The sequence below is a fragment of the Variovorax stachyos genome, assembly GCF_051400855.1.
Classification (GTDB): domain Bacteria; phylum Pseudomonadota; class Gammaproteobacteria; order Burkholderiales; family Burkholderiaceae_C; genus Variovorax.
In genome coordinates this window covers 1-45,984 of the sequence record NZ_JBLFFN010000031.1, presented here as the reverse complement: position 1 = coordinate 45,984, position 45,984 = coordinate 1, and the positions used below count along the sequence as shown (strand labels likewise).

The 45,984-nt window shown below is 67.2% G+C and carries 45 protein-coding genes and 1 pseudogene; 31 read left to right on the top strand and 15 right to left on the bottom strand.

Translation table 11 applies throughout. The features are described from left to right. The first annotated feature begins 165 nt into the window (after positions 1–165). The 12 genes from ACMGEZ_RS29000 (at position 166) to ACMGEZ_RS28945 (ending at position 9,935) form a co-directional block, all read left to right on the top strand. Positions 166–303 carry a hypothetical protein gene (locus tag ACMGEZ_RS29000; RefSeq protein WP_436825737.1) on the top strand — a complete coding sequence of 46 codons (138 nt, stop codon included), beginning with the start codon at positions 166–168 and terminating at the stop codon, positions 301–303. Beyond that, positions 300–503 (top strand): hypothetical protein, encoded by a 204-nt coding sequence (locus ACMGEZ_RS28995; protein WP_436825736.1) that lies wholly within the window; start codon positions 300–302, stop codon positions 501–503. Before ACMGEZ_RS29000 ends, ACMGEZ_RS28995 begins: the two co-directional genes overlap by 4 nt. Continuing rightward, a complete protein-coding gene (locus ACMGEZ_RS28990; RefSeq protein WP_436825735.1) occupies positions 500–2,332 on the top strand; it encodes an acyl-CoA dehydrogenase in 1,833 nt (610 codons plus the stop codon). Before ACMGEZ_RS28995 ends, ACMGEZ_RS28990 begins: the two co-directional genes overlap by 4 nt. Next, positions 2,332–2,535, top strand: coding sequence for a hypothetical protein (locus tag ACMGEZ_RS28985; RefSeq protein ID WP_436825734.1), 204 nt, complete (start codon positions 2,332–2,334; stop codon positions 2,533–2,535). The genes ACMGEZ_RS28990 and ACMGEZ_RS28985 overlap by 1 nt, the downstream gene beginning before the upstream one ends. Positions 2,536–2,587: 52 nt before the next feature. Further along, the gene (locus tag ACMGEZ_RS28980) at positions 2,588–3,385 is read left to right on the top strand and encodes an SDR family oxidoreductase (protein WP_436825733.1); all 798 of its coding nucleotides are present in this window, start codon (positions 2,588–2,590) and stop codon (positions 3,383–3,385) included. A gap of 179 nt (positions 3,386–3,564) precedes the next feature. After that, a complete protein-coding gene (locus ACMGEZ_RS28975; RefSeq protein WP_436825732.1) occupies positions 3,565–4,026 on the top strand; it encodes a PaaI family thioesterase in 462 nt (153 codons plus the stop codon). A 12-nt stretch (positions 4,027–4,038) separates the two neighbouring features. Beyond that, the gene (locus ACMGEZ_RS28970) at positions 4,039–5,055 is read left to right on the top strand and encodes an NADP-dependent oxidoreductase (protein ID WP_436825731.1); all 1,017 of its coding nucleotides are present in this window, start codon (positions 4,039–4,041) and stop codon (positions 5,053–5,055) included. A 26-nt stretch (positions 5,056–5,081) separates the two neighbouring features. Beyond that, the gene (locus ACMGEZ_RS28965; RefSeq protein ID WP_436825730.1) at positions 5,082–6,722 is read left to right on the top strand and encodes an isovaleryl-CoA dehydrogenase; all 1,641 of its coding nucleotides are present in this window, start codon (positions 5,082–5,084) and stop codon (positions 6,720–6,722) included. Between the two features lie 22 nt (positions 6,723–6,744). After that, positions 6,745–7,683 (top strand): glutathione S-transferase family protein, encoded by a 939-nt coding sequence (locus ACMGEZ_RS28960; protein ID WP_436825729.1) that lies wholly within the window; start codon positions 6,745–6,747, stop codon positions 7,681–7,683. 162 nt (positions 7,684–7,845) lie between these two features. Next, positions 7,846–8,751, top strand: coding sequence for an SDR family oxidoreductase (locus ACMGEZ_RS28955; RefSeq protein WP_436825728.1), 906 nt, complete (start codon positions 7,846–7,848; stop codon positions 8,749–8,751). Positions 8,752–8,882: 131 nt separating this feature from the next. Beyond that, positions 8,883–9,332 (top strand): hypothetical protein, encoded by a 450-nt coding sequence (locus tag ACMGEZ_RS28950; RefSeq protein ID WP_436825727.1) that lies wholly within the window; start codon positions 8,883–8,885, stop codon positions 9,330–9,332. A 243-nt stretch (positions 9,333–9,575) separates the two neighbouring features. Then, positions 9,576–9,935, top strand: a complete 360-nt coding sequence (locus ACMGEZ_RS28945) for a DUF1428 domain-containing protein (protein ID WP_436825726.1) — start codon at positions 9,576–9,578, stop codon at positions 9,933–9,935. 13 nt (positions 9,936–9,948) lie between these two features. Here the strand turns inward: ACMGEZ_RS28945 and ACMGEZ_RS28940 are convergent, their stop codons facing one another. Beyond that, positions 9,949–10,878: a LysR substrate-binding domain-containing protein gene (locus tag ACMGEZ_RS28940; RefSeq protein ID WP_436825725.1), complete on the bottom strand. Its 930-nt coding sequence runs from the start codon at positions 10,876–10,878 to the stop codon at positions 9,949–9,951. A gap of 124 nt (positions 10,879–11,002) precedes the next feature. On the opposite strand from ACMGEZ_RS28940, the gene ACMGEZ_RS28935 reads away from it, so the two are divergent. Next, positions 11,003–11,731, top strand: coding sequence for an FMN-dependent NADH-azoreductase (locus ACMGEZ_RS28935; protein ID WP_436825724.1), 729 nt, complete (start codon positions 11,003–11,005; stop codon positions 11,729–11,731). Here ACMGEZ_RS28935 and ACMGEZ_RS28930 read toward each other — a convergent pair. The 6 genes from ACMGEZ_RS28930 to ACMGEZ_RS28905 all read right to left on the bottom strand — a co-directional run bounded on the left by ACMGEZ_RS28930 (position 11,688) and on the right by ACMGEZ_RS28905 (position 17,660). Further along, the gene (locus tag ACMGEZ_RS28930; protein WP_436825723.1) at positions 11,688–12,464 is read right to left on the bottom strand and encodes a glycosyltransferase; all 777 of its coding nucleotides are present in this window, start codon (positions 12,462–12,464) and stop codon (positions 11,688–11,690) included. The genes ACMGEZ_RS28935 and ACMGEZ_RS28930 overlap by 44 nt on opposite strands. Positions 12,465–12,468: 4 nt before the next feature. After that, positions 12,469–13,821 (bottom strand): ATP-binding protein, encoded by a 1,353-nt coding sequence (locus ACMGEZ_RS28925; RefSeq protein ID WP_436825722.1) that lies wholly within the window; start codon positions 13,819–13,821, stop codon positions 12,469–12,471. Then, positions 13,818–14,489: a winged helix-turn-helix domain-containing protein gene (locus ACMGEZ_RS28920; protein ID WP_436825721.1), complete on the bottom strand. Its 672-nt coding sequence runs from the start codon at positions 14,487–14,489 to the stop codon at positions 13,818–13,820. The genes ACMGEZ_RS28925 and ACMGEZ_RS28920 overlap by 4 nt, the downstream gene beginning before the upstream one ends. Before the next feature lie 33 nt (positions 14,490–14,522). Next, positions 14,523–15,281 (bottom strand): cytochrome b/b6 domain-containing protein, encoded by a 759-nt coding sequence (locus tag ACMGEZ_RS28915; RefSeq protein WP_436825720.1) that lies wholly within the window; start codon positions 15,279–15,281, stop codon positions 14,523–14,525. A 117-nt stretch (positions 15,282–15,398) separates the two neighbouring features. Then, a complete protein-coding gene (locus tag ACMGEZ_RS28910) occupies positions 15,399–16,430 on the bottom strand; it encodes an aldo/keto reductase (protein WP_436825719.1) in 1,032 nt (343 codons plus the stop codon). Positions 16,431–16,469: 39 nt separating this feature from the next. Beyond that, positions 16,470–17,660: an MFS transporter gene (locus ACMGEZ_RS28905; RefSeq protein ID WP_436825718.1), complete on the bottom strand. Its 1,191-nt coding sequence runs from the start codon at positions 17,658–17,660 to the stop codon at positions 16,470–16,472. Between the two features lie 143 nt (positions 17,661–17,803). On the opposite strand from ACMGEZ_RS28905, the gene ACMGEZ_RS28900 reads away from it, so the two are divergent. From ACMGEZ_RS28900 to ACMGEZ_RS28855, 10 genes are all read left to right on the top strand, one after another. Beyond that, on the top strand, positions 17,804–18,052 hold the full coding sequence (locus tag ACMGEZ_RS28900) for a type II toxin-antitoxin system Phd/YefM family antitoxin (RefSeq protein WP_436825717.1): 249 nt from the start codon (positions 17,804–17,806) through the stop codon (positions 18,050–18,052). Positions 18,053–18,149: 97 nt separating this feature from the next. Next, complete coding sequence (locus ACMGEZ_RS28895) at positions 18,150–18,563, top strand: type II toxin-antitoxin system VapC family toxin (protein ID WP_436825716.1); 414 nt, start codon at positions 18,150–18,152, stop codon at positions 18,561–18,563. Position 18,564: 1 nt separating this feature from the next. Continuing rightward, a complete protein-coding gene (locus ACMGEZ_RS28890) occupies positions 18,565–19,509 on the top strand; it encodes a LysR family transcriptional regulator (RefSeq protein WP_436825715.1) in 945 nt (314 codons plus the stop codon). Next, on the top strand, positions 19,506–20,129 hold the full coding sequence (locus ACMGEZ_RS28885; RefSeq protein ID WP_436825714.1) for a paraquat-inducible protein A: 624 nt from the start codon (positions 19,506–19,508) through the stop codon (positions 20,127–20,129). Before ACMGEZ_RS28890 ends, ACMGEZ_RS28885 begins: the two co-directional genes overlap by 4 nt. 58 nt (positions 20,130–20,187) lie before the next feature. Continuing rightward, the gene (locus ACMGEZ_RS28880) at positions 20,188–20,874 is read left to right on the top strand and encodes a paraquat-inducible protein A (protein WP_436825713.1); all 687 of its coding nucleotides are present in this window, start codon (positions 20,188–20,190) and stop codon (positions 20,872–20,874) included. Beyond that, on the top strand, positions 20,871–22,499 hold the full coding sequence (locus ACMGEZ_RS28875; RefSeq protein ID WP_436825712.1) for a PqiB family protein: 1,629 nt from the start codon (positions 20,871–20,873) through the stop codon (positions 22,497–22,499). The genes ACMGEZ_RS28880 and ACMGEZ_RS28875 overlap by 4 nt, the downstream gene beginning before the upstream one ends. Beyond that, on the top strand, positions 22,496–23,119 hold the full coding sequence (locus ACMGEZ_RS28870; RefSeq protein ID WP_436825711.1) for a PqiC family protein: 624 nt from the start codon (positions 22,496–22,498) through the stop codon (positions 23,117–23,119). The genes ACMGEZ_RS28875 and ACMGEZ_RS28870 overlap by 4 nt, the downstream gene beginning before the upstream one ends. Before the next feature lie 10 nt (positions 23,120–23,129). Next, positions 23,130–23,672, top strand: coding sequence for a methylated-DNA--[protein]-cysteine S-methyltransferase (locus ACMGEZ_RS28865; protein WP_436825710.1), 543 nt, complete (start codon positions 23,130–23,132; stop codon positions 23,670–23,672). Positions 23,673–23,807: 135 nt separating this feature from the next. Beyond that, positions 23,808–24,986, top strand: coding sequence for a DegT/DnrJ/EryC1/StrS family aminotransferase (locus tag ACMGEZ_RS28860; protein ID WP_436825709.1), 1,179 nt, complete (start codon positions 23,808–23,810; stop codon positions 24,984–24,986). 8 nt (positions 24,987–24,994) lie between these two features. Beyond that, on the top strand, positions 24,995–25,942 hold the full coding sequence (locus ACMGEZ_RS28855; RefSeq protein WP_436825708.1) for a glycosyltransferase: 948 nt from the start codon (positions 24,995–24,997) through the stop codon (positions 25,940–25,942). 16 nt (positions 25,943–25,958) lie between these two features. On the opposite strand, the gene ACMGEZ_RS28850 is transcribed toward ACMGEZ_RS28855, so the two are convergent. Continuing rightward, positions 25,959–26,996: an endonuclease/exonuclease/phosphatase family protein gene (locus ACMGEZ_RS28850; protein WP_436825707.1), complete on the bottom strand. Its 1,038-nt coding sequence runs from the start codon at positions 26,994–26,996 to the stop codon at positions 25,959–25,961. A gap of 203 nt (positions 26,997–27,199) precedes the next feature. Between ACMGEZ_RS28850 and ACMGEZ_RS28845 the strand changes: the two genes are divergently transcribed. Both ACMGEZ_RS28845 and ACMGEZ_RS28840 read left to right on the top strand, forming a co-directional pair. Beyond that, positions 27,200–28,405, top strand: coding sequence for a multidrug effflux MFS transporter (locus ACMGEZ_RS28845; protein WP_436825706.1), 1,206 nt, complete (start codon positions 27,200–27,202; stop codon positions 28,403–28,405). Then, positions 28,392–29,834 carry an MFS transporter gene (locus tag ACMGEZ_RS28840; RefSeq protein ID WP_436825705.1) on the top strand — a complete coding sequence of 481 codons (1,443 nt, stop codon included), beginning with the start codon at positions 28,392–28,394 and terminating at the stop codon, positions 29,832–29,834. The genes ACMGEZ_RS28845 and ACMGEZ_RS28840 overlap by 14 nt, the downstream gene beginning before the upstream one ends. Here the strand turns inward: ACMGEZ_RS28840 and ACMGEZ_RS28835 are convergent. The 6 genes and pseudogenes from ACMGEZ_RS28835 to ACMGEZ_RS28810 form a co-directional block, all read right to left on the bottom strand. Next, complete coding sequence (locus tag ACMGEZ_RS28835; protein WP_436825704.1) at positions 29,803–30,492, bottom strand: MATE family efflux transporter; 690 nt, start codon at positions 30,490–30,492, stop codon at positions 29,803–29,805. The genes ACMGEZ_RS28840 and ACMGEZ_RS28835 overlap by 32 nt on opposite strands. After that, positions 30,435–31,033: pseudogene (locus ACMGEZ_RS28830) on the bottom strand (MATE family efflux transporter). Before ACMGEZ_RS28830 ends, ACMGEZ_RS28835 begins: the two are co-directional and overlap by 58 nt. 107 nt (positions 31,034–31,140) lie before the next feature. Then, complete coding sequence (locus ACMGEZ_RS28825; RefSeq protein ID WP_436825703.1) at positions 31,141–31,821, bottom strand: class I SAM-dependent methyltransferase; 681 nt, start codon at positions 31,819–31,821, stop codon at positions 31,141–31,143. 80 nt (positions 31,822–31,901) lie between these two features. Next, a complete protein-coding gene (locus tag ACMGEZ_RS28820; RefSeq protein WP_436825738.1) occupies positions 31,902–32,210 on the bottom strand; it encodes a HalD/BesD family halogenase in 309 nt (102 codons plus the stop codon). Positions 32,211–32,251: 41 nt separating this feature from the next. Beyond that, entirely contained in the window at positions 32,252–32,701 is a 450-nt protein-coding gene (locus ACMGEZ_RS28815) for a HalD/BesD family halogenase (protein WP_436825702.1), read from the bottom strand. 22 nt (positions 32,702–32,723) lie between these two features. After that, entirely contained in the window at positions 32,724–33,974 is a 1,251-nt protein-coding gene (locus tag ACMGEZ_RS28810; protein WP_436825701.1) for an ATP-grasp domain-containing protein, read from the bottom strand. Positions 33,975–34,167: 193 nt separating this feature from the next. Between ACMGEZ_RS28810 and ACMGEZ_RS28805 the strand changes: the two genes are divergently transcribed. Next, positions 34,168–35,772 carry an MFS transporter gene (locus ACMGEZ_RS28805; RefSeq protein ID WP_436825700.1) on the top strand — a complete coding sequence of 535 codons (1,605 nt, stop codon included), beginning with the start codon at positions 34,168–34,170 and terminating at the stop codon, positions 35,770–35,772. Positions 35,773–35,877: 105 nt separating this feature from the next. Here ACMGEZ_RS28805 and ACMGEZ_RS28800 read toward each other — a convergent pair whose 3' ends face one another. Then, positions 35,878–37,719: a pectate lyase gene (locus ACMGEZ_RS28800; protein ID WP_436825699.1), complete on the bottom strand. Its 1,842-nt coding sequence runs from the start codon at positions 37,717–37,719 to the stop codon at positions 35,878–35,880. Between the two features lie 340 nt (positions 37,720–38,059). Here ACMGEZ_RS28800 and ACMGEZ_RS28795 point away from each other — a divergent pair, with 340 nt between their 5' ends. The 5 genes from ACMGEZ_RS28795 to ACMGEZ_RS28775 all read left to right on the top strand — a co-directional run bounded on the left by ACMGEZ_RS28795 (position 38,060) and on the right by ACMGEZ_RS28775 (position 45,805). Further along, on the top strand, positions 38,060–40,588 hold the full coding sequence (locus ACMGEZ_RS28795; RefSeq protein WP_436825698.1) for a hypothetical protein: 2,529 nt from the start codon (positions 38,060–38,062) through the stop codon (positions 40,586–40,588). A 6-nt stretch (positions 40,589–40,594) separates the two neighbouring features. Further along, on the top strand, positions 40,595–42,457 hold the full coding sequence (locus ACMGEZ_RS28790) for a GMC family oxidoreductase (protein ID WP_436825697.1): 1,863 nt from the start codon (positions 40,595–40,597) through the stop codon (positions 42,455–42,457). Between the two features lie 59 nt (positions 42,458–42,516). Further along, on the top strand, positions 42,517–42,948 hold the full coding sequence (locus ACMGEZ_RS28785) for a hypothetical protein (protein ID WP_436825696.1): 432 nt from the start codon (positions 42,517–42,519) through the stop codon (positions 42,946–42,948). A 23-nt stretch (positions 42,949–42,971) separates the two neighbouring features. Beyond that, on the top strand, positions 42,972–44,270 hold the full coding sequence (locus ACMGEZ_RS28780; protein WP_436825695.1) for a hypothetical protein: 1,299 nt from the start codon (positions 42,972–42,974) through the stop codon (positions 44,268–44,270). Positions 44,271–44,338: 68 nt separating this feature from the next. After that, positions 44,339–45,805, top strand: a complete 1,467-nt coding sequence (locus tag ACMGEZ_RS28775) for a Dyp-type peroxidase (protein WP_436825694.1) — start codon at positions 44,339–44,341, stop codon at positions 45,803–45,805. Positions 45,806–45,984: the final 179 nt, after the last annotated feature.

The window sequence follows — 45,984 nt, the reverse complement described above, 5'->3', positions numbered from 1 at the left end:
CGCGAAGAAGGTGGTGGTGACGATGTGCATCGGCGGCGGGATGGGGGCGGCGGGGGTGTTCGAGGTGCTTTGAGCACGGATCTGTCACTTCGTGATCACGACCTAGTTGGGGCACGCTCATCTACCATCGCGCCATGAGCATGTTCGACCTTCTTCAGTCGCTTGATGCTGCGCAGCATCGGCAAGCTCGAAGTTCCCATTGCCTCCATCGAGCACTTGATTGCAATGAAGACCGGAACGGGCCGGACCAAGGATGTGATCGACATCGAAGAACTCAAAAAGCTTGGCGGGCCCACATCATGAGTGCTGAATCGAATCTGCGGCTGCTGCGTGAGATTGAAGCCAATCGCGCATTCATTCTGGCCGCCTACCGGCAGAACCCCGACTTGCTCGCGCGCGCCGAGCCGCGCATTCGTCAACTCCTGAGACCACTGCCTCTAGTTCCTGAGGATGCGCAGGACTGGTCGCTCGAATCGCGTCCTCCCGGCGCGTCCAAGCCATGAGCCTTCGTCCCACCCTCGATTTCCTTCTCTACGACTGGCTAGACGCCGAGTCGCTCAACCAGCGCGAGCGCTTCGCCGACCACTCGCGCGAGACCTTCGACGCCGTGCTCGACACCTGCGAGCGCATCGCCCGGGAGAAGTACGCGCCGTACAACCGCATCGTCGACACGCAGGAGCCGCACTTCGATGGCGAGAAGGTGATCCTGCCGCAGGCCACGCACGAGGCCCACAAGGCCTTCGTCGAGTCGGGCATGCTCAGCGCCGCGCAGGACTACGACATCGGCGGCATGCAGCTGCCCTACACCCTGCAGGCGGCGGCCAACGGCTTCTTCGCCATGGCCTCGGTCAGCATCGGCTCGAACATGCTGACCAGCGGCAACGCCAACCTGCTGATGGTGCACGGCACGCCGATGCAGCAGGCGGTGTTCGCGAAGAACGAGTTTTCAGGCCGCTGGTCGGGCACGATGTGCCTGTCGGAGCCGCAGGCGGGCTCGAGCCTCAGCGACGTTGCGACGCGCGCCGTGCCGGACGGACCGGACTTCCAGGACGATCCGCTGGGCCCGCGCTACCGGCTCACCGGCAACAAGATGTGGATCTCGGCGGGCGATCATGAGCTGACCGAGAACATCGTTCATATCGTGCTGGCGAAGATCCCGGACGAGAACGGCAAGCTGATTCCGGGCACGCGCGGGATCTCGCTGTTCATCGTGCCGAAGAAGATGGTCGACACGGAAGGGCGGCTCACCGGCCAGCGCAACGATGTCGCGCTGGCAGGCCTCAACCACAAGCTGGGCTGGCGCGGCACCACCAACACGCTGCTGAATTTCGGCGAAGGCAAGTTTCCGGTCGACGGCAAGCCCGGCGCGATCGGCTACCTGGTCGGCCAGCCCGGCAAGGGCCTGCACTGCATGTTCCACATGATGAACGAGGCCCGCATCGGCGTCGGCACCGCGGCCACCATGCTGGGCATGGCCGGCTATTACGCGTCGCTGGAGTACGCGAAGAACCGGCCGCAAGGCCGACCCGCGGGGCCGGCGGGCAAGGATGCGGCGAAGCCGCAGGTCCGCATCATCGAACACGCAGACGTGCGACGCATGCTGCTCGCGCAGAAGTCCTACTGCGAAGGCGCGCTCGCGCTCGAGCTCTACTGCGCGCGCCTGGTCGACGAGCAGAAGACCGGCGACACCCAGGCCGCCGACGATGCGCGCCTGCTGCTGGAAGTGCTGACGCCGATCGCCAAGAGCTGGCCCAGCGAATGGTGCCTGGAGGCCAACTCGCTTGCGATCCAGGTGCATGGGGGCTACGGCTACACGCGCGACTTTCCGGTGGAGCAGTACTGGCGCGACAACCGGCTCAACATGATCCACGAGGGCACGCACGGCATCCAGGCCGCCGACCTGCTGGGACGCAAGGTGCTGATGGAGGATGGCCGCGGCCTGCAGCTGCTGGCGGCGCGCATCACCGACACCATTGCCCGCGCCTCGCCTGTGCCCGCGCTGGCCGCGCATGCGAAGGCCTTGGCCGAGGCCCTGCAACACATCGGCAGCGCCACGCGCGCCGCCTGGTCCACCGGCAACCCGCAGGAGGCCCTGGCCAACGCCGTACCCTACATGCAGGCCTTCGGCCACACGGTGCTGGCCTGGATCTGGCTCGACGTTGCCGAGTGTGCCCTGCGCAGCGACGGCGCCAGGGCGCTGCCGGCCACTGCGGGCCGCGTCGGCGCCACCGACTATTTCTTTCACTACGAGTTGCCCAAGATCGGCGCCTGGCTCCAGGTGGTGGAGCGCCGCGACCCGACCTGCACAACCCTGCCCGAGGAAGCCTTCTGATGAGCGGCACGCAGCCCAAGCCCCACGCCACGCTGGAGAAGTGGATCTGGATCCTGATCTACGGCGGCCTGTTCCTGCTCATTCTCGGCATTGCGACCGGCCGCGCCAACGAAGTGCTGGGCTGGTCGATCGCCATGCCCGGCGTCGCGCTGGCGGTGGTCGGCGTCGTCCTCATCTACGTTCGCTCGAGGCTCAAGCCATGATCACGAGATCGAGTTGCCCGGCCATGAAACCCCCTGAACCCGGAGAAGAAACATGAGCGCACGAAGCTTCCAGAAACTGTTCGACCTGAGCGGCAAGGTCGCCCTGGTCACCGGCGGGTCCCGCGGCCTGGGCCTGCAGATGGCCCACGCGCTGGGCGAGGCCGGCGCCAGGATCATGCTGAGCTCGCGCAAGGCGGACGACCTGGAGCAGGCCGCGGCCGAGCTGCAGGCGGCGGGCATCGATGCCCGGTGGATCGCGGCCGACTGCTCGAAGGAGGAAGACACGCGCCGCCTCGCGGACGAGACCCTGGAGCGCCTGGGCGCGGTCGACATCCTGGTCAACAACGCCGGCGCCAGCTGGGGCGCGCCGGCCGAGGACCATCCGGTCGAGGCCTGGGACAAGGTGATGAACCTCAACGTGCGCGGCTACTTCATCCTCGCGCAGCAGATCGCGCGCGGCTACATGATCCCGAAGAAGAGCGGGCGCATCATCAACATCGCCTCCGTCGCCGGCCTGAACGGCAATCCGCCCGAGATTCGGACCCTGGCCTACAACACCTCGAAGACCGCGGTGATCGGCTTCACCCGGACGCTCGCGGCCGAATGGGGCCGCTACGGCATCAACGTCAACGCGATCTGTCCCGGCTTCTTCATGACCAAGATGGCAGCCGGCCTGATCAAGTCGCTGGGCGAGGAGAAGATGGCCGCGGCGGCTCCGCTGGGCCGGCTCGGTGACGAGGAAGACCTCAAGGGCATCACGCTGCTCTATGCCAGCGATGCCGGCAAGCACATCACCGGCCAGTGGCTGGCGGTGGACGGCGGCGTCAGTGTCGTGCTGGGTGCCGCCTGAAAATGAGCTCCCCCCAGGCTGGCTCACTTCGTGTAGCCGCCCAGCGTGCTGCGGCCAGAGGCCTTGCCCTTCAGGCCGTCCAAGCCTGCGCAGGCAGGCTTGGAGCCGCGGCAACATCAGCGGCCCGGCAAAGCCGGTTCCGCGGTGTTCCTGGAAAAATCACCTGTCGATGACCTGTCATGCCATCTGAACACGCCGACATCAACATCCGCTCCTACACGAGCCAGATCCCCTTTGCGCGCCACCTGGGCTTCGAGCTCACGAAGTTCGAGGGCGGCGAATCCGAGATCCGCTATACGGCCAAGCCCGAGCACCTCAACACCTTCGACGTGACCCATGGCGGCGCCTGCATGACCTTGCTGGACATCACCATGGCCGCTGCCGCGCGCAGCCAGACGCCCGAGATCGGCGTCGTCACCATCGAGATGAAGACCAGCTTCATGCAGCCTTCCATCGGCCCGCTGCATGCGCGCGGCCGGCTGATGCACCGCACCGCCACGCTGGCCTTCGTCGAGGCCACGATCTACGATGAGCAGGAGCGCGCCTGCGCCCATGCCACCGGCACCTTCAAGTACGTGAAGCGGCGCCTGCCCACCGGCCCCGGCAGCGCGAACGCCATGCGCCCGCCTTCCACCGACTAACAGAGACTCAGCATGCCCACCAATCGCCAGCAAATTCTCGACAACCGTCCCGAGGGCGAAGCCGTCGCCTCCAACTTCAAGCTTGTGAGCGTCGAGACCCCGCCGCTGAAGGAGAACCAGGTCCTGGTGCGCCACCATTACATGAGCCTCGACCCGTACATGCGCGGCCGCATGAACGACGCCAAGAGCTATGCCCAGCCGCAGCCGCTGGGCCAGGTGATGCAGGGCGGCACTGCGGGCGAAGTGGTCGAGAGCCGGCATCCCAAGTACGCGGTGGGCGACAAGGTGGTCGGCTTCGGCGGCTGGCAGGAATACAGCGTGGTCGATGCCTCGCAGCCCGGCGCGCTGAAGAAGGTGGACACCACGCAGGTGCCGCTGTCGCATTACCTCGGCGCCGTCGGCATGCCGGGCGTGACGGCCTGGTATGGCCTGGTGAAGATCATCGATCCGAAGGCCGGCGAGACGGTCGTCGTCACGGCCGCCAGCGGCGCGGTCGGCAGTGCCGTCGGTGTGCTGGCCAAGGCACGCGGCTGCCGCGTGGTCGGCATCGCGGGCGGTGCGGACAAGTGCAGCTACGTGAAGGACGAGCTCGGCTTCGACGCCTGCATCGACTACAAGCAGCATCCCGACGCGAAGAGCATGAGCGCCGCACTCAAGGAAGCCTGCCCCGATGGCATCGACGGCTATTTCGAGAATGTCGGCGGCTACATCTTCGATGCGGTGCTGCTGCGCGCCAACGCCTTCGCGCGCGTCGCGCTGTGCGGCATGATTGCCGGCTATGACGGGCAGCCGGTGCCGCTGGCCAATCCGGCGCTGTTCCTCATCAACCGCATAAAGCTCGAAGGCTTCATCGTCAGCGAGCACATGGAGATCTGGCCCGAGGCGCTGGCCGAGCTGGGCCAGCTGGTCGGCAGCGGCAAGTTCAGGCCGCGCGAGTCGGTGGCGCAGGGCATCGAGTCGGCGCCCGAGGCCTTCCTGGGCCTGCTCAAGGGCAGGAACTTCGGCAAGCAACTGGTGAAGCTGATCTAGGCTTCGTATCGATCAAGGAGGCCGCGATGAATGCGACGCACGAGGTCTTCAACCAGCCCACGCCGCTGGCGGACTACAACCTGTTCGAGAGCAACCGGCCGCTCGCCGCTGCGCTGAAGTTCAATGCGCCGCAGCTGGAGCTTTCGCCGCTGGCGCATCTGGGCGGCGTGCTCGGGTCTGCCGAGATGCAGGTCCATGCCCGGCTGGCCAACACGAACCCGCCGGTGCTGCACACGCACGACCGCTACGGCCGGCGCATCGACGAGGTCGAATTTCATCCGAGCTACCACGTGCTGATGAAGACGGCGGTCGGGGCGGGCCTGCATGGGACGCCGTGGACGGGTGCATCGAACTCGCCGCACGTCCAGCGCGCCGCCGGCTTCATGCTCTTCACCGAGCTCGAGGCATCCATCCTTTGCCCCATCTCGATGAGCTACGCCGTGACGCCCGCGCTGCGCGGCAACCCGGCCATCCACGCCGACTGGGGGCCCAAGCTCGCGAGCCTCTGGTATGACCCGGCCCTCAAGCCCTGGCGCGACAAGCCCGGCGTGACCATGGGCATGGGCATGACCGAGAAGCAGGGCGGCTCCGACGTGCGGGCCAATACCACGCGCGCCGTGCGCGCAGGCAGCGACGCCTGGGGCGAGCGCTACGAGATCACGGGCCACAAGTGGTTCTTCTCCGCGCCGATGTGCGACGCCTTCCTGGTGCTGGCGCAGGCCCCGGCGGGCCTCAGCTGCTTCTTCCTGCCGCGCGTGCTGGATGACGGCAGCCGCAACGCGATCCGCATCCAGCGCCTGAAGGACAAGCTGGGCAACAAGGCCAACGCCAGCTCGGAGGTCGAGTTCCACGGCGCCAGCGCCTGGCTGGTGGGCGAAGAGGGCCGCGGCATCCCTCAGATTCTCGAGATGGGCACCATGACCCGCCTCGACTGCGCCCTCGGCACCAGCGGCCTGATGCGCCAGGCGCTCAGCGTCGCGCTCGACCATGCGTCGCAGCGGCAGGCCTTCGGCAAGCCGCTGCTCGCGCAGCCGCTGATGAAGAACGTGCTGGCCGACCTCGCGCTCGAAAGCGAAGCGGCCACGGCGCTGGCGATCCGCCTGGCGCGCGCCTTCGATCGACAGCAGGATGCGCACGAGCGCCTGATGGCACGCCTGCTCACGCCGGTGGCCAAGTTCTGGATCTGCAAGCGCGGCAGCCACTTCGCGCAGGAGGCGATGGAATGCCTCGGCGGCAACGGCTACGTGGAGGAGGGCGGCGAGGGCGTGATGGCGCGCATCTACCGCGAGATGCCGCTCAACTCGATCTGGGAGGGCGCCGGCAACATCATGGCGCTCGACCTGCTGCGCGGGCTTCGCAAGGGCGACGCCATCGCCGCGCTCGCGCAGGAACTGAAACCTGCCCGCGGCAGCGATGCCGCCCTCGACCGGCTGGCCGATGCGCTGCCCGCACGAATCGAAGCCATGGCCACCGAAGCCGAGGCGCGTCGCCTCGCGCAAGATGTAGCGCTCGCGGTGCAGGCCGCGCTGCTGGTGCAGACCGCGCCCACTGCGGTCGCGGCGGCCTTCTGCGCCTCGCGCCTCGGCGGCGACTGGGGCCACGCCTTCGGCACGCTGGGTGCAGGCACCGATTTCGATTCCATCATCGCGCGCGCCCAGTCCCGCTGAGCCGCCAGGAAGCTAGGACCTCATGCCAGACCTGATCCTCCACCACTACGCCACTTCGCCCTTCTCCGAGAAGCTGCGCCTCGTGCTCGGCTACAAGAAGCTGGCCTGGAAGTCGGTGATCATTCCGCAGATCGCGCCCAAACCCGACCTGGTCGCGCTCACCGGCGGCTACCGCCGCACGCCGGTGCTGCAGATCGGCGCCGACATTTACTGCGACACCGCGCTCATCTGCGACGTGCTGGAGCATGTCGCGCCGCTGCCCTCGCTCTATCCCGAGCCGGGCAAGGGCCTGGAGCGCGTGGTTGCGCAGTGGGGCGACACCATCCTCTTCTGGGCCGCAATGGCCTACAGCTTCAGCGGCAAGGGTGCGGCCGACCTGTTCGGCAAGGCGCCGCCCGAAGCCGCGAAGGCCTTCGGCGAAGACCGCAAGGCCATGAGCGCCAACATGGTGCGGCACCGGCCGGGCGATGCGGCGGCGGCGTACAAGTCGTACCTGCGGCGCATGTCCGACATGCTCGACGACACCGACTACCTGGTCGGCGCGTATCCCACGGTGGCTGACTTCTCCTGCTACCACCCACTGTGGTTCACCCGCAGGCGCACGCCCTCGAGGGCAGACATCCTGCAGATCACGCCCGCCGTGACCGACTGGATGGACCGCATGGCCGCCATCGGCCATGGCGCGATGGAGAGCTTCGACGCGGCACAGGCCATCGAGGTCGCCGCCGCCAACACGCCGCACACGCTGCTGTCCGACAGCACCTTCCAGGACGAGCACGGCATTCCACTGGGCGCGCGCGTCACCATCGCAGCCGAGAGCTTCGGCCCCGAGCCCACAGAGGGCGAGCTGATGGCGGCCACCCGCACGCACTACACGCTGCGCCGCACCGACCCGCGCGCGGGCACGGTGCATGTGCACTTTCCGCGCATCGGGTACACGCTGCGCAAGGTCGAGGACTGAATCGGAGACTCATCGGACACGGGGCCGAACGCAGGAGTCGCAGAGGTTACGCAGAAGTCGCAGAAGAACAGCCAAAATTTTTCGAGTGCTTTCTTCTGCGACCTCCGCGAAAACTTCGCGCTCCTGCGTTCAGTTCGCGCTTCCGTTTAACAAGGACCCCCAATGATCCAGGACTTCAAAGGCACCACCGCCGTTCTCACCGGTGCCGGCTCGGGCTTCGGCCTCGAATGCGCACGCATCGGCGCGGCGCGCGGCATGAACCTGGTGCTGGTCGACGTGCAGCAGGACGCGCTGGACAAGGCGCGTGCCGAGATGGAGGCGGCCGGCGCCCAGGTCATGGCGCGCAAGGTCGACGTCGCCGACGCGGCCCAAATGGAACAGCTTGCAAGCGACGTCAAGGAGCGTTTCGGCGCGCCGAACTTCGTCTTCAACAACGCCGGCGTGGGCGCCGGCGGGCTGGTGTGGGAGAACACCGTCGCCGACTGGGAATGGGTGCTCGGCGTCGACCTCTGGGGCGTGATCCATGGCGTGCGGCTGTTCACGCCGATGATGCTCGAGGCCGCGGCTGCCGACCCGTCCTGGCGCGGCCACATCGTCAACACCGCCAGCATGGCGGGCCTGCTGACGCCGCCCAACATGGGCATCTACAACACCGCCAAGGCCGCGGTGGTGAGCCTCACCGAAACCCTCTACCAGGACCTGAAGCTCATCACCGACCAAGTGGGCGCGAGCCTGCTGTGCCCGTACTTCGTGCCCACCGGGATCACCAGCAGCGAGCGCAACCGGCCGGGCGCACTGGCCGCCGACAAGCCCACCCGCAGCCAGCTGATCGGCCAGGCCATGAGCAACAAGGCGGTGAGCAGCGGCAAGATCACCGCCGCGGAGGTGGCGCACAAGGTCTTCGAGGCGATCAGTGCCAACCAGTTCTACATCTTCAGCCACCCCAAGGCACTGGGCAACGTGAGGAGCCGCATGGAGAGCATCGTCGCCATCGCCAACCCGGCGGATCCCTTCCTGGAGCGACCGGAGATCGGCGCGCAGCTGCGCGCCCAACTGCGCGGCGCCTGAGCGCCCGCCCGGCGCGCATGGCGTGCCTGGTGCCCGGAGTCGGACACAGGAGGGCAGGCGCGTAGGCCTGCGCTGGCAGACAGTGCACCTGCTTTGGTGACACTGGCGGGATGTTGAACCATGCCTATGCCATGCCCGACGCTCCGCAGCGCGACTACGGGCCGGTGCATCAGCACCTCACCAAGGCCGATCTGGGCGCCCAGCTGGCGCGGCGCGCCGACGAATGGATCCGGCAGGCCACCCCCGCCGAGCTGCTGAGTGTCCTGCTTTCAGGCGGCCTCAGCCCCGTCATCGTGGAAGAGGACGGCCAGGTCCGAACGGGCATCGAGCTCGGCAAACAGCCGGGCCTGCTGTCGAAGCTCGGGATCATCTGGTCGGACCTCCCGCCGGCGGAGACCTTGCCCATCGTTGCAACCGTGTGGGAGGCGACGCCGCCGCCGGCGGACAGCCGTCTGTGGGAGGCCTGGATCGCCCTCGACGGCCATGTGCGCGAAGGCGCCCGTCGATTCCTGCACGACGAGGTGGACCAGAACATCCCCTTGTTCGAAGCTTGCGCCGAGGCCTGGCTCCGCGAAAAATAGTCCCTTCGTTGTATCTGTTGCATTTAGTTGTAACCCGCTGCTTCTTCAGCAGGCAATCTGGCGGGAGGCCCCGTGGGACAAGGCTTCGCGAAGTTGCTCCGGTACTTTTCCACAAGCTTGTCCACCTCCGGCGGGGACATGTTCAAGGCGAGCGGGACAACCTTCGACACCGTGCCCCACTTGCGATCGCGCCATGGCGCACTACGCTTGGAGGCATCCACACACCACCTCTAGGAGACTTGCATGGCTTACGTCGATGGATATGTTCTTCCGGTCCCCAAGCGCAACCTCGAGCAGTACCGCGAGATGGCCACCAAGGCCGGCAAGATCTGGCGCGAGCACGGCGCCCTCGAGTACCGTGAGTGCGTGGCGGACGACGTGAAATCGGGCGAGCTCACGTCCTTCCCGCAGAGCGTGAACCTGAAGGACGACGAACTGGTCATCTTCTCGTACATCGTGTTCGAGTCGCGCGCTCAACGCGACGAGGTCAATGCCAAGGTGATGAGCGATCCGCGCCTGGCCGACATGATGGATCCGAAGAACTCGCCCTTCGACGCCAAGCGCATGTTCTGGGGCGGCTTCGAGACGCTGGTCTCGGTCTGAGGCCCCGGCCGCCTCAGACCCTGCCGGCCTGCGCGGCGATCCACTCCCACACGGCACGTATGGCGGGCTCGCGTTCCCGACCCTTGGCCGTGGCCAGGAAGTAGCGGCCGGTGTCGAGTGCGGGGCCGAAGGGTTGCACCAGCGCACCGCTGCGCAGTTCCTCGGCCGCGAGCGTGAGGCTCAGGAGCGCCACGCCGTGGCCCGCCAGTGCGGCGAGCATCGCATGGGTCTCGTCCGAGAAGGAGAGGCCGGCGGACGCCTTGGAACGACGCCTCGCCGGCATCGCGAGGCCCGCTTCCGCGAACCAGCGCGGCCACTGTGCGGGTGCGCTCGCGTGGGGCTGCCAGTCGCTGTGGATCAGGCGGTGCTGCGGCAGGTCCCTTGCGCGCTTCAGCCCCAGCCGCGGGCTGCACAGCGGCGCATAGCGCTCGGCCATCAGCTCGGCGGTCGCGAGGCCGGGCCAGTCGCCCCGGCCTGAGCGGATCGCGAGATCCGCATCGCCGCGCGCAAGATCGACCAGCGTGTCGCTCGCATGCAGCCGCAGCTCGATGCCCGGGCAGGCGAGGCGAAAAGCCGCGATCCGCGGCAGCACCCACTTGGCGACGAAGGCGGTGTTGGCCGTGAGGGTGACCGTCTCGCCCTCAACGCGCGTGCGCAAGGCCTGCACGCCGGCCTCCAGCGTGTCGAAACCTTCGCGCAATGCGCGGAACAGGCGCAGGCCCGCAGGCGTCAGCACCAGCTGCCGCGTCATGCGCCGGAACAGCGGCTGGCCCAGCGTGCTCTCGAGACCGCGCACCTGGTGGCTGATGGCGGTAGGCGTGACCGAGAGCTCGGCAGCGGCGCGCTGGAAGCTGGAATGCGCCGCAGCCGCCTCGAAGGCCCGCAACGCGGACAGCGGCGGCAGGCGCCGGGCTGGCCTAACGGATGAAATGATCTCAGCCATGAAGAAGAAATCGTCGTTTGTGATGAGCCACGGGTCAACCTAAATTCGATGCAGGCCGATGTGTCGTGCGAGGGTACGACACAAGAGCCATTCTCATCCATCGACCTCAAGGAAAGCCTTCTTCATGAACACGCTTCTGCACATCGACACCAGCGCCCGGCCGGGCCGCTCGGACGTCCATCCGCATGGTTCGCACACACGGCGCCTGTCGGCACGCTTCGTCGAGCGTTGGCACGCTGCACATCCCGATGACCGCATCGACTATCTCGATGTGGGCGGCCATCCGCCCTCGCCGGTGACGGGCCCCTGGGTCCACGCCGCCTTCACGCCGCCGGCCGCGCGCGAGTCCTGGATGCAGGAGGCGCTGGCCGAGAGCGATCGCCTGCTGGACCAGCTCATCGCCGCGGACCTGATCGTGGTGGGCCTGCCCATGTACAACTTCGGCGTGCCGGCGCAGTTCAAGGCCTACATCGACAACATCGTGCGCGTAGGCCGCAGCTTCGGCTTCGACCGCGAGCGCGGCGAGGTGCCGTACTGGCCGATGCTGGACACGGGCAAGCGCCTGGTGCTGCTGAGCTCGCGTGGCGACTTCGGCTACGGCGAGGGCCAGCGTCTCGCGCATCTGAACCACACGGAGGCCAGCGTGCGTTCGGTGTTCGGCTATATCGGCATCGACGACGTGCACGAGATTGCAGTCGAGTACGACGAGTTCGGCGGGGAGCGGCTGGCGCAGTCGCTTGCGCAGGCCGAGCGTGCCGTCGATCGCCTGGTCGACCAGCTCTCGACTCGACCTGACGCAAAAGCGAGGATCACTCCCGCCAATGCTCCGCGACCCAGCCCGCTGAACGGATGAAGCGCAGGGCGCGCTTGCGCTGGCCCGCGAGCGCGTCCGGCGGGTTGCACTCGCCATGGAAGATCACGACGCGCGCCTCCGGCGGCACGAAGGGCGCGCGCCAGTAGTTGGTCGGCCACGCGGGGATGCTGTGGTACTTGAAGCTCGGGCACCAGGGCGCCGGCCAGTAGTCGAGTTTGCCTTGGCGGTGCAGAAAATCGGAGAGGTAGGCCTGCTCGTTGCGGAATGCCGTGCGCACCTCGGCGACGTTGTTGCGGAAGTGCTCGAGCACATCCGCATGCGCGCCGATCTCGAAGCGGTAGACCGAGGAGTTTCCGGTGAGACGCCGCTTGCGCTTGTAGTCGCGGATGATGAGGAACTTGCCTGGGTGGTCGAAGAACGGATCGAGTCCACCGACGATCACCACGTCCAGGTCGAGGAAGAGCGCCGTGCCGCGCAGGCCGTACAGATCGGCGGAGAAGGCAGCCAGCTTGTTCCAGCCGCGCTCGGGAATGCCCTCGGGCAGGTCGAGCGCGGGGATGGGCTGGCACTCCACCTCGGACCGGATGCCTTGCGGGTCGTCCGTCAGGCAGGTGAAGCGGAAGCCGCTCAGCAGGCGGCGGCGCACCATCGCATAGAGGCGGTTGACGTACTCGGGGCCGTACTTGGTGCCCCACTTCATGCAGAGGATGTGGCGGCGCTGCGCGTTGAGCATGGTCAGCTTGTAAGGGATACGGGGAGGTTCGTCGGTCATGGGTTCAGTGGCGTGGAGAAGGCAGGCAGCGGACATGGACCGCGAGTCCCCCCAGCTGCGGGGAGCGCCCGATGTCTATCGCCATGCGATGTACTGCAGCGATGCGGCGTGCGATCGACAGACCCAGGCCGCTGCCGCTTTCGGCGTTGCCGAGCGCCCTGAAGAAGCGTCCGCCCAGCCGTCGCATGTCGGAGTCGTCCAGGCCGGGGCCGCCATCCTCCACGCTGAGCCGGACCCCGGAGGCGCCGCATGCCACGCGCACCTCGATGCGGGCCGAGGGCGGACTGTAGCGCACGGCATTGTCGACAAGGTTGCGGACCAGCACCGCCAGCAGCGTCTCGTCGCCGCGAATGATGCAGGCCGGGCCGTTGTTCAGTTCGAGGGATTGGTGCTTGGCAATTGCGCGCGGCGCGATGTCGGCCAGCACGCGGCGGGCGAGGGCGCCGAGGTCCACGTCCCTTTCTTCCGGCAGGGCATCGGCTTCCAGGCGGGACAGGGTCAGCAACTGCTCGACGAGGCGCGTGGCGCGGTCGCAGCCCTCGATGGTGCCTTGCAGCGAACGGGCCCGACGCTCGTCATCGGGCTCTTGCATGGCGACCTGTGCGTGCGCGCGGATCGCGGCGATGGGCGTGCGCATCTCGTGGGCGGCATCGGCCGTGAAGCGCCGCTCGGATTCGAGCAGGAATTCGATGCGCCGGAACATCGCATTGAGCGCGTCGATCATGGGCACCATTTCGGAAGGCGCATCGTCGAGCTGCACGCGGTCCAGCACGTCAGGCCGGCGCTCGAGCAGCGCGCGCCCGAGCCGGCGCATCGGACGCAGTCCGCGGTGCACCGCCCACCACACGGCCAGCACCAGCAGCGGCAGGGCGGCGAACAAGGGCCACAGCGTGCTTCGCAGGACCGCCCACAGGATCGCGTCGCGGGATTTCCCTTCTTCACCCACGTGGACCTGCAACCCGGCCTCGGGGTCGTGGACCGAGAACACGCGCCACTCCCCGCCATCGAGATGGACCGTCCTGAAGCCCGGCGCACCCTTGATGCGGCCGTCCGCCAGCGGCGCGAGCGGCGCGTTGGCGGAGCGCAGCACCAGGCGTTCGTCGTGGAAGACCTGGATCGCGGTCTTGTAGGCGTAGCGGTGCAGCGCGGGCGCGTCGACGGGCAGGCCGTGGGCGGACCCGCGCTGCTGGGCGATGACCAGGGCCGCGGCCTGGGCCAGGTGGCTGTCGAGGATTTCCTCGACCTCGTGGCGTGCGTCGAACCAGGTGATGGCGGCGATGCCACCCCACAACGCGGCCAGCAGGCCCAGCAGCAGCCATGCGAGCCGGCCCTGCAGCGAGTAGGCGGCCTTGATCACGGCGAAGCGGAGGCCCGCATCAACACATAGCCCACGCCGCGCACGGTCTGGATCAGCGGATTGCCCAGCTTGCGCCGCAGCCGATGGACATGGACCTCGATGGTGTTGCTCTCGACTTCCTGGCCCCAGCTGTAGAGGTGCTGCTCCAGCTGCTCCCGCGACAGGACGCGGCCGGCATGCAGCATCAGCGTGTGCAGGAGGTCGAATTCCCGGTTGGAAAGAACCACCGGCTCGCCGGCCTTGTGGACCGCGCGTGCGGCGGGGTCCAGGAGAACATCCTGCGCAACCAGGCAATCCTGCGGCTGGCCGTGCGAGCGCCGCACCAGCGCCCGCAGGCGTGCCGCCAGCTCGAGCATGTCCACCGGCTTGACGACGTAGTCGTCCGCGCCCGCATCCAGGCCGCGGACGCGGTCGTGCACCGCGTCACGGGCCGTCAGCACCAGCACGGGCAGCTTGACCTGGGCGGTGCGAACGGCGGCGAGGACCGCCAGCCCGTCTTTCGCGGGCAGGCTGAGGTCGAGGACGGAAGCCGCATAGGGATTGCCACGCAGCGCATGCTCGGCGGCCAGGCCGTCGCGCACCCAATCAACCTGGAAGCCGAGCTGCTGGAGGCCGGCCCGAAGCCCCTCGCCGAGCAGGGCGTCGTCTTCCGCGAGAAGGATGCGCATGGGTCGGGATTGTCTTGGTCCGGGCGGGCCCGCTCAGTCATTGTCCCCTGGCTCGCGCCGGGCTTCGGTGATGGGGGCGGCCCGTTCCCGGGCCTGTTCGCGCAACTCTTCACGAGAAGCCGCCACAGTCGAAGCAGCCGTCCACTGATAGCCCCAGAAGCAGACAACAGCCGCCGCGACGAGCAGGGCCACGCCGTACCGCGCGCTGCAAATGGCTTCGCCGTGCGCACCGAGCTTGGTGCCGCTGATCATCGAGCGCGCGAGGCTCTCGCCGGCGCGCCAGCTGCCGAAGGCGACGCCTGCGATGTGCAGGCTCGCGAGCACCAGCATTGCGAGTGCCGCGCCTTCATGGAGAGCCTTCCCCCACCCATGCGCCGGGTTGCTGCCGCTCGCCCAGCCCGACGCGGCGGCGGCCAGCGTCAGCAGCAGGAGCGCGACCATGGATACGGCCCCGGCGGGGCTGTGGCCGATGTGCCGCTTGCCCCATCCGCGCGGCATCGCCCGCAGACAGGCGGCGACCGCCGCGGGGCCGCGGACAAAGTTCGCGAAGCGCGCGTAGCGGGTGCCTGCGAAGCCCCACGCGATGCGAAAGACCACCAGCCCAGCCATCGTGTAGCCCAGGGTCTGATGGACGTTGCGCCAGCCCTCCTGGCCGGCCGTGAGACAGGTGCCGGCAAAGCAGGCGGCCATGAGCCAATGGAACATGCGCAGGGGTGCGTCCCAGACGAGCACCCGCTGAAACCCGGGCGGTTCCGGCGGCGGGAGTGATCGTGATTCGGCGTTCGTGTTCATGCGGGGCGGCCGCCATGATGCGTGCCCCGCCTTATCAAATCCTTAACGACTTAACGCCTCAACGTCTTGGCGCCTTAGCGCCTTAGCGCCTCACGCGCACGGAGCCGCCTGCGCCCCTCAGACCGGCACCGGGCTGCGTTCGGCGAACTGCCCGTTCCAATAGGGGGAGTAGGGATAGGGCGGGGTCACGGCGCTGGCCGCATCGAGGCGCGCGACCTGTTCCGGTGTGAGTTGCCAGCCGAGCGCGCCGAGGTTCTGCCTGAGCTGGTCCTCGTCGCGCGCGCCGATCAGCACGCTGGCCACGGTGGGGCGCTGCAGCAGCCAGTTGAGCGCGATCTGGGGCAGCGTCTTGCCGGTCTCCTCGGCCACCTGGTCCATGGCGTCGATCACGCGGTAGAGCCGCTCCTCCTCGACCGGCGGCGCGAAGCCCGCGGTGTCGTGCAGCCGGCTGCCGGCCGGCAGTGGCTGGCCGCGCCGGATCCTGCCCGTGAGGCGGCCCCAGCCCAGCGGGCTCCAGACGATCGCGCCCACGCCCTGGTCGATGCCCAGCGGCATCAACTCCCATTCGTAGTCGCGGCCGATGAGCGAGTAGTAGGTCTGGTTCGCGACATAGCGGGACAGGCCCAGCCGGTCGGAGGCGGCGAGCGATTTCATCAGCTGCCAGCCGGAGAAGTTCGACACGCCGATGTAGCGCACCTTGCCGGCGCGCACCAGGTCGTCGAGCGTGCGCAGCACCTGCTCGACGGGCGTCATCGCGTCGAAGGCATGCAGCTGCAGGAGGTCGATGTAGTCGGTGCCCAGGCGCGCGAGCGCTGCATCGGTCGCCGCGATCAGGTGGTGGCGTGAGGCGCCGACATCGTTCGGCCCGTCGCCCGCGCGCAGGGCCATCTTGGTCGAGAGAATCACCTTGTCGCGCCGTCCCTTGACCGCGGCGCCGAGGATGGATTCCGAAGCACCGTTCGAATACACGTCGGCGCTGTCGAAGAGATTGACGCCGGCATCGAGGCAGATGTCGATCAGGCGACGAGCCCCGTCCACATCGGTGTTGCCCCAGGCGCTGAAGAGTGGCCCCTGGCCGCCGAAGGTGCCGGCGCCGAAGCCGAGGGCGGGCACCTTGAAGCCGGAGTTGCCGAGATAGCGATGTTCCATGTGAAGTCCTTCGTATTGAATTGATTGAAGAATGCGATTTCAGGTGCGTGCCGGCGCGCAGTCCGCCGGCGCCGCATCGCGCCGGTCGAGCCCGCGGCTCCACAGCGCGATGGCCAGGCCCGCCAGGGTGAGCAGCGCCGCCACCCAGCCCAGCGCACCCAGTCCCGGGCCGCGGTCGATCACCGTCCCGCCCACCCAGGCGCCCAGCGCATTGCCGAGGTTGAAGGCGGCGATGTTGAGGCTGGAGGCGAGGTTCTGGCCCGCGCCGGCCGCCTTCTCGAGCACGCGCAGCTGCAGGGGCGCGACGGTCGCGAAGGCCGCGATGCCCAGCATGCCGACGAAGACGGCGGCGGTCACGCCGCTCTGCAGCGCCGGCTGCATCACCGCCAGCACCACCGCCAGCGCGGCCAGCGTGCCCATCACGGCCGGCATCAGCGCCCGGTCGGCCAGCTTGCCGCCCAGGATGTTGCCGACCGCGAGCCCACCGCCGAAGAGCAGCAGCAGCGGCGAGACCGCGGATTCGGACAGGCCGGTGATGCGCGTCAGCAGCGGCTGGATGTAGGTGAAGACCACGAACACGCCGGCATAGCCCAGCACCGTCATGGCAAGGCCGAGCAGCACCTGCGGCCGGGCCAGCACCGCGAGCTCCTCGCGCAGCGGCGCCGGGGCCTGCGCGTCGGCGCTGCGGTCGCGCGGCACGAAGAGCGCGAGCACTGCCAGGGCGAGCACGCCGATCAGCGCCACCGCCCAGAAGGTCGAGCGCCAGCCGAAGTGCAGGCCCAGCCAGGCGCCGGCCGGCACGCCGAGCATGGTGGCGGCGGTGAGGCCGGTGAACATGATCGCGATGGCCGAAGCGCGCTTCTCGGGCGCCACCAGGCCGGTGGCCACCACCGAGCCGACGCCGAAGAAGGTGCCATGCGCCAGCGAGGTGACCACCCGCGCGGCCATCAGCGTCTCGTAGCTGGGTGCCAGCGCGCAGGCGATGTTGCCGAGCGTGAAGATCGCCATCAGCGCCAGCAGCACGGTCTTGCGCGAGATGCGCCGCGTGGCGATGGTGAGCAGCGGCGCGCCGACCGCGACCCCGAGCGCATAGCCCGAGATCAGCAGGCCGGCGGCCGCGATGGAGACATGAAGATCCGCCGAGACCTGCAGCAGCAGGCCCATGATGACGAACTCGGTGGTGCCGATGCCGAAGGCACCGGCGGTGAGGGCGAGGAGGGCGATGGGCATGATGCCCTGTACTGTGCGGGCGTCGCCACTTGTTGACTAGACCGCCGCATGGACAAGGATTAATGAATTGAAGTCAACATTCGCGGGCTGGCCCAGGGATCCTCATTCGGCATAAAATGTACAGACCGTACAGAAAGCTCCCCATGCCTTTGCACACCATTGGGCTCCAACAAGGCCGCAATACCTTGCCCGAACTCGCGTCGCGAGCCAATGCGGGCGAGCCGAGCCTGCTCACGCGGCACGGCAAGCCGTATGCAGCCATTGTCTCGCCAGACATGCTCGCCAAGGGACGCCCACGCTCGCGCTTCCTGGCGTTGCGTGGCAGCGGAAAGGGCCTCTGGGGCCGCACTCCCTCCAAGGCGATCGCGGACATGCGCGGCGAATGGGATTGAGGTCGTGGGTACCTCCGGAAAAAGGCCATCGAAGCCACAAACGCGAAAGACGACTGCAGCTGCCACGCTGTGGGGTGGCCTGGGCGACGGCGATCTGGTGGTCGTGGACTCCGCGCCGCTGATCTATCTGCTCGACGACCATCCTGAATTTGCGCCAGCGTTCGTGGGCCTCTTCGACCTGCAGGCTGATGGAAAGGTCCAGATTGCCATCTCCACCATTGCAATGGCCGAGGTCCTCGCGGGCCCCTTCAAGCATGGACAGGATGTGCTGGCGAAGCGCTACGAGAAGGAGCTCGCCAACTTCGAGGTCGTGCCGGTCTCCCAGGAAATCGCGGTGACCGCCGCCCGCCTGCGTGCGAGCACGGGGCTGCGCCTGCCCGACGCGATACAAGCCGCGACGACGCTGGAGGTGGGCGCGGTCGCGCTGGTCACGCACGACCGCGACTTCTCTCGTCTTGCGGGGCTCCGCGTGATCCTCGGCGAGCCGGGGCGGTACGAAGCCCGCAACTGACATGCCCCGCACCGACGTCAACCGCTCCGGCGAAATGGAAGCCTTCGTGCAGGTGGTCGACCGCGGCAGCTTCTCGGCCGGCGCCCGGGTGCTGGGCATGACTCCCTCTGCGGTCAGCAAGCTGGTGGCGCGGCTCGAGGCGCGGCTGGCGACGCAGCTGGTGCATCGCTCCACCCGCAAGCTGCAGCTCACCCCCGAGGGACAGAACTTCTACGAGCGCAGCGTGCGCGTGCTGGCCGACATGGACGAGGCCGAGCGCTGTGCGGCTGCCGGGGCCGCGCCGCGCGGTCGGGTGCGCATCAACGCCAGCTACTCCTTTGGCCATTGCGTCCTGATGCCGCTGGTGCCGCGCTTCCTCGAACTGCATCCGCAGGTCACGCTCGACATCGTGCTGACCGACCGGGTGGTCGACCTGATGGACGAACGCACCGACATCGCGATCCGCTGGGGCCCGCTGCCGCCCTCCGACCTGGTGGCGCGGCATCTGTTCGACACCGGCCAGGTGATCGTTGCCTCCCCCGGCTACCTGGAGCGCTACGGCACGCCGCGCACCCCCGAGGAACTGGAGGCGCACAACCGCATCGGCTCCACCTACCGTCGCCACGTGGCCGACTGGCCGCTGCTGGTCGACGGACGCCCGCTCGACATGCCGGTGATCGGCACGGTGCGCGCCGGCGACGGCGAGACGCTGCGCCGGCTGGTGCTGGAGGGCGTCGGCCTGGGCCGGCTTTCGCTCTATCACATCCAGCCCGACATCGACGCCGGACGGCTGGTGCCGGTGATGGAGGAATTCAACCCGCGCGACACGGTGCCGATCCATGCCGTGTACCTGGGCAAGGCTGGCCGATTGCCGGCGCGCATCCGCGCGCTGCTCGACTACCTGGCCGCGGGCCTCCCCGACAATAAGGCGCAGTGGGCCGCCGGCCCGCGCCATTCACCATCATGAAGGAAGTTCCAGAAGCCATCGTCTGCGAAGGCTGCGACGCGGTCTACCAACGCGCACCGCTTCGCCGGCGCCAGGTCGCCCGTTGCGGCCGCTGCGGCACCGAGCTCGACCGGCATCCCGGCGACCAGGCCGCGCGCGTGCTGCCGCTCACGGTGGCCAGCCTGATCCTGTTCGCCATCGCGAACCTGTTCCCGATCGTCGAGATCCAGCTGAAGGGCTTGCACAGCCAGACCACGCTGGCCGGCGCGGTGGTGGTGCTCAGTTCCGAGGGCATGTCGCCGGTGGCGCTGCTGGTGCTGGCCACCACCCTCCTGTTCCCGCTGCTGCAGCTGTGCATCCTGTTCTACCTGCTGGTGCCCTTGGCGCGCGAGCGCCGGCCGGCCGGCTTCGGCGTGCTGGTGCGAATCCTGCAGATGCTGCGGCCATGGGGAATGGTCGAGGTCTTCCTGCTGGGCGTGCTGGTCGCCATCGTCAAGCTGTCGAGCCTGGCGCAGGTGGTGCCCGGGCCGGCGCTGTGGGCCTTCATGGGGCTCACGGTGCTGCTGACCGCCGTGCTCTCCTTCAACCCGCGCACCTTCTGGGAGATGGCTTTCGAGCACCGGCCGGGGCAGGAGGAATGAGCGCCGCCCGGCCGCCCGAAGGCACTCGCACCGCAGCCGAAGGCGAAGGTGAAGTTCAATGAGCGCCGCCCGGCCGCCTGAAGGCGCCCTCCGCACTGCCGCCGAGCTCGGCCTCCTCGGCTGTCACCACTGCGGCAGCGTGTGGCGCGACGCCGACGAGGGGGAGCCCTGCGGGCGCTGCGGCACGCGCCTGCAGCGGCGCAAGCCCCAGAGCATCCAGCGCACCTGGGCCTTCCTGATCGCGGCCTGCATCATGTACGTGCCGGCCAACCTGCTGCCGGTGATGGTCACCAAGAGCCTGCTCGGCACGCAGTACGACACCATCCTCTCCGGCGTGATCTACTTCTGGGTCTCGGGTGCGTACGGGCTGGCGGCGATCATCTTCATCGCCAGCTTCCTGGTGCCGCTGTTCAAGCTCACGGCGCTGATCCTGCTGACGGTGCTGGCCCAGCGGCACAGCAAATGGCGGCAGCCGGAGCGTGCCAGGCTCTACCACGCGCTCGAGGTCATCGGCCGCTGGTCCATGCTCGACGTCTTCGTGGTGTCGCTGCTGGCCGGCCTGGTGCGCATCCACGGCTTCGCCGAGATCACGGCAGGCGTCGGCATCGCGGCCTTCGGCGCGGTGGTTGTGTTGACCATGATGGCCTCGCTGAGCTTCGATCCGCGGCTGACCTGGGACACCGAGGACGTGATGGAAGACAAGGAGCCCGTATCCCGAATGGCTAGCAAGGAACAAGTGGTATGACCGACCCGCACGACGAGACGAGGCCGCTGCCCAGGCCGGTCGTCGCGAGACGCCGCAACTGGCTGCCCTCGCTGATCTGGCTGATTCCCATCGTGGCCGCGCTGGTCGGCATCGCGCTGGTGGCGCGCATCCTGATGGAGCGCGGGCCCGAGGTGGTGCTGACCTTCAAGACCGCGGAGGGACTGGAGGCCAACAAGACGGCCGTCCGGTACAAGGACGTGCAGATCGGCACGGTGCAGAACATCCGCCTGGCCAGCGACCGCGCGAACGTGCGCGTGACGGTGCAGCTGAACAAGGAAGCGAAGGGCTTCACCGCGCGGGACACGCGCTTCTGGGTGGTGCGCCCGCGCCTCGACACCTCCGGTATTTCCGGCCTGGGCACCTTGCTCTCGGGCGCCTACATCGGCGCCGACGCCGGCGCTTCGGAGGAGACGGCGAGCGAATTCACCGGGCTGGAGGCGCCGCCCATCGTCACGCGCGACGCCTCGGGCAAGCAGTTCCTGCTGCGTTCGCGTGACGTCGGCTCGCTCGACATCGGCTCGCCGGTGTACTTCAGGCGCATCAAGGTCGGCCAGCTCGCGGCCTACGAGCTCGACGGCGACGGCCGCGGCGTCACGCTGCGCGTGTTCGTCAACGCGCCCTACGACAAGTTCGTCGGCGTCAACACGCGCTTCTGGCATGCCAGCGGCCTCGACGTGCAGCTGGGCGCCAACGGCGTGAAGCTGCGCACCCAGTCGCTGGCCACGATCGTCCTCGGCGGCATCGCCTTCCAGGCGCCCGACGATGCGCAAGGCCCGGCTGCGCAAGAGAACACGACCTTCGCGCTGGCCGAGGACGAGGCCGCCGCCATGAAGGAGCCGGACGGGCCTTCGCAACCCTTGCTGATGCATTTCAACCAATCGCTGCGCGGGTTGTCGCCGGGCGCGGTGGTGGACTTCCGCGGCGTGGAGATCGGCGAGGTCAAGTCCATCGGCGTGGAGTTCGATCCGCAGGTGCGCGAGTTCAAGATGCCGGTGCTGGTGCAGGTCTATCCCGACCGCCTGCGCCGCCGCGGCAGCCTCGGAATGCTGGAGTCGCGCTACACGCAGTCCGAACGCCTGAAGTTCCTGATCGACAAGGGCCTGCGCGCGCAGCTGCGCACCGGCAACCTGCTGACCGGCCAGGTCTATGTGGCGCTCGACTTCTTCCCGAGGGCCGCGCCGGTGAAGGTAGACATCGACCAGAATCCGATCGAGATGCCCACAGTGGCCAACAGCCTGGACGAGATCCAGGCACAGGTGGGCGACATCGCGCGCAAGCTCAACAAGGTGCCCTTCGAGGAGATCGGCCGCGACCTGCGCAAGACGCTGGCCACGCTGGACAAGACACTGGTCGGCGCCGAGCAGTTGGCCGCGAGCCTGAAGAACGACGTGAGCCCGCAGATGACTGCCGCGATGAAGGACGTGCGCAAGACGCTCAACAGCGCGGAGAAGACCCTGGCCGACGATTCGCCCCTGCAGCAGGACATGCGCCAGACCCTGCAGGAGGTGACGCGCGCGGCAGGCTCGCTGCGCGTGCTGACCGACTACCTCGAACGCCATCCCGAGTCGCTGCTGCGCGGCAAGCCGGAGGACAAGAAGAAATGAACACGATCCGAGCACGCGGTTTGACGTTGGTCGCCGCCGCGATGCTGGCCGCCTGCGCCAGCCCCGCGCCCCAGTACTACAGCCTGGCCGATGTTGGCGCAGGGACGGCGCGGCCCGCGTCAACCGGCGGCACCGCGGGCTTCATCGAACTGGCGCCCATCGCCATGCCCGAGCGCTTCGCGCGCCCGCAGCTGGTGGTGCGGCAGAAGGATGCCGGCGCGGGGCCGGAGGTCGATATCCTGGAGCAGCACCGCTGGTCCTCCTCGTTCGAGAACGAGTTGCGCGACGCGCTGGCCAGCGGCATTGCGCAGCGCCTGGGCGCCGTCGATGCGACCAAGAGCGGGCGCCCGCGCGGCCAACCGGTCACGCGCATCGCCGTGCAGCTGCGGCAGCTCGATGCGGTCGAGAGCAGCCGCGTCGACGCCGGCTTCAGCTGGACCGTGCGCCGCACCGAAGAGAGTCCCGCCATCGCCTGCCAGCTCTTCGTCTCGGAGCCGGTCGGCGGCGGCATCGACGCACTGGCCAGCGGCACGCAACGCGCGACCGCACAGCTGGCCGACGCCATTGCGCGCAGCATTGCCGCGATGCAGGCCAACCCAGCGAACGCGTGCCAGCGCTGAGAGGATGTGAATGAACCCTGAAGGCTTCGCGCTCTTCGACACCGCAATCGGCACCTGCGGCATCGCATGGGGCCCGCGGGGCATCGTCGGCGTGCAGTTGCCCGAGGCCGGGGAGGGCGCAACGCGCTCGCGCATGCAGCAGCGCTTTGCGCTTGTTCCCGAGGTGGCGCCGCCGGTCGCGGTACAGGCCGCCTGCGATGCGATCCGTGCCTTGCTTGCGGGCGAGCCGCGCGACCTGGCGGAAATCGTGCTGGACTATGAAGGCGTCCCGGAATTCCACCGCCGCGTCTACGACATCGCACGCCGCATTGCACCCGGCAGCACCCGCAGCTACGGCGAGCTCGCCGCCGAGCTGGGCGACCGGCAGCTCTCGCGCGCCGTCGGGCAGGCGCTGGGCCACAACCCCTTCGCGCCGGTGGTGCCCTGCCACCGCATACTGGCCGCAGGCGGCAAGCCCGGCGGCTTCTCGGCGCATGGCGGCGCGGCGGCGAAGCTCAGGATGCTGATGATCGAAGGCGCGCGCCCGCCCAGCGACACGGCGCCCTTGTTCTGAGGTTTTGAGCGTCCACCGCGCCGAGCGCCCGCATGTGTAGGCCTAATCCTGCTCACAAATCGTCAAATTCGCGTCACCATGTATCCATCGAATCAGAATCCGCGACACGCATGAGTCGCATAGAGGGAGAACTCGATGCCAATAAGAGACAAGGACAATTTTCTGGTCTTCGGCTCGCCAAAGATCGAGGAAGGCGAGATCCGGGAAGTGGAGGCGGTCATGCGATCGGGCTGGCTCGGGACCGGCCCCCGAGTGGCGCAGTTCGAATGCGAGTTCCGCCGCTACCGCGGCGCGAGCCATGCCGTTGCGTTGAACTCCTGCTCGGCCGCCCTTCATCTTTCGTTGCTGGCCTCCGGGGTCGGTCCGGGGGACGAAGTCATCACCACGCCGCTGACCTTCTGCGCCACGGTCAACGCCATCCTCCATGCCGGCGCGACGCCTGTGCTGGCGGACATCGACCCGAACACGCTGAACATCGATCCCGCGCAGGTGCGCGCCAGGCTGAGCCCGCGCACGCGTGCCATCGTGCCGGTCCATTTCGCCGGGCGACCCTGCGAAATGGACGAGCTGATGTCGCTGGCACGCCAGCACGAGCTCAAGGTCATCGAGGATTGCGCGCACGCCATCGAGACGCAGTACCACGGCCGCAACGTCGGCACCATCGGCGACTTCGGCTGCTTCTCCTTCTACGTGACGAAGAACATCGTCACCGGCGAAGGCGGCATGGTCCTGGCGCGCAAGGAGGAGGATGCGGCGCGCATCAAGGTGCTCGGCCTGCACGGCATGACCAAGGACGCCTGGAAGCGCTTCGGCGACGAAGGCTACAAGCACTACTACGTGGTCGAGGCCGGCTTCAAGTACAACATGATGGATCTGCAGGCGGCCATAGGCCTGCAGCAGCTGACGCACGTCGAGCCGTACTGGCAGCGGCGCAAGCAGATCTGGGAGCGCTATGTCGGCGAGCTGGGGGACCTCCCGCTGACGCTGCCTCCCGCGCCGGCGCCGGACACGCGCCATGCGCATCATCTCTTCAGCGTGCAGCTCGAAGAGGCGCGCTGCGGCATCTCGCGCGACGGCTTCCTCGACGCCATGACGGCGCAGGGCATCGGCGTCGGCGTGCATTACCTGGCGCTGCCCGAGCATCCCTATTACCAGCAAAGACTGGGCTGGCGGCCCGAGCACACGCCGCATGCCACCCGCGTCGGCCGGCAGATCGTCTCGCTGCCGATCTCGGCCAAGCTGAGCGACCAGGACGTGGGCGACGTGATCTCGGCGGTGCGGCTGATCCTGCAGCGGCATGCCGCGCTGGCCTGATCCACGCCGTGCTGATCTCGATCCTCATCCCCGCCTACGCCCGTCCCGAACAGCTGGCCGAGGCGCTGCAGAGCATCGCGCAGCAGAAGCGCTCGCTGATCGGCGAGATCATCATCGGCGACGACAGCCCGCGCGCCTATTGGGAGCGCAACGAGGCGGTCATCGCGCAAAGCGGGCTGGCGGACCTCATCGACTACCAGCCGAGCGAGCCCTCGAGGGGGACGTATCCGAACCAGTGGTTCCTGGCCTCGCGCGCGAAGTTCGATCACCTGCTGATCCTGCACAACGACGACCAGCTCTGCCCGGGCGCGCTGGCCGTGCTCGCGAATGCCTGCGCGAACGAGACCGATGCCCGCGTGAAGCTGTGGTTCGGCACCCAGCTGATCATGGACGAGGAGGGCGTGATCGACCCCGAGCGCACCGCCGCGAGCGACCAGTGGTACGGCAGGCTCGGCCCGGCCGCGACCAGGCCGATGTGGGAATGGTGCCTGACGGAATCCATTCCCTCCGATGCCTTCCTGGTGGAGAAGGCGAGCTATCTGCAGCACATGCGCGGCGAGCGCGACGGCAACGTAGGCGACTGGGGCTTCTCGGTGCGCCTCGCCAACAGCGGCGGCTGGGCACACTTCGTTGGGCGGGCCGTGTCGCGCTACCGCGTGCAGGCGGGGTCGGTCACCGTGGCGGGGCGTGGGGTGGACGCTCACCGTGGCTTCGAGCTCGCGTGCCAGCTTCGCGTGCCGCCCGAGCGCGAGGCCGAGAAAAAGCGCTTCTATCGCAACATGCGGGTGGTCGCCGTTCGTTACGCGCGCGACGGCGAGCGCATGAACGCCTGGCGATCGCTGCTGTGGCCCGACATGCCGTGGGAGCACCGCTTGTCACTGCGCTACGGCCTGATCGTCCTGATGCTGCTCACGCCCCGGCCATTCTGGCTGTGGGCGCTGCACTACAAGAGCTGACCGGCCCCGGCCAGCGCTACATCGACTCCCTGAGCGGCTTGTGCTTGAAGACGGCACGGATGATGCCGTGGTCATTCGTGCCGTCAAGCTTGTGGTTGTCGAAGTTGAGGTGGTCGTTGTTGATGGCCAGCCCATCGAAGAGCCACAAGCGCCTGCGGCTGTTGTCGTAGAACTGCTCGCTCACCAGGATGTGGTCGAGCGACTCGCGGAACTCCTGGTGCACGTGGGTGTAGTAGACGTCGCGCGTGTCGCGGTATTCCTGGAGCGTCTGCGCCGTGTAGAGCGCCACGTCCCCGCCGCCGACCGAATCGCCCACCAGGTAGCGCGGCTGCTCGGTCAGGATGTTGGCGGTGTTGCTCTGCTGCCCGTCGTTGATGTCGCCCAGCACGATCACCGGCGTGTCGTTGCCCTTCATCTGCTCGGTCAGCAGGAAGCGCAGCGCGGCGGCCTCGGCGGTGCGGCGGATCGTCGACAGCGCGGCGCCCAGCGCCGTCGAGTGCTTGCCGTAGCTGGCCTTGTCGTCCTTGAACCACGGCTCGTTGAAGACCTTGGTCGGCGCCTTCGACTTGAAGTGGCACACATACACATGGACGTCCGGCTCGTCCTTGCGCGGCTTGATCGTGAAATGCGCCACGGGCCTGGAGAAGCCGCGGATGCTCACGTCGATCACCGGCGTTTGCGGATCGTCGCCGCTGGACTGGAGCTTGAACTTCGCGGGAAATTCGCCGATCCAGCTCGGCTCGCTGCTGAGCAGCCCCTTGCGCACGATGGCGGCGCAGACGATCCTGCGGCCGTCGGCACCGGGCGGCGCCAGCAGGTCGTACTCTTCCGTCAGGCCTGCTTCATCGAGTGCCCTGGCGAGCGAGTCCGCGTGCCAGAGCTCCTGGAAGCCGAAGAGATCCGACTTCATGATGCTCAGCTGTCTCGCAGTCCAGGCGATCTTCAGCTCGTATTCCTTCTGCGTCCAACCGTCCCTGTCCGAGTAGAGCGCGCGGCCCGGCTCGTTGAGGTTGTAGAGGTTGAAGGTGGCCAGGCTTAGTTCTTTCAGGTTCATGGTGCGCTCCCAAGGGCGGAATCAAGTTATCCGCGGTTCATGACAAAGCTGCGAACAGCGAAGCGCATTGAGCTTTCGAACGAGGACCCGCACAACTACCAAATGTGGTAGGTGGCCAGGAGAGACGGCGCATCACCTCGCCTAGCACAGCAGGTCCCATCCCGCTGGCGCTCGCCCATTGCGGCCTTGGTCACAATCGGGCGATGACTTCCTCGCGCTTCTTCAAGATCGCGCTCGTGCTGGGCCTGCTGTCGGCCATCGGGCCCTTTGCCATCGACATGTACCTGCCGGCACTGCCCGAGATCGGTGCCAGCCTGGGCGCCGGCATCGGGCCGGTCCAGATGAGCCTGACGGCCTTCTTCATCTCGCTGGGCGTCGGCCAACTGCTCTACGGCCCGGTGTCGGACATGGTCGGGCGCAAGCCGCCGCTGTATTTCGGGCTGCTGCTGTTCGCGGCGGCGAGCGTGGGCTGCGCACTGGCGACCGACATCCAGACCCTGATCGCGTTGCGCTTCGTGCAGGGCCTGGGCGCCGCCGCCGGAATGGCGATTCCGCGCGCCGTGGTGCGCGACCTGCACACCGGCAACGACGCGGCGCGGCTGATGTCGCTGCTGATGCTGGTCTTCAGCGTCTCGCCCATCCTGGCGCCGCTGGCCGGCAGCGCGGTGATTGCCTTCGCCGGCTGGCGCGGCGTGTTCTGGGCCGTGACGCTGGCCGCCGCGGCCGGCCTCGCGCTGATGGCCGCGACGCTCAAGGAAACGCGGCCGGCCGAGGAGCGCGTCGAAAGCAGCCTGGGCAGCGCGCTGCGAGCCTATGGGGTGCTGCTGCGCGACGCGCACTACCTGGGCCTCGTCTTCATCAGCGCCTTCGCGATGGCGGGCTTCTTCACCTACCTGGCCAACTCCTCCTTCGTGATGATCGGGCACTACGGGCTCTCGCCGACGCTCTACAGCCTGGCCTTCGGCGTCAACGCCGCGGCTTTCTTCGGTGCAGCCCAGCTCAACGGGCTGCTGTGCGAGCGCTTCGGTATCGTGCGGGTGGTCAAGGCGAGCGTGAGCGCCTGCGGTCTGGTGATGCTCGCGATGTTCGCGTATTACCTTGCCGGCGGCGACAGGCTGGCGGTGCTGATCGTGCTGTACTTCATCGCCAGCGGCTTCATGGGCTTCGTCATCCCGACCACGTCCGTGCTCGCGCTGGAGAAGCACGGCGCCATCGCGGGCACCGCCTCGGCCTTGCTCGGCACGCTGCAGATGCTGACCGGCGCCGTGGCGATGGCGGTGATCGGCCTGTTCACCGACGGCCGGCCGCTGCCGATGGTCGCGGGCATGGCTGCCGGCGCGTTGATCGCCGTCGTGCTCAGTTGGTTCACCCTCGGCCCGCGCCGGCCGGTTGCTTATGCGGCCCGCTGAGCCGGCCGCCCGCGCACAGGCGCCCACCACGGACGGCCTGCCGCAGCCGCAGCGCCGCTGGGCGATGCTGGTCATCATCCTGGGCATCACCGTCGCGGTGCTCGACGGCACCATCGTCAACCTCGCGCTGCCGGGCATCGCCCGCGAGCTCCAGGCCGATCCGGCCCATGCGATCTGGGTTGTCAACGCCTACCAGATCGCGACGCTGGTGATGCTGCTGCCGCTGGCCTCGCTCGGCGATCTGGTGGGCTACCGGCGCGTGTACCTGTGCGGCATGGTGCTGTTCACGCTGGCCTCGCTGGGCGCCATGCTGGCCGACTCGCTGGGCACGCTGATCGCCGCGCGCGCCCTGCAGGGGCTCGGCGCCGCCGGGCTGATGAGCGTCAACTCGGCGCTGGTGCGGGTGGTCTATCCGCGCGCGCAGCTGGGCCGCGGCATGGCGCTCAACTCGGTGGTGGTGGCCAGCGCCTCGGTGGCGGGGCCGTCGGTGGCGGCGGCGATCCTCTCGGTGGCTTCGTGGCCGTGGCTGTTCGCGTTCAACGTGCCGCTGGGCCTGCTGGTGCTGGCGCTGGGCTGGCGCGCGCTTCCAGGGCAACGCGCGGCCGCGGTTGACGGCGAGCGCTTCTCGTGGGTCGACGTGCTGCTCAACGTACTGATGTTCTCGCTGGTCTTCGTCGGTGCGGACCGCCTGGGCGTGCGCAGCGAGTCGGGGCAGGGCGCCGAGCCGCTCGCCTGGGCGCTGCTGCTCGCGGGCGTGGCGGTGGGCTTCGTCTACCTGCGACGGCAGCGCGCGCTGGCCGTGCCGCTGTTCCCGGTGGACCTGCTGCGCATCCCGGTATTCGCGCTCTCGATGGGCGCCTCGGTGGGCGCCTTTTGCGCGCAGATGCTGTCCTTCATCGCGCTGCCTTTCCTGCTGCTCGACACCTACGGGCGTTCGCACGTGGAAGCCGGCCTGCTGATCACCGCCTGGCCGCTCGCGATCGTGGTGATGGCGCCGATCGCGGGACGGTTGATCGGCCGCTATCCCGACGGCTGGCTCGGCGGCATCGGACTGAGCCTGCTGGCGCTCGGGCTGGTGCTGCTGGCGGCGCTGCCGGCGCACCCGGGCAATGCCGACATCGTGTGGCGCATGGCGCTGTGCGGCCTGGGCTTCGGCCTGTTCCAGTCGCCCAACAACCACACCATCGTGACCTCTCCGCCCGCGCACCGCAGCGGCGCGGCCAGCGGCATGCTGGGCACTGCGCGGCTCACCGGCCAGACCTTGGGTGCGGTGCTGCTGGCCGCGATCTTCAGCACGTGGAGCCCGCATGGGGGCCGCGGGCCATTCATCGCGCTCGGCCTGGCCGCCGCCTGCGCGGCCGTGGCAGCGGTGTGCAGTACGCTGCGCACGCGCGGACCTAGCCAGCGTCATGCCGAGGGACGAGGCTGACGATGCCGCAGGATCGGCTTCGGACCTCGAGCAGGCAGCCGAGCCCCAAAGTGCATATGAAAAGGCCGGCGGCGCCAGCGAGCCAGACGCCCGAGATCCCCAGGGCAGGAACGGCCGGCGCCCAAACCACGCCGGGTGCGATGCCGTGCGTCAGCATGTGGCCGCCGACTACGCCGACGCCCCATAGTGAGACCAGATATACAAGTGAAGGCAGTAGCGTCTGCTCATAGCCGCGCAACGCGCTGGCTGCGACGATCTGGATGGCATCAAACACCAGATAGAGCGCGAAGATGGGCATGAGGGAAAGGGCGATCTCGGTCACGCCCGGATCCGAGGTATAGGCGCGGAGCACCAAAGAGGCGCCCGCCAGAAGCGATGCGGCGGCAGTCACACCCCAGAACACGGACAAGCAGATACTCGTGTGCGCAATATCCCGGGCCGCCGCCCAGTCTCCCTTGCCGATGGCATTCGCGATCAGCGTTTGGGCTCCCACGCCCAGCGCCATCGGACTCATGAACATCAGGCCAGTCAAGCTTGCCAGAATCTGATGGGCGGCTGTGCTGTGCGCGCCTAGCCGAGCAATGATGAACGCCATGATGGTCAATGAGCCGACCTCGAGCAGGTGAGCGACACCGATCGGAATGCCGAGGGCAAGCACGCGGCATGCCTTTCGCCAGTCGGCAATCGATGGCCGGAAGCGCAGTCCGAGTTCGCTATAGCGAGGATCGACCAGTAGCCAGACACAGGGATACCCCCGACACCATGCATGAGCGCGAAGCTGAAAGGCACTTTCACCAGCAGCGCACAGGCGTTGATCCAGACGATCGGCTGCGGACGCTTTATCGCCGAGGTGAGCGCGTAGAAGACGCGCATGAGCAAAGCCGCAGGCAACGCCAAGGCCGCGATGCCCACGTAATCCAAGGCCGCTCCCAGAACGTCCTTCGGCACATGCGCCAACCTGAAAAGCGGCTCGGCCACGAGAGCCAGAAGAATCGCGCCGGCAGCGCCCAACGCCAGTGCCAACCAAGCACCCGCGCTGACCCACGCACCGATCTGAGAAACCTCGCCCGACCCGAACTTCCGTCCGATGATGGTTGCCAGCCCCTGATGACGCCGAAGAAGGATGCGAACACCGTCCCCCACAGACTGGAGCCAATGCCGACAGCAGCCAGCGTCTGAGTTCCGTAATTGCCAGCCATCGCGGCGTCGGCGACGCCGCTGCACAGGAGTGTCAGATGCGCTAGCAGGATGGGTCCACCGAGTCGCAATAGCTCCGCACAGTGCCGCTTGAAGCCGGGCGTCTTTCTCATTTCGTCGCGACGATGACCAGATTGTTTTCCGGTCTTTTTTGGTTGAGATTCAAGTCACCGAATAACCGGACTTCACGAAAACCCGATTCAAGCAAGAATCCTCTTAGTTCTTCTTTCTCGTAGAGTCGAGTCCAACATGTAAATTTCGCGTCTTTTTGTCGATAAGTGACCTTGAATATCCCATGTTCCCAATCCATCGAGCAATGCTCTTCCACATCGAAGGTGTATCGGATAAAAGGATTTTTGTGAGATGGCAGTTTGGCTCGTGCGCACTCCATGTCAGCCAGTTCCATCACAAGTATTCCGCCTGATTGGAGGCGCGCCGACCAAGTCTTGAGCATATTGATATCTTCATCAGCACTTTCAAAATAACCAAAACTTGTGAACATGCTGAGGAGGCCATCAAATTTTTCAAGAGGTGGGGCGCGCATGTCCATTGCCAAGTATCGAGGTCCTTTGTTTTCAGACTGAGCCAGCGATAGCTGCTCTTCTGAAATGTCGATGCCGGTCACTTCATACCCAAGGGAATGCATGCGACCCGAGAGGCGGCCAAAGCCGCAGCAAATATCCAAGAGTTTTGAGTGAGTGGCAAGTGGAATTATTTGGGAGAGCAAGAGGGCTTCTTGCTCCGTATTCCGGTACCGACCCAAGCTCCGGGCGGCATGGACGAATTCCAATGGAAATCCGCTCTTCGGATTTTTATTGGGTAGTGCTCGTCTTCCGAAAATGAATCCGTACTGGTCATGATTCGCGGATCTCAAGAAACTCGCCCGTCCGGCGACACCCCGACATGGGCCGCAGTGTCTTTCGGATAAATGACTTCCATCGTCCCATGCTCGATGGAAGGGTCGATCAGATCATTCTCCGTTGCGAATGAATAAATAATCGCAATGCGATTGCTGTTCTCGGTCAGTGGAGAAACCCGATGCAAGGTGGTGTTTGTCTTCATGAAATAGGTTTCTCCGCTCTGCACATGCATGCTCGAGACAAGTCGCTTTTCCAAGGTTTCCTTGATGCATTTTTCTGGGTGCTGCTTGTCCCAAGCAACGTTCTGGATATACTCAATCCGCCCCCCGGCTAGAGGATCGGGACTCTCGACAACATGGATCAGGGCGAAAGCGAGTCATCCCAATGCCAGCCGTGCGTGTCGCCGTGGCCGCATTGGTTGTTGATAATGTATTCTTCCGGTGCGTAAGGAACTCTATAAACAGGTTCTCCCGCAATCGTGCTCAGAAGCATGAGAAGAATATCGGAATGAAACAGAGCCGGCGTAACGAGACCTGCCTCGCGGATGGCATCTCGGCCTACGCTTCGATAGCTTCTGGGGGTATTGCCGGTGGATGCAATATTGACATTCCGTCGCTCTGATTTTTCAGCTAAGAGTCTCCGAGCTTCGGTATGGAGAGAAGCCTGAAGAGGATGCGGGATTAAATTGCCAATTCTCACGCATTGATGAAAATCAAACTCTTCTTGCCAGCAATGCACTTGCCTGTCGAATCCGGAAAAATGAGTTGCTAGCAAGGCGTCGAGGTTGCCTTGGATTTGACTGAAGTTCATTGAATTAAGTTAGGAGAAATGCTTATTCGAATATGAGGAGTTCGCCCGTGGCCTCCCAAGTACGGATGAGCCTGTATTCCCGCTCAAGGATCTCCTCGTCATCGCTGGCGAGATAAGCAATGCCGGCGTTGGTAAATAGATCGATGGTTCGCGCCACCGTCTCGCCCGGCTCTGGCGCGTGGATCAGAGACCGAAAGGACTTCAACGTGGACAACCTCTCGCGGCACTTGTTTTCCTTGAGGGTCCCCGAACTGCTCGAAGATAGGGTGACGCAATGCAGGTGCTTCCTGCGGGAATACGACGTGCCGAGTAGTTCGGAAAAGGCGCCCGGGTCAGCTTGGCGGAGCACTGTCAAGGTGACATGAGAGTGTGCGGTGGCCTCCATCACGGCCTCGTGATCAATCGTTCCCTGCATCCGAGCCGCGGTTTCAATCAGCAGCAGTTCCCCATCATCGGTTTGGAACAGCTCCGTATGTGACGGTCCCTCCCTGATACCCAAGGCGTCAAGGCATGCGGTTGTGTAGAGCTTCAGGACACGAGCCAGGTCATGGTCCGGGGGCAGCAGAATCTCGCGGTCGCATATCAGCGATGCGCCGCGCACGGCAATCTTGTCGTCTTTCCATATTTCAGAGATGTAGTGCCGGCCGTCCATGCTGACGGCATTCACGATGAACTGCTGCCCGGAAATTTTTTCCTGCAGCACCGCAGCCTCGTTGACCTCGCCCAGCTTGTTTCGCTTTCCCAGGACGGCGTCCACGGCCACTGCGACCTCGGCCATGTCATCGCAGAACCTGACACCGTCGGCGCCCGCGCTTGCCGATGGTTTGACGACCACGGGCCACCTTTGCAATGCCCCCGCCCACTCGAGCGCCTCGCCGACTGTGACGCAACGGGCTTGCCTCAGGGTGGAGAGACCAGCCTCTCTGAGGCGTTCATGCATCTCGTACTTGTCCCTGCGGAGGCGACTTGTGCGCGGATCGTTTCCTGGCACGTGCAGCAGTCGTGCCAGCTTCTCGGCCGTCTCGACGCCGGTTTCTGTGCCTGCTATCACGCACATGATCGGCGCGAGCCCTTTCAGATCGCCCGCAATGTCATCGATGCCGCCTGGCACACCGGCGACGAAGTGCTTCTGGAAATCGCCGGGCCGAAAGGCGGCAAGGAAGTCGGCTGGGATGTCCGGTGAACTCTGAACGTGGACACATTTGATTCCGAAACGTCCGAACTCCTTCGGCAAGCATGATCCAGTGGAATAGGCGTCGACGACGACGGCCAATCCCAGCGGTGGTTGTCTTGTATTGCGCATGCGCCCCCTGTCAGGTGTTTGAAAGGCGCGAATTCTGCGCAAGCCCTCCAGACCTGACAACTACCAATGTTGGTAGGTTGGCGCCCGACGGGCTTGGCCGACACCGCGGAAGTCTTGACGAGCAGATGCACCCGTCCGAATCACGAAGCACGATACTTTCGCGATGAGTCAGATCGGCAAACCCCCGGGCGACAACGCCCTGATCCGCCACGGCTGCGAAGCGACGCCATGCCCGCCGCGCTCGAAGCCCTGGGTGCTGGCCGCGGCCATCATCGGGTCGAGCATGGCCTTCATCGACGGCACGGTGGTCAACGTAGCGCTGCCCGCAATCCAGCGCGAGCTGAACGCCACGGCCTTCCAGGCGCAATGGGTGGTGGAGTCGTATGCGCTCTTCCTGGCTGCGCTGCTGCTGGTCGGCGGCGCGCTGGGTGACCTCTTCGGGCGGCGGCGCATCTTCGCGATCGGCGTCGTGCTCTTCGCGCTGGCGTCGGTGGGCTGCGCGCTGTCGGGCACGGTGCAGCAGCTGATCCTGGCGCGCGCGGTGCAGGGCATCGGCGGCGCCCTGCTCGTGCCCGGCAGCCTGGCCCTGATCAGCGCCAATTTCGCGCAGAAGGAGCGAGGCCGTGCCATCGGCACCTGGTCCGGCGCGAGCGGCATCACTGCAGCCATCGGGCCGGTGCTCGGCGGCTTCCTGGTCGATCACTATTCGTGGACCTGGGCCTTCCTGGTGAACGTGCCGATGGCGCTGGCGGTGCTGTGGATCGTGTGGCGCCATGTGCCGGAGAGCCGCGGCAGTTCCGCCGGCAGCGGGCTGGATGCGTGGGGCGCCGTGCTGGCGACCGCAGCGCTGGGCGGCATCGTCTATGCATTCATCGAGGCGCCCACGCAGGGCTGGGGTTCGGCGGCAGTGATGGCGGCGCTGGCCATCGGCATTGCAAGCAGCGTCGTCTTCGTGATGGTCGAGCAGCGCGCCGAATCGCCGATGCTGCCCTTGTCGCTCTTGCGCATCGGCAACTTTGCCGGGGCCAACCTGCTGACGCTGCTGCTGTATGCGGCTCTGGGGGGAGGGCTGTATTTTTTTCCGCTCAACCTCATCCAGGTGCAGGGCTACTCGGCCACGGCGGCGGGTGCCGCGCTGCTGCCGTTCATCCTGATCATGTTCGTGCTCTCGGGCTGGGCAGGGCAGCTGGTGGATCGCTTCGGGCCACGGCTGCCGCTGGTGGTGGGGCCGAGCATCGCGGCCGCGGGCTTTGCGCTGTTCGCGGTGCCGGGCGTCGGGGCCAGCTACTGGACAGCTTTCTTTCCGGCGGTGGTGGTGCTGGGATGCGGCATGACGATCACGGTGGCGCCGCTGACGACGACGGTGATGAATGCGGTCGGACCAGAGGCGGCGGGGATCGCATCGGGGGTGAACAACGCGGTGTCGCGTGCGGCATCGGTGCTGGCGATCGCTGTGTTCGGAGTGGTGATGGCATGGGCCTTCGATGCGGTGCTGGCGCAAGGGCTGCGCGACGCGGGGGCCTCGGCGCAGGCCAGTGCGTTCATCGAGGGGCAGCGCAGCAAGCTGGCGGGCGCTGAGATGCCGCCGGGCATCGATGCGGCGGCTGCGGCGGCGCTCAAGCGCGCGGTGGCCGAGTCCTTCGTGGCGGGGTTTCGGTGGGTGATGCTGATCTGCGCAGGGCTGGCACTGCTGAGTGCGCTGAGTGCGTGGGTGATGATCGGGCGCGGGCCGAGCGAGGCGGGGGCGGCGGTGCCCAAGCCGCGCTAGCCCCTGGCCATCAGTGAGACAACAAGGTGCCAGGCGAGCCAGGGTCCCCGCCAGCCACGAAGACGCTGCGTTTCAGGTTTGAGCTGCCTGGGTTGCACGCGGCGATCAAGCCACCGGCGAAATGAATGAGATCAGCCTCCCCATGCGCGCAATGAAGTTCGACGTGAGGATGAACTGCGGCTTCTCGCGCTTCACATAAGGTGCGATCTCCGGCGGTACATCCGGCGGATAGGGAGAGGTGTCGTAGATGTCGCCCACATGGCGGCTGCGATAGGCCGTGCCGGTGTACGGCGTCGTCGGGCCATTGCCGCGATACGGGTTCACGACCTCCGGCACTGGCGCGGTCCAGTAGTTGCCGTCCACCAGCGCAGCCACGATCGTCTGCACCTCGGATTCCGGCACCGCGGGCGTCTTCAGCACGGCGCCTTCGAACAGATCGGGGAAATCCACTTCGCGAACGGCCGCGAAGTACTTCGGCAGGGCGCGGGGTGTCGTAGTGCGCAGCGGCGATTTGGCCACCATGGCATCGATCTGCGCCTGCGTCATTGCGTTGAGCTCGTCCAGGCGCTTTTGCAGCGCCGCCGTATCCACCGAACGGCCGGACGAATAGTGGCTGATGGTGTTGGTGATGTCCTTGTCGAAGAAGTACGCGCCGTTGTGGACGTTGGAGCCGTAGCGGTGGATATAGAGCGGCTCGTTCGTATCGAGCTCGATGAACGTGGCCACGTTGCGGCCCGCGAGCAGCGGATTGAGGGTCGCGACGTTCGCAGGCAACTGGATCGAGGGCGACTTCAGCCAATTTATCGCCTGCTGCAGCTGCGACAGGTACTTCTTGTCGCCCGTCAGCGTGAAGTAGCCGAAGAGCTGCTGGATATTGGTCTGCGTCGTGTGGGTGGCCAGCGAGCGCGGCTCGTAGGAGCGCGCGCCGGCCGGCGCGCCTGCCGGGCGGCCGTTCGTGATGCGCGACAGGTGCTGAAGGCTCCAGCCCGATTGCAGCGGCTGGACGGTCGAGGTCCATTGCATCCGCTGCATGCAGTCCATGGCCCGCGTGATGTTGGCCACCAGGTCCGTGCGGCCGAGCGTCATCACGCACATGGTCAGGAACTTGATGTTCTCGCCCATCACGTCGTCGTTGAAGGTCACGTGCAGCGTGTAGTCGCCGTCTTCCATGCCGGCGCGCGCGCCCACCGGCAACTGCTGCGGGTTGGGCAGTGGCATCGAGGTGATCGCGCTCGGGTTGTGCGGAAAGCGCTGCGGCCAGCCGCCGTCGGCCACGCCGAACTCGGGGCCGAACTGCGCATCGGTAATGAACTTGATGGCCTTGTCCGTGGCAGCCTGGTAGACCGGGTCCTTCTTTTCGAGGTACATGCGCAGCATCAGCTGCGAGGCCACGGCGGTGGTGGCGTCATCGAAGGTCGCGTTGCCGTAGTAGTGCTGGAACTCCTCGAGGCGCCAGCCATTCATGCCCACCGTCTCGTACCAGTGCTGCAGCGACGCCTCGCCTGCGAAGTCATAGATGTAGTTCCAGCCGCCGGAACCGTGCTGGGCGGCGGCAACCGCCTTGGCCGTGCGGTCGGCGGCCTGGTAGAAGCGCTCGTCCCCGGTCGCGTGATACGCATCCAGGTAGATGTGGCCGATGGAGGAAGTGCCCGGCGGCTGCAGCCAGAGCATGGTGCGCTTGGCCTCCATTTCGCCGAAGGTCTGCGTGAGGTCGGGCGAGTACGACCAGACGTAGCCGCCGCGGTAGGAGACGACTTCGTCCATGTAGGTGGCAGCCCGCTTGAGCGCCGCCGTGGCGGTGGCCTGAGGGGTAGGGGCGGGCGCAGGCGCAGGCGCCGGGGCAGGGGCGGGAGCAGGAATCGGGAAATTGGGCCCATCGCCACCGCCGCCACAGGCGGCCAGCGCGACGGGGGACAGGACCGAAATTGCAAACTGTCTGCGTTTCATGGCATTCCCCTCGATGGAGTCAGGTGTCTGGGCGGGACCGCAGGTCATCAGTTGTCATACAAGCAACTGGCTTCTGCGGCGGGCGATTATTGAGGTCGCCAACGACGCGCGTCAATGGGGGAACGCCTCAATGGCAGATTTGCAAACCTCACCAAACGAGTTCTGGTTGTAGGACAACGTACCTCGACAGGTTGGCGCTGAAGCTGCAGCCTCAGCCCCGGGACACCCCCGCCTACGACCTTTGGTTAGCCCGCATGGCGGATACCCAAGCCCACCCCCCGCACCCACACTGCGCCTCGTGATCCCCCGTTCACCGACGCTGTCGGCAGGAGGAATGGCCATGATCCCAAGACGCTGCTCTGCGGCGAAGCGAGTGCTGTTGCCGCTGGCAGTCATCCTGTGCCTCGCGGCCTGCAGCAAAGGGCCGAAGCCCGGCGAAGTGCTCGACGAAGCCAAGCAGGCCGGCCGCGACGCCGCCTCCTTCCCGCACGCCACCGAGGACTACTTCCGCGACATGGATGGCGGCATCGCGCTCACGCCCGAAGAGGTCAAGGGCCGCAACATGTGGCTGATGTGGAGCGGCGGCAACGACCGCTTCTGGACGCAGATGACGGACTACACCTTCGGCGCCTTCGACCTGCTGAAGGTGGTGAGCACGCATCCCACGCTCGGCTATTCGCGCGCCAACCGCTGGAGCTATTTCGGCCTGGTGAACGAACCCTGCTTCGAGGCGGCGACCGGTCCCGACAAGTCCCGCCGCGGCCTCTGGCTCGACGTGCGCAGCAAGGACTGCGGTCCCGACCCGTTCGAGAACGAGAGCAAGTACCCGGGCGTCAAGATCGGATCGCGCGGCCAGCCGCTGGGCGACGGCACGACGCAGCCGGTGGGCTCGTTCTACGGCTGGGGCACGGGCATTGCGGGCCTCAGGCTTTTTCCCAACCCGGCCTTCGATGCCAAGGCGGCCAAGGAGTGGGACGCAGAGAAGTACTACACCGACCCCAACTACTACAACCGCAAGGATTTGGTGCGGCCGTACCGCGTGGGCATGTCCTGCGGCTTCTGCCACATCGGCCCGAGCCCGGTGAAGCCGCCGGCCGATCCCAACAGCCCGAAGTTCGAGAACCTCAGCTCGTCGGTGGGTGCGCAGTACATGTGGGTGGACCGGCTCTTCATCTACAACGCCAACAAGCCCGAAGGCCGCACCAACTACATGTTCCAGCTGGCCCACACCTACCGGCCGGGCAGCATGGACACCTCGCTGGTCTCCACCGACAGCATCAACAACCCGCGCACGATGAACGCGGTGTACGACTTCGGCGCACGCATGGACATGGCCAAGCGCATCGGGCAGGAGAAGCTCGCGGGCGGCGAGCTCGACAACAAGCAGTTCAACGACTACCTGGCCAGCGGGCCGCTGCTGGACTTCTTCACCAAGCCCGACGCGGTGCGCACGCCGCACGTGCTGAAGGACGGCGCGGATTCAGTGGGCCTGCTCGGTGCGCTCAACCGGGTCTACCTCAACATCGGCCTGTTCAGCGAAGAATGGCTGCTGCACTTCAACCCGGTGGTGGGCGGCAAGACGATCACGCCGATCCCGATCGCCACGGCGCAGAAGAACTCCAGCTACTGGCAGGCGACCGAGGCGGGCACGCCCGACACGGCGCTGTTCTTCCTCAAGGCGGCGCAACCCGACCGGCTCAAGGATGCGCCCGGGGGCGCCGAGCACCTGCAGGCCGGCGCGGGCCTGCTCGAGCGCGGCAAGACGGCCTTTGCCGACACCTGCGCGCGTTGCCATTCGAGCAAGGCGCCGACGCCGCCGCCCGCGCTGGAGCTCACGGCCGCGAAGTGCGCTGGCGCCGGCTACCTCGACTGCTTCAAGCGCTACTGGAAGTGGACCCAGAGCGACGAGTACAAGACCGAGATGCGCAAGATCGTGCAGGCGCCGGACTTCCTCCAGGGCAACTACCTGTCGACCGACGCGCGCATCCCGGCGACGCTGCTGCGCACCAACGTCTGCAGCCCGCTCGCGACCAATGCGCTGGCCGGCAACATCTGGAACGACTTCTCGTCGCAGACCTACAAGCAACTGCCCTCGGTCGGCACGGTGACGTTGCGCGACCCCTTCAGCGGCGAGCCGCGGCCCTATGCAATGCCGGCCGGCGGGCGCGGCTACACGCGCGTGCCTTCGCTGATCAGTGTCTGGTCGACGGCGCCGCTGCTGCTCAACAACACAGTGGGTCCCTTCGACATCGATCCCTCGGTCAATGCGCGCCTGCGCAGCTTCGAGGCCTCGATCGAGCAGATGCTGTGGCCCGAGCGGCGCGAGCGCGACCCGGAGCTGGGCGACAAAGTCGAAGGCTTCATCGACCGCACGACGGAGCGCAGCACCGTGACCGTGCCTACCGGCTTCGTGCCCGAGGCGCTTCGCCCGCTGCAGGGCACGCTGCACCGCTGGGCGCCGTGGCTGGCGGAGAAGGACGGCGACATCGTGCTCGGCCCCATCCCCAAGGGCACCCCGGTGGCACTGCTGGCCAATCTCAAGCTGCGCGCGGAGGGCGACAGCCTGCACGAGAAGGCGAGCCACGTGCAAGATGTGGGCGAGCTGCTGATCGAGCTCAGGCGTGCGTTGAAGAGCGCCCCCGCCGGTGCCACCGACGAGCAGCTGCGCGAGCATTTCTCGAAGCTGCGCGAGCCGATGATGCAGTTGAGCAAGTGCCCGGACTTCGTCGTCAACCGCGGCCATTATTTCGGCACCGCGCAGTTCAACCGGCAGGACGGGCTGAGCGAGGACGAGAAGGCCTTCGGCCGCGAGCCCGAGTTGAGCGACGAGGACAAGCGCGCGCTGATCGCCTTCCTCAAGACCTTCTGAGACCTGATGACCGAACCCGAATGGGACTATGTGATCGTCGGCTCCGGCCCCGGCGGCGGCACGCTGGCCGCGCGGTTGGCGGAGGCTGGCATGCGGGTCTTCCTGATCGAGGCCGGCGGCGACCCGCGGGCCTCCGCACCGCGCCTGCCGGAAGACTATGACGTGCCGGCCTTCCACGCCTTCGCCTGCGAGAACCCGGCCATCAGCTGGAACTTCCGCGTGCGCCATCATGCCGACGAGGCGCGGCAGGCCCGCGACTGGAAATACGAGGCAGGGCAGGGCGTGCTCTACCCGCGCGCGGCGGCGCTCGGCGGATGCAGCGCACACAACGCGATGATCTTCATGCTGCCGCACGCCTCCGACTGGAACCACATTGCGCGGCTGACCGGCGACCGCTCGTGGCGCGCCTCGCGCATGCGCCGCTATGCCCAGCGTATCGAGAACTGCGCGCACCGGCCGGTGTGGCGGGCGCTGCGCCATGTGGGGCTCGATCCGACCGGCCACGGCTGGGGCGGCTGGCTGCGCACCGAGAAGGCGATCCCGCTCACGGTGCTGGGCGATGACGGGCTGATGCGGGTCCTGCGCGACAGCGCCGGCGTCTTCGCCGGCAGCCTGCCCACGCCGGTGCGCAGCACGCTGCGCTGGCTGCGGGGCGGGCTGGGCGACCCGAACTCGCGGCGCCTGTGGCCTGGCAGCTTCGAGGGGCTGTGCTATACGCCGCTCTCCACCTCGGCGCACCGGCGCGCAGGCATCCGCGAGCGGCTGCTGGAGGTGGCAAGGAAGCACCCGGGCCGCTTGCACATCGAGCTCGACGCCCTGGCCGCGCGCGTGCTCTTCGACGAAGCCGGCGTGGCGTCCGGCGTCGAGTACCTCAAGGGCGCGCACCTGTACCGCGCTCATGCGGCGCCGAGCACGGCCGAAGGCCAGCGGCGCGAGGCGCGGGCGCGGCGAGAGGTGATCCTCTGCGGCGGCGCTTTCAATACACCGCAGCTGCTGATGCTCTCGGGCATCGGGCCTGAAGAAGAGCTGCGCCGGCACGGCATCGCGCAGCGCGCTGCGCTGCCCGGCGTCGGCCGCAATCTGCAGGACCGCTACGAGATCGCCGTCACGCACCGCATGCGCCGGCCGTGGGAGGTGCTCGAGGGCGCGCGCTTCGATCGCGACGACACGCTGTGGCGGCGCTGGGACGAAGGGCGCGTCGGCATGTACGCCTCCAACGGCGCGGCGCTGGGCGTGGTGCAGCGCTCGAGCTTCGCGGCCAGGCCAGGCGCAGAGCCCGATCTCTTCTGCATGGCGCTGCTGGGGCGCTTCGAGGGCTATTTCCCCGGCTTCTCGGCACTGATACGGGAGCAGCCCGACCAGCTGACCTGGGCGGTGCTGAAGGGTCATACGCGCAACCGCGCCGGCACCGTGCGCCTGCGCTCCGCCGACCCGCGCGACATGCCCTTGGTGGACTTCCACTACTTCGACGAGACCGACGATCCGGGCGCCGAGGACCTGAAGGCAGTGGTGCAGGCGATCCGTCTGGTGCGCCGGATGACGGCGCCGCTGCTCGCCAAAGGATGGATCGCCGAGGAGATCGCGCCCGGCCCGGCCGTGCAGAGCGATGAGGCGCTGGCCGACTATGTGCGCGACACGGCCTGGGGCCATCACGCCTCCTGCTCCTGCGCGATCGGCCCGCGGGAGCAGGGCGGGGTGCTGGACGGCAATTTCGCGGTGCACGGCGTGCCGCGCTTGCGCGTGGTCGATGCCTCGGTGTTCCCGCGCATTCCAGGTTTCTTCGTCGCATCCGCGGTCTACATGGCCGCGGAGAAGGCGGCGGATGCGGTGCTGCGCACGGCCGCGCGCACACCACTTTCGGCAAATTGACGGCCCACGACCCTGGCCGGACACTTGGACGGCGGGGTCTTCACTCGAGGAGATGGCGCATGGCTTACGACGTACAGCAACTGCTCGACATGACGCAGCAGCAGCTCGACGAGCTCTTCACCGCCAGCCCGGCGGGGGACATTCCCTCCGGCGAGGCGGAGGGCACCGCGATCATCGCGCCCGGCACCCGCTACACCGAGTCGATCGCGAAGATGGTCAACTTCTTCGGCTGGCAGGGCAAGGTCTTCGACCCCGCCAATGGCGTGCTCAAGAACAAGGTCAGTCCCTTCGGCATCCAGGCCATCGTGGCCAAGGTCTACAAGGGCGACAGCTGGCTGGACCAGAAGGAGTGCATCGTGCTCGACTACTCCAAGACCTCGGTGGTGGCCCACTGGATCCGCGACGAGATCCGGCTGATCTCGCCGGGCTTCTACCTCGGCAAGGTGTACTGGGGCAAGGAGCGGCTCATCGACTTCTGCCTCAAGTTCTAGCCTGCCGACACAACCCTCATGCAGTGACTCCGCAATCGCACTTCGTGGTGGTCGCCGCCATCGCCCCGGGACGCGAAGCAGGGCTGCGCAAGCTGCTGGGCACCATGACACTCGCGCCCGGCACGGCCGACCCGGCCAATCCGGTGCTGCCCTTCGGCGCCTTCGAGCGATTGCACTTCGCGCGGTTCGCGATACTGGGCGACGCGACGATGGCGGACTTCGAAGTCTTCGGGCTGCCGCGGCCCAAGCTGCCGACCTACCTGCTCTTCATGGGCGACTGCGACGGCTCGGCCGAGGCGCAACTGGCCGAAATGGTGCAGCACGCCGGCGAGGGCCTGCGCCGCATCTTCTCGCACTGCCGCGGCCTCGACCTGCGTGACGACCTGCTCGAGTGGCTGATCGAGCATGACCGCCCGGTTGCCGCGCCGTACGTCAACCGCATCGGGCGCACCGTTCGACAGATCCGCGAGGAGAGCGCGCTGCAGCGGGCCCTGGCGGCGCGGGTGCCGCGCGACATACGCGGCGCGGCGGTCGATCCGCAGATGCTGCGGCGCGACCTGCTGAACTTCGTGCGCGCCCAGCAGGCGACCGGCATGTTGCCGCTGACGCCGCCGGAGCCGACGCCGATAGGCTGGCGGGTGCGCAACACGCTGCATGCGATCGGGCTGCCGTTGGCAGCGTTGCTGCTCTCGCCGCTGCTGCTGATCGTGCTGCCGTTTTTTCTCGTGCTGCTGCGCCGGCACGAGCGCGCCGACCCGGAATACTGCCCGCGTCCGCGCGCCGCCGCGGTGGGCGCGATGCAGGAGCTGGAGGACCACGGCCCCAGCAACAGCTTCACCGCGCTCGGGGCCGTCAAGCCGGGCTGGTTCCGGCGCGTGCTGGTGCAGGTGCTGCTGCTCGCGATCGCCTGGGCCTGCCGCCATGTTTTCGGGCGCGGCCACCTGGGGCGCGTGCGCACCATCCACTTCGCGCACTGGGTCTTCCTCGACAACAAGCTCCGCGTGCTGTTCGCCAGCAACTACGACGGCAGCCACGAGGCCTACATGGACGACTTCATCAACAAGGTCGCGTGGGGCCTCAACCTGGTCTTCAGCAACGGCTTCGGGTGGCCCCGCACCGCCTGGCTGATCCAGCAGGGCGCGCGCCGCGAGCTGCCCTTCAAGTACTACCAGCGCGGCCACCAGCTGCCGACCGAGGTCTGGTACAAGGCCTACCCCGGCCTCACGCTCAGCGACCTGGAGCGCAACCGGCGCATCCGCGAAGGCTTCGAGCGCGTGGGCATGAGCGATGCGGAAGCGCTTGCGTGGCTGAGGTTGCTGTGAGCAGTGGCATGAGCCGCACGGCCGCTCCGAAGGCGAATAGCACCGCAGCCGAAGGCGAAGGTACTCCAGTGTCCCAGGTCGACTTCGAGGACATCCAGGGCCTGGCGCGCTACGGCTACAAGCACCTGACGCAGGCCTGCTTCCTGCTGCTGCGCATCCACGATGCCGAGGCCGCGCGCGCCTGGCTCGCTCGTGCGCCGGTCACCCCGGCCGTCGAGCGCCAGCCGCCGCCGCGCACCGCGCTGCAGATCGCCATCAGCGCCCCGGGCCTGCACAGGCTTGGCGTGGCACGCGACATCGTCGAAGGCTTCTCGGCGGAGTTCCTGGCCGGCATGAGCAGCGATGCCAGCCGGGCGCGGCGGCTCGGCGACCTCGGCGCGAACGATCCCGCGGGCTGGCAGTGGGGCGGTGCGCCGCACGAGGTGCCACATGTGCTGCTGATGCTCTACGCAATGCCGGGCCAGCTCGACACCCTGCTCGCCGCCGTGCGTGCCGAGTGCGAAGCCGGCTTCGAGGAGACCGATTGCCTCTTCACCGCCCGGCTGCGCGAGACCGAGCCTTTCGGCTTCGTCGACGGCATCTCGCAGCCGCGCGTCGACTGGGAGCGCAAGCGTCCGGCGCGCGACGAGGAGCAGTTCGGCTTCACCAACCGGTCCTGCCTCGGCGAGTACCTGCTGGGCTATCCCAACGAGTACGGTGCGTACACCGATCGTCCCTTGCTGGACCCGAAACGCGATCCCGGCACGATGCTGCCCCGTGCCGAGGATGCACCTGCGATGGCCGACCTCGGGCGCAACGGCAGCTACCTGGTGATGCGCCAGCTGCGCCAGGACGTGGGCGGCTTCTGGCAGTTCCTCGATCGCCAGGCCGGCGGCGATCCGGTCCTGCGCCGTCGGCTGGCCGAGGCCATGGTCGGCCGCAGCATGGATGGCAGCGAGGCGCTCGTGGGGCCCGGCCGGGAGCACATCGACGGAATCGACGAGGAGGCCCGACGGCGCAACGGCTTCACCTACCGTGGCGATCCCGACGGGCTGCGCTGTCCCATCGGTGCGCACATCCGCCGCGCCAATCCGCGCAACGGCGACCTGCCGCCGGGTTGGGCGAATCCGCTCTCGCGCCTGTGGCGGCGGCTGGGCTTCGGCGCGGGCTCGCTGCGGCCCGACCTGGTCGCCTCGACGCGCTTCCATCGCCTGCTGCGCCGCGGCCGCGAGTACGGCGGCGAACCGGGCGAGGAGACGGGGCTGCACTTCATCTGCCTGGGCGCCAACATCGCGCGGCAGTTCGAGTTCGTCCAGAACGCATGGCTGGCGGGGACGCGCTTCGATGGCCTCTCAGGCGAGTCCGATCCGCTATTGGGCCATCGGCTGCCGGATGCGGATGGCAGTCCGACGGACAGCTTTTCGATGCCGGTGGGCACGGGGCCGGATCGCCGGCTCTCGGGCCTGCCGCAGTTCGTGACCGTTCGGGGTGGGGCGTACTTCTTCATGCCCGGCATTCGCGCATTGCGTTACCTGTCGAAAGGGCAGTCCTCGTGAGGGCCTCGCGGTCGGCTGCTGTCTTGCTCCCTCTCTCTGTGGGGGAGGGTTGGGGTGGGGCGCTCGGTTCGTTTGATTTCGTACGGTGCTGTTGTGTTGAGTCCGGAGCCGGGATTTCGCCCCGGCGGGCGAGTTACTTTCTTTGTCTCGCCAAAGAAAGTAACCAAAGAAAGGCGACC

Coding starts and splice junctions, on each gene's coding strand:
- ACMGEZ_RS29000 (WP_436825737.1), top strand. CDS start 166: ATGCTGCGCAGCATCGGCAAGCTCGAAGTTCCCATTGCCTCCATCGAG.
- ACMGEZ_RS28995 (WP_436825736.1), top strand. CDS start 300: ATGAGTGCTGAATCGAATCTGCGGCTGCTGCGTGAGATTGAAGCCAAT.
- ACMGEZ_RS28990 (WP_436825735.1), top strand. CDS start 500: ATGAGCCTTCGTCCCACCCTCGATTTCCTTCTCTACGACTGGCTAGAC.
- ACMGEZ_RS28985 (WP_436825734.1), top strand. CDS start 2,332: ATGAGCGGCACGCAGCCCAAGCCCCACGCCACGCTGGAGAAGTGGATC.
- ACMGEZ_RS28980 (WP_436825733.1), top strand. CDS start 2,588: ATGAGCGCACGAAGCTTCCAGAAACTGTTCGACCTGAGCGGCAAGGTC.
- ACMGEZ_RS28975 (WP_436825732.1), top strand. CDS start 3,565: ATGCCATCTGAACACGCCGACATCAACATCCGCTCCTACACGAGCCAG.
- ACMGEZ_RS28970 (WP_436825731.1), top strand. CDS start 4,039: ATGCCCACCAATCGCCAGCAAATTCTCGACAACCGTCCCGAGGGCGAA.
- ACMGEZ_RS28965 (WP_436825730.1), top strand. CDS start 5,082: ATGAATGCGACGCACGAGGTCTTCAACCAGCCCACGCCGCTGGCGGAC.
- ACMGEZ_RS28960 (WP_436825729.1), top strand. CDS start 6,745: ATGCCAGACCTGATCCTCCACCACTACGCCACTTCGCCCTTCTCCGAG.
- ACMGEZ_RS28955 (WP_436825728.1), top strand. CDS start 7,846: ATGATCCAGGACTTCAAAGGCACCACCGCCGTTCTCACCGGTGCCGGC.
- ACMGEZ_RS28950 (WP_436825727.1), top strand. CDS start 8,883: ATGCCCGACGCTCCGCAGCGCGACTACGGGCCGGTGCATCAGCACCTC.
- ACMGEZ_RS28945 (WP_436825726.1), top strand. CDS start 9,576: ATGGCTTACGTCGATGGATATGTTCTTCCGGTCCCCAAGCGCAACCTC.
- ACMGEZ_RS28940 (WP_436825725.1), bottom strand. CDS start 10,878: ATGGCTGAGATCATTTCATCCGTTAGGCCAGCCCGGCGCCTGCCGCCG.
- ACMGEZ_RS28935 (WP_436825724.1), top strand. CDS start 11,003: ATGAACACGCTTCTGCACATCGACACCAGCGCCCGGCCGGGCCGCTCG.
- ACMGEZ_RS28930 (WP_436825723.1), bottom strand. CDS start 12,464: ATGACCGACGAACCTCCCCGTATCCCTTACAAGCTGACCATGCTCAAC.
- ACMGEZ_RS28920 (WP_436825721.1), bottom strand. CDS start 14,489: ATGCGCATCCTTCTCGCGGAAGACGACGCCCTGCTCGGCGAGGGGCTT.
- ACMGEZ_RS28915 (WP_436825720.1), bottom strand. CDS start 15,281: ATGAACACGAACGCCGAATCACGATCACTCCCGCCGCCGGAACCGCCC.
- ACMGEZ_RS28910 (WP_436825719.1), bottom strand. CDS start 16,430: ATGGAACATCGCTATCTCGGCAACTCCGGCTTCAAGGTGCCCGCCCTC.
- ACMGEZ_RS28905 (WP_436825718.1), bottom strand. CDS start 17,660: ATGCCCATCGCCCTCCTCGCCCTCACCGCCGGTGCCTTCGGCATCGGC.
- ACMGEZ_RS28900 (WP_436825717.1), top strand. CDS start 17,804: ATGCCTTTGCACACCATTGGGCTCCAACAAGGCCGCAATACCTTGCCC.
- ACMGEZ_RS28890 (WP_436825715.1), top strand. CDS start 18,565: ATGCCCCGCACCGACGTCAACCGCTCCGGCGAAATGGAAGCCTTCGTG.
- ACMGEZ_RS28885 (WP_436825714.1), top strand. CDS start 19,506: ATGAAGGAAGTTCCAGAAGCCATCGTCTGCGAAGGCTGCGACGCGGTC.
- ACMGEZ_RS28880 (WP_436825713.1), top strand. CDS start 20,188: ATGAGCGCCGCCCGGCCGCCTGAAGGCGCCCTCCGCACTGCCGCCGAG.
- ACMGEZ_RS28875 (WP_436825712.1), top strand. CDS start 20,871: ATGACCGACCCGCACGACGAGACGAGGCCGCTGCCCAGGCCGGTCGTC.
- ACMGEZ_RS28870 (WP_436825711.1), top strand. CDS start 22,496: ATGAACACGATCCGAGCACGCGGTTTGACGTTGGTCGCCGCCGCGATG.
- ACMGEZ_RS28865 (WP_436825710.1), top strand. CDS start 23,130: ATGAACCCTGAAGGCTTCGCGCTCTTCGACACCGCAATCGGCACCTGC.
- ACMGEZ_RS28860 (WP_436825709.1), top strand. CDS start 23,808: ATGCCAATAAGAGACAAGGACAATTTTCTGGTCTTCGGCTCGCCAAAG.
- ACMGEZ_RS28850 (WP_436825707.1), bottom strand. CDS start 26,996: ATGAACCTGAAAGAACTAAGCCTGGCCACCTTCAACCTCTACAACCTC.
- ACMGEZ_RS28845 (WP_436825706.1), top strand. CDS start 27,200: ATGACTTCCTCGCGCTTCTTCAAGATCGCGCTCGTGCTGGGCCTGCTG.
- ACMGEZ_RS28840 (WP_436825705.1), top strand. CDS start 28,392: ATGCGGCCCGCTGAGCCGGCCGCCCGCGCACAGGCGCCCACCACGGAC.
- ACMGEZ_RS28815 (WP_436825702.1), bottom strand. CDS start 32,701: ATGAACTTCAGTCAAATCCAAGGCAACCTCGACGCCTTGCTAGCAACT.
- ACMGEZ_RS28805 (WP_436825700.1), top strand. CDS start 34,168: ATGAGTCAGATCGGCAAACCCCCGGGCGACAACGCCCTGATCCGCCAC.
- ACMGEZ_RS28800 (WP_436825699.1), bottom strand. CDS start 37,719: ATGAAACGCAGACAGTTTGCAATTTCGGTCCTGTCCCCCGTCGCGCTG.
- ACMGEZ_RS28795 (WP_436825698.1), top strand. CDS start 38,060: ATGATCCCAAGACGCTGCTCTGCGGCGAAGCGAGTGCTGTTGCCGCTG.
- ACMGEZ_RS28790 (WP_436825697.1), top strand. CDS start 40,595: ATGACCGAACCCGAATGGGACTATGTGATCGTCGGCTCCGGCCCCGGC.
- ACMGEZ_RS28785 (WP_436825696.1), top strand. CDS start 42,517: ATGGCTTACGACGTACAGCAACTGCTCGACATGACGCAGCAGCAGCTC.